Source organism: Mesorhizobium sp. WSM4850 (assembly GCF_055811735.1).
The window spans coordinates 1-57,671 of the sequence record NZ_JBVVPV010000028.1; the positions used below are offsets into that span (position 1 = coordinate 1).

At 60.7% G+C, this 57,671-nt stretch carries 44 protein-coding genes, 1 tRNA gene and 2 pseudogenes (1 of these 47 running past the window's edge); 27 read left to right on the forward strand and 20 right to left on the reverse strand.

The features are described from left to right. Positions 1 to 239: 239 nt before the first annotated feature. Positions 240 to 2,012 (forward strand): AMP-binding protein, encoded by a 1,773-nt coding sequence (locus AC0L2Z_RS23070; RefSeq protein WP_473629388.1) that lies wholly within the window; start codon positions 240 to 242, stop codon positions 2,010 to 2,012. Between the two features lie 158 nt (positions 2,013 to 2,170). Here AC0L2Z_RS23070 and AC0L2Z_RS23075 read toward each other — a convergent pair whose 3' ends face one another. Continuing rightward, complete coding sequence (locus tag AC0L2Z_RS23075) at positions 2,171 to 5,320, reverse strand: efflux RND transporter permease subunit (protein WP_023800359.1); 3,150 nt, start codon at positions 5,318 to 5,320, stop codon at positions 2,171 to 2,173. Next, positions 5,317 to 6,483 (reverse strand): efflux RND transporter periplasmic adaptor subunit, encoded by a 1,167-nt coding sequence (locus AC0L2Z_RS23080; RefSeq protein ID WP_128166187.1) that lies wholly within the window; start codon positions 6,481 to 6,483, stop codon positions 5,317 to 5,319. The genes AC0L2Z_RS23075 and AC0L2Z_RS23080 overlap by 4 nt, the downstream gene beginning before the upstream one ends. Before the next feature lie 118 nt (positions 6,484 to 6,601). Between AC0L2Z_RS23080 and AC0L2Z_RS23085 the strand changes: the two genes are divergently transcribed. The 3 genes from AC0L2Z_RS23085 to AC0L2Z_RS23095 all read left to right on the forward strand — a co-directional run bounded on the left by AC0L2Z_RS23085 (position 6,602) and on the right by AC0L2Z_RS23095 (position 8,814). Further along, on the forward strand, positions 6,602 to 6,784 hold the full coding sequence (locus tag AC0L2Z_RS23085; protein ID WP_473629389.1) for a cysteine rich repeat-containing protein: 183 nt from the start codon (positions 6,602 to 6,604) through the stop codon (positions 6,782 to 6,784). A 344-nt stretch (positions 6,785 to 7,128) separates the two neighbouring features. Next, positions 7,129 to 7,602: a VOC family protein gene (locus tag AC0L2Z_RS23090; RefSeq protein ID WP_023800362.1), complete on the forward strand. Its 474-nt coding sequence runs from the start codon at positions 7,129 to 7,131 to the stop codon at positions 7,600 to 7,602. 639 nt (positions 7,603 to 8,241) lie between these two features. Beyond that, positions 8,242 to 8,814, forward strand: coding sequence for an NAD(P)H-dependent flavin oxidoreductase (locus AC0L2Z_RS23095; protein ID WP_473629390.1), 573 nt, complete (start codon positions 8,242 to 8,244; stop codon positions 8,812 to 8,814). A gap of 378 nt (positions 8,815 to 9,192) precedes the next feature. Here the strand turns inward: AC0L2Z_RS23095 and AC0L2Z_RS23100 are convergent, their stop codons facing one another. The 5 genes from AC0L2Z_RS23100 to AC0L2Z_RS23120 all read right to left on the reverse strand — a co-directional run bounded on the left by AC0L2Z_RS23100 (position 9,193) and on the right by AC0L2Z_RS23120 (position 14,506). Beyond that, positions 9,193 to 9,864, reverse strand: coding sequence for a hypothetical protein (locus AC0L2Z_RS23100; protein ID WP_473629391.1), 672 nt, complete (start codon positions 9,862 to 9,864; stop codon positions 9,193 to 9,195). A gap of 223 nt (positions 9,865 to 10,087) precedes the next feature. Then, positions 10,088 to 11,509 carry a TRAP transporter large permease gene (locus AC0L2Z_RS23105; RefSeq protein ID WP_473629392.1) on the reverse strand — a complete coding sequence of 474 codons (1,422 nt, stop codon included), beginning with the start codon at positions 11,507 to 11,509 and terminating at the stop codon, positions 10,088 to 10,090. Next, positions 11,506 to 12,153, reverse strand: a complete 648-nt coding sequence (locus AC0L2Z_RS23110; protein WP_236390380.1) for a TRAP transporter small permease subunit — start codon at positions 12,151 to 12,153, stop codon at positions 11,506 to 11,508. Before AC0L2Z_RS23110 ends, AC0L2Z_RS23105 begins: the two co-directional genes overlap by 4 nt. Before the next feature lie 70 nt (positions 12,154 to 12,223). Beyond that, a complete protein-coding gene (locus AC0L2Z_RS23115) occupies positions 12,224 to 13,354 on the reverse strand; it encodes a TRAP transporter substrate-binding protein (protein ID WP_473629393.1) in 1,131 nt (376 codons plus the stop codon). 243 nt (positions 13,355 to 13,597) lie between these two features. Then, entirely contained in the window at positions 13,598 to 14,506 is a 909-nt protein-coding gene (locus AC0L2Z_RS23120; protein ID WP_023800368.1) for a hydrogen peroxide-inducible genes activator, read from the reverse strand. A gap of 160 nt (positions 14,507 to 14,666) precedes the next feature. Here AC0L2Z_RS23120 and katG point away from each other — a divergent pair, with 160 nt between their 5' ends. Beyond that, positions 14,667 to 16,868, forward strand: a complete 2,202-nt coding sequence (katG, locus tag AC0L2Z_RS23125) for a catalase/peroxidase HPI (protein ID WP_287120507.1) — start codon at positions 14,667 to 14,669, stop codon at positions 16,866 to 16,868. 72 nt (positions 16,869 to 16,940) lie between these two features. Here katG and AC0L2Z_RS23130 read toward each other — a convergent pair. Continuing rightward, positions 16,941 to 17,608: pseudogene (locus AC0L2Z_RS23130) on the reverse strand (MIP/aquaporin family protein). Between the two features lie 289 nt (positions 17,609 to 17,897). Between AC0L2Z_RS23130 and AC0L2Z_RS23135 the strand changes: the two are divergent. From AC0L2Z_RS23135 to AC0L2Z_RS23155, 5 genes are all read left to right on the forward strand, one after another. Continuing rightward, the gene (locus AC0L2Z_RS23135) at positions 17,898 to 19,184 is read left to right on the forward strand and encodes an RsmB/NOP family class I SAM-dependent RNA methyltransferase (protein ID WP_473629394.1); all 1,287 of its coding nucleotides are present in this window, start codon (positions 17,898 to 17,900) and stop codon (positions 19,182 to 19,184) included. A 96-nt stretch (positions 19,185 to 19,280) separates the two neighbouring features. Continuing rightward, positions 19,281 to 19,739, forward strand: a complete 459-nt coding sequence (locus AC0L2Z_RS23140; protein WP_023800372.1) for a PaaI family thioesterase — start codon at positions 19,281 to 19,283, stop codon at positions 19,737 to 19,739. A 4-nt stretch (positions 19,740 to 19,743) separates the two neighbouring features. After that, positions 19,744 to 20,406 (forward strand): 5'-methylthioadenosine/S-adenosylhomocysteine nucleosidase, encoded by a 663-nt coding sequence (locus AC0L2Z_RS23145; RefSeq protein ID WP_473629395.1) that lies wholly within the window; start codon positions 19,744 to 19,746, stop codon positions 20,404 to 20,406. A 56-nt stretch (positions 20,407 to 20,462) separates the two neighbouring features. Next, complete coding sequence (gene guaA / locus AC0L2Z_RS23150; RefSeq protein ID WP_473629396.1) at positions 20,463 to 22,040, forward strand: glutamine-hydrolyzing GMP synthase; 1,578 nt, start codon at positions 20,463 to 20,465, stop codon at positions 22,038 to 22,040. A 317-nt stretch (positions 22,041 to 22,357) separates the two neighbouring features. Beyond that, a complete protein-coding gene (locus AC0L2Z_RS23155) occupies positions 22,358 to 23,608 on the forward strand; it encodes a tyrosine-type recombinase/integrase (protein ID WP_473629397.1) in 1,251 nt (416 codons plus the stop codon). Here the strand turns inward: AC0L2Z_RS23155 and AC0L2Z_RS23160 are convergent. The 4 genes from AC0L2Z_RS23160 to AC0L2Z_RS23175 all read right to left on the reverse strand — a co-directional run bounded on the left by AC0L2Z_RS23160 (position 23,589) and on the right by AC0L2Z_RS23175 (position 25,483). After that, on the reverse strand, positions 23,589 to 23,975 hold the full coding sequence (locus AC0L2Z_RS23160) for a helix-turn-helix transcriptional regulator (protein ID WP_473629398.1): 387 nt from the start codon (positions 23,973 to 23,975) through the stop codon (positions 23,589 to 23,591). The genes AC0L2Z_RS23155 and AC0L2Z_RS23160 overlap by 20 nt on opposite strands. A 520-nt stretch (positions 23,976 to 24,495) precedes the next feature. Beyond that, entirely contained in the window at positions 24,496 to 25,095 is a 600-nt protein-coding gene (locus AC0L2Z_RS23165; RefSeq protein WP_473629399.1) for a patatin-like phospholipase family protein, read from the reverse strand. Beyond that, on the reverse strand, positions 25,092 to 25,343 hold the full coding sequence (locus AC0L2Z_RS23170) for a patatin-like phospholipase family protein (RefSeq protein ID WP_473629400.1): 252 nt from the start codon (positions 25,341 to 25,343) through the stop codon (positions 25,092 to 25,094). The genes AC0L2Z_RS23165 and AC0L2Z_RS23170 overlap by 4 nt, the downstream gene beginning before the upstream one ends. Continuing rightward, on the reverse strand, positions 25,340 to 25,483 hold the full coding sequence (locus tag AC0L2Z_RS23175) for a type II CBASS E2 protein (protein ID WP_473629401.1): 144 nt from the start codon (positions 25,481 to 25,483) through the stop codon (positions 25,340 to 25,342). Before AC0L2Z_RS23175 ends, AC0L2Z_RS23170 begins: the two co-directional genes overlap by 4 nt. Before the next feature lie 51 nt (positions 25,484 to 25,534). Here AC0L2Z_RS23175 and AC0L2Z_RS23180 point away from each other — a divergent pair. Beyond that, a pseudogene (locus AC0L2Z_RS23180) lies at positions 25,535 to 25,759 on the forward strand (DUF736 domain-containing protein); the annotation flags it as partial. A 95-nt stretch (positions 25,760 to 25,854) separates the two neighbouring features. Here the strand turns inward: AC0L2Z_RS23180 and AC0L2Z_RS23185 are convergent. Next, on the reverse strand, positions 25,855 to 27,297 hold the full coding sequence (locus tag AC0L2Z_RS23185) for a hypothetical protein (protein ID WP_473629402.1): 1,443 nt from the start codon (positions 27,295 to 27,297) through the stop codon (positions 25,855 to 25,857). Between the two features lie 152 nt (positions 27,298 to 27,449). Continuing rightward, the gene (locus AC0L2Z_RS23190) at positions 27,450 to 27,965 is read right to left on the reverse strand and encodes a Ros/MucR family transcriptional regulator (RefSeq protein WP_473629403.1); all 516 of its coding nucleotides are present in this window, start codon (positions 27,963 to 27,965) and stop codon (positions 27,450 to 27,452) included. A 1,147-nt stretch (positions 27,966 to 29,112) separates the two neighbouring features. Here AC0L2Z_RS23190 and AC0L2Z_RS23195 point away from each other — a divergent pair. From AC0L2Z_RS23195 to AC0L2Z_RS23235, 9 genes are all read left to right on the forward strand, one after another. Then, complete coding sequence (locus AC0L2Z_RS23195; protein ID WP_473629404.1) at positions 29,113 to 29,850, forward strand: thermonuclease family protein; 738 nt, start codon at positions 29,113 to 29,115, stop codon at positions 29,848 to 29,850. 58 nt (positions 29,851 to 29,908) lie between these two features. Further along, positions 29,909 to 31,366 carry a hypothetical protein gene (locus AC0L2Z_RS23200; protein WP_473629405.1) on the forward strand — a complete coding sequence of 486 codons (1,458 nt, stop codon included), beginning with the start codon at positions 29,909 to 29,911 and terminating at the stop codon, positions 31,364 to 31,366. Between the two features lie 169 nt (positions 31,367 to 31,535). Next, complete coding sequence (locus AC0L2Z_RS23205) at positions 31,536 to 32,183, forward strand: hypothetical protein (protein WP_473629406.1); 648 nt, start codon at positions 31,536 to 31,538, stop codon at positions 32,181 to 32,183. Beyond that, positions 32,126 to 33,496 carry a hypothetical protein gene (locus tag AC0L2Z_RS23210; protein WP_473629407.1) on the forward strand — a complete coding sequence of 457 codons (1,371 nt, stop codon included), beginning with the start codon at positions 32,126 to 32,128 and terminating at the stop codon, positions 33,494 to 33,496. Before AC0L2Z_RS23205 ends, AC0L2Z_RS23210 begins: the two co-directional genes overlap by 58 nt. Beyond that, positions 33,493 to 34,536 (forward strand): OmpA family protein, encoded by a 1,044-nt coding sequence (locus AC0L2Z_RS23215; protein ID WP_473629408.1) that lies wholly within the window; start codon positions 33,493 to 33,495, stop codon positions 34,534 to 34,536. The genes AC0L2Z_RS23210 and AC0L2Z_RS23215 overlap by 4 nt, the downstream gene beginning before the upstream one ends. A gap of 295 nt (positions 34,537 to 34,831) precedes the next feature. Further along, the gene (locus AC0L2Z_RS23220) at positions 34,832 to 35,641 is read left to right on the forward strand and encodes an ABC-three component system protein (protein WP_473629409.1); all 810 of its coding nucleotides are present in this window, start codon (positions 34,832 to 34,834) and stop codon (positions 35,639 to 35,641) included. Continuing rightward, positions 35,638 to 36,159, forward strand: a complete 522-nt coding sequence (locus AC0L2Z_RS23225; protein ID WP_473629410.1) for an ABC-three component system middle component 5 — start codon at positions 35,638 to 35,640, stop codon at positions 36,157 to 36,159. Before AC0L2Z_RS23220 ends, AC0L2Z_RS23225 begins: the two co-directional genes overlap by 4 nt. Further along, positions 36,146 to 38,107 carry an AAA family ATPase gene (locus tag AC0L2Z_RS23230; RefSeq protein WP_473629411.1) on the forward strand — a complete coding sequence of 654 codons (1,962 nt, stop codon included), beginning with the start codon at positions 36,146 to 36,148 and terminating at the stop codon, positions 38,105 to 38,107. Before AC0L2Z_RS23225 ends, AC0L2Z_RS23230 begins: the two co-directional genes overlap by 14 nt. Beyond that, positions 38,104 to 40,413: an nSTAND3 domain-containing NTPase gene (locus AC0L2Z_RS23235; protein ID WP_473629412.1), complete on the forward strand. Its 2,310-nt coding sequence runs from the start codon at positions 38,104 to 38,106 to the stop codon at positions 40,411 to 40,413. Before AC0L2Z_RS23230 ends, AC0L2Z_RS23235 begins: the two co-directional genes overlap by 4 nt. Positions 40,414 to 40,692: 279 nt before the next feature. On the opposite strand, the gene AC0L2Z_RS23240 is transcribed toward AC0L2Z_RS23235, so the two are convergent. From AC0L2Z_RS23240 to AC0L2Z_RS23250, 3 genes are all read right to left on the reverse strand, one after another. Further along, entirely contained in the window at positions 40,693 to 44,151 is a 3,459-nt protein-coding gene (locus AC0L2Z_RS23240) for a DNA methyltransferase (RefSeq protein WP_473629413.1), read from the reverse strand. Positions 44,152 to 45,132: 981 nt separating this feature from the next. Beyond that, positions 45,133 to 45,405 carry an excalibur calcium-binding domain-containing protein gene (locus AC0L2Z_RS23245; protein ID WP_473629414.1) on the reverse strand — a complete coding sequence of 91 codons (273 nt, stop codon included), beginning with the start codon at positions 45,403 to 45,405 and terminating at the stop codon, positions 45,133 to 45,135. Positions 45,406 to 45,459: 54 nt separating this feature from the next. Then, positions 45,460 to 46,440: a thermonuclease family protein gene (locus tag AC0L2Z_RS23250; RefSeq protein ID WP_473629415.1), complete on the reverse strand. Its 981-nt coding sequence runs from the start codon at positions 46,438 to 46,440 to the stop codon at positions 45,460 to 45,462. 99 nt (positions 46,441 to 46,539) lie between these two features. Between AC0L2Z_RS23250 and AC0L2Z_RS23255 the strand changes: the two genes are divergently transcribed. The 6 genes from AC0L2Z_RS23255 to AC0L2Z_RS23280 all read left to right on the forward strand — a co-directional run bounded on the left by AC0L2Z_RS23255 (position 46,540) and on the right by AC0L2Z_RS23280 (position 49,508). Further along, on the forward strand, positions 46,540 to 46,812 hold the full coding sequence (locus tag AC0L2Z_RS23255; protein WP_473629416.1) for a hypothetical protein: 273 nt from the start codon (positions 46,540 to 46,542) through the stop codon (positions 46,810 to 46,812). 521 nt (positions 46,813 to 47,333) lie between these two features. Next, on the forward strand, positions 47,334 to 47,747 hold the full coding sequence (locus tag AC0L2Z_RS23260; RefSeq protein WP_473629417.1) for an ATP-dependent DNA ligase: 414 nt from the start codon (positions 47,334 to 47,336) through the stop codon (positions 47,745 to 47,747). Then, positions 47,738 to 48,109: a hypothetical protein gene (locus AC0L2Z_RS23265; RefSeq protein ID WP_473629418.1), complete on the forward strand. Its 372-nt coding sequence runs from the start codon at positions 47,738 to 47,740 to the stop codon at positions 48,107 to 48,109. Before AC0L2Z_RS23260 ends, AC0L2Z_RS23265 begins: the two co-directional genes overlap by 10 nt. Further along, positions 48,099 to 48,476, forward strand: a complete 378-nt coding sequence (locus tag AC0L2Z_RS23270) for a hypothetical protein (RefSeq protein ID WP_473629419.1) — start codon at positions 48,099 to 48,101, stop codon at positions 48,474 to 48,476. Before AC0L2Z_RS23265 ends, AC0L2Z_RS23270 begins: the two co-directional genes overlap by 11 nt. Positions 48,477 to 48,730: 254 nt before the next feature. Further along, a complete protein-coding gene (locus AC0L2Z_RS23275; RefSeq protein WP_473629420.1) occupies positions 48,731 to 49,042 on the forward strand; it encodes a hypothetical protein in 312 nt (103 codons plus the stop codon). Positions 49,043 to 49,187: 145 nt separating this feature from the next. Continuing rightward, positions 49,188 to 49,508 (forward strand): hypothetical protein, encoded by a 321-nt coding sequence (locus AC0L2Z_RS23280; protein ID WP_473629421.1) that lies wholly within the window; start codon positions 49,188 to 49,190, stop codon positions 49,506 to 49,508. A 904-nt stretch (positions 49,509 to 50,412) separates the two neighbouring features. Here AC0L2Z_RS23280 and AC0L2Z_RS23285 read toward each other — a convergent pair. The 3 genes from AC0L2Z_RS23285 to AC0L2Z_RS23295 all read right to left on the reverse strand — a co-directional run bounded on the left by AC0L2Z_RS23285 (position 50,413) and on the right by AC0L2Z_RS23295 (position 54,101). Continuing rightward, positions 50,413 to 50,485 (reverse strand) — tRNA-Arg (locus AC0L2Z_RS23285). A gap of 361 nt (positions 50,486 to 50,846) precedes the next feature. After that, entirely contained in the window at positions 50,847 to 52,637 is a 1,791-nt protein-coding gene (locus tag AC0L2Z_RS23290) for a CHAT domain-containing protein (protein WP_473629422.1), read from the reverse strand. 42 nt (positions 52,638 to 52,679) lie between these two features. Next, positions 52,680 to 54,101 carry a CHAT domain-containing protein gene (locus AC0L2Z_RS23295; protein ID WP_473629423.1) on the reverse strand — a complete coding sequence of 474 codons (1,422 nt, stop codon included), beginning with the start codon at positions 54,099 to 54,101 and terminating at the stop codon, positions 52,680 to 52,682. A 250-nt stretch (positions 54,102 to 54,351) separates the two neighbouring features. Here AC0L2Z_RS23295 and AC0L2Z_RS23300 point away from each other — a divergent pair, with 250 nt between their 5' ends. Next, positions 54,352 to 57,671, forward strand: the 5' portion of a protein-coding gene (locus tag AC0L2Z_RS23300) for a caspase family protein (RefSeq protein ID WP_473629424.1). It continues 142 nt past the right edge of the window; the window shows 3,320 of its 3,462 coding nt (coding positions 1–3,320); it begins with the start codon at positions 54,352 to 54,354; its stop codon lies beyond the right edge, outside the window.

Genomic DNA, 57,671 nt, shown 5'->3' on the forward strand with positions numbered 1-57,671 from the left:
CCCCCCGGCCCCCATCTGGGGCGCCCCCCCCCCCCCTGGGGGGCCCCCCCCCCCCCCCGCGGGGGGCGCGGGGGGGGGCGGGGGGGGGGCGCGGGGCCCCCCCCCCCCCCCCCCCCCCCCGCCTCGCTTCGCGAGGCACTCTGCCCTCAAGGGGGAGGCATTGCGCTCCAGTACCCTCAACGGGATTTCCACCACCCCGGCAGGCTGATAGACTCGGGTCGCCTGCGGAGGAGACGGCGATGCCGATCAATCTCGACGAGTTGAAGAATGCCACCAGCCTGCGCGGCCGTCGCCCGGGCAATGGGGCCACGTTTGTCGCGCCGGTCGACGGCAGGGCGCATGTGTCGGGCGAGCGCACCGTGCCGCTGCTGCAGCAAACGATCCCGGCGCTGCTTTCGGACACAGTCAGCAAATACGGCACGCTCGATGCCGCCGTCTTCGTCGACCAGGACAAGCGCTTCACCTGGAGCGAACTTTCAGACACGGTGGACGCGCTGGCCGCAGGCTTCCTGGCTCTCGGCCTGGCAAAAGGCGACCGCGTCGGCATCTGGTCGCCGAACCGCTGGGAGTGGCTGGTGACGCAATTCGCCACCGCCCGCATCGGCCTGATCCTGGTCAACATCAACCCGGCTTATCGGCTGGCCGAACTCGACTATGCGCTGAACAAGGTCGCTTGCCGAGCGCTGGTCACGGCCGTCAAATTCAAGAGCTCCGACTATCTCGGCATGATCGAGACGCTGGCGCCGGAGATCGCGACGGCGACACCGGGCGAGCTCGATGCGAAAAAATTGCCGGCGCTAAAAATCGTCATCCGCATGGGCGAGGAGCATTCGCCCGGCATGCTCAATTTCACCGACGTGCTGGCGATGGGCGGGCGCGACGAGCATGATAGCCTCGACCGGATCTCCGAGGGGCTGAAACCCGGCGATGCCATCAACATCCAGTTCACCTCAGGCACGACAGGCGCGCCCAAGGGCGCGACGCTGACCCACAACAACATCGTCAACAACGGCAATTTCGTCACCTTGGCGATCAGGCTCACCGTCGAGGACCGGCTGTGCATCCCGGTGCCGCTCTATCACTGCTTCGGCATGTCGATGGGCACGATCGGCTGCGTCACCAAGGGCGCGACAATGGTTTTCCCGGGCGAGGGGTTTGATGCCGGCGCCACGCTGAGAGCGGTGGCGGGCGAGCACTGCACCGGCCTCTATGGCGTGCCGACCATGTTCGTCGGCCTGCTCGACCATCCGGATTTCGACACCTTCGATCTCACCAGCCTGCGCACCGGCATCATGGCCGGCTCGCCGTGCCCGATCGAGGTGATGAAGAAGGTAGTGTCACTGATGCACATGGCGGAGGTGACAATCGCCTATGGCATGACCGAGACCAGCCCGGTGTCGTTCCAGAGCAGCGTCGCCGACCCGCTGGAAAAGCGCGTCTCGACCGTCGGCCGCGTCCACCCGCATGTTGAGGTCAAGGCGATCGATGCCGATGGCGCGACCGTTGCGGTCGGCGCGCCGGGCGAACTCTGCACGCGCGGCTATTCGGTGATGAAGGGCTATTGGGACGACGAGGAAAAAACCCGCGAGGCGATCGATCCCGACGGGTGGATGCACACCGGCGACCTCGCCACCATCGACGCCGAGGGTTATTGCAACATCGTCGGCCGGGTCAAGGATATGGTCATCAGCGGCGGCGAGAACGTTTATCCGCGCGAGGTCGAGGAGTTCCTCTATCGCCATCCCAAGGTCAAGGAAGTGCAGGTGTTCGGCATTCCCGACCCGAAATATGGCGAGGAGCTTTGCGCCTGGATTGTGCTCAAGCCGAGCCAGATCGCCACCGAGCAGGAGATCAAGGCCTTCTGCGCCGGCCAGATCGCCCATTACAAGATCCCGCGCCACATCCGCTTTCGCACCGAATTGCCAATGACGGTGACCGGCAAGCCGCAGAAGTTTTTGATGCGCGAGGCGATGGTTGACGAACTGGGGCTGGTGACGCCGAAGACCGCCTGAGCGGGCAACGGGCTCCCGTTCGTACTTACGCGTTTGAAGAACAGAGGCGTTGTCTCAATGTCGGGCACAATGACCCGGTCGAACGCGGCCTCCCCGCTGAGATCTGCGACGACGGACCCGAGCCAGCACCAGTGACAGACCGCGATAAGATCGTACTGCTACCCGGGAAGTGTAGGTGTGTACTCACGCCTCGTCTTTCGCGCGGCGCGCCATTCCTCGAACCGTTGCAGGATGACGAAGAAGGACGGTACGAAGAGAACGGCGAGACAGGTCGAGGCGATCATGCCGGAAAAGACCGTGATGCCGATCGACTTGCGCGCGCTGGCCCCGGCGCCTGTCGCCAACACCAGCGGCGCGACACCAAGGATAAACGCGAAGGACGTCATCAGGATGGGCCGGAAGCGCGCTCGTGCCGCCTCGATCGCCGCTTCGACTATCGGTCTGCCGGCGGCGCGCAATTCGCGCGCGACCTCGACGATCAGGATGGCGTTCTTGGCGGATAGCGCGATCAGCAGGATCAGGCCAATCTGCACGTAGAGATTGTTGTCGATGCCGAGGCCGTTGAGAACCAGGACCGGACCCACCAGCGACAGCGGCGCGGCGAGCAAGATCGAGATCGGGGCCAGCCAGCTCTCATATTGGCCTGCCAGCACCAGATAGACCAAGAGCAGCGCCATGCCGAACACCAAATAGATCTGGCTGCCGACAAGCTTTTCCTGGAAGGACAGCGCCGTCCAGTCGAAGCCGGTGCCGGGCGGCAATGTGTCGGCCGCAACCCCTTCCATCAGTTTGATCGCGTCGCCCGACGAGAAGCCATGTGCCTGCACACCGATGATCGATGCCGAGGGATAGAGGTTATAGAGGCTGATCAGTGATGGGCCGACGCTTGGCGTGACTGTCAGCAATGTCCCGAGCGGGATCATGTCGCCGCTCTGGTTGCGCACGCTCAGGCGGGCGATATTCTCGGGCGTCAGGCGAAATTGCGCATCGCCCTGCACATAGATCTGGAACACCCGCCCGAACTTGTTGAACTGACTGACATAAGTCGAGCCCAGATAACCGGCGAGCGTCTGGAAGACCTGGTCCGTGGTCAGCCCCAGGGTTTGCACCTTCTCGCGGTCGATTTCGACCGTGTATTGCGGGACGTTGGCCCGGAACGGCGCCGATACGCGCTGGATACCTGACTGCGTCTGAGCGGTCCTGGTTATTGCCTCGACTGCTCCTTGCAGCTTGGCGAGGTCGAAACTGCCGTCACGCAGCTCGACCTGCATGGTGAAGCCGGCGGCGTTGCCGATGCCCTGGATCGGCGGTGGAGGCAGCACCAGTACAGTTCCGTCACCCATGTCGGACAGATTCTTGTTGAGCGTTGCGTAGAGCGAGGCAAGATCCTCGCCCTTGCCGCGCAAGCTCCAGTCCTTGAGGATGATGTAGGCAACGCCGGCGTTTGCCAGCGTCGAGTTATTGTCGAGTGCCGAGATGCCCGCGATGGTCACGACCTGATCGACGCCCGGCGTGGCCTTGGCGAGCTTCGAAACCTGTTGCAGCGTCTCCTGTGTACGGCCAAGTGCGGCGCCGTCGGGCAGTTGAACCGAAGCAAGCAGGTAGCCCTGGTCCTCGATCGGGATGAAGCCGGTGGCCACGCGCGATATGCCATAGCCTGCCGCCCCGATGATCAGCAGCGCGATGATGCCCATCACCGTGCTGTGACGCACCATGGCACCGATCAGGCCGGCATAACGGTTCTCCAGGCGCTGGTAGACCGCGTTGAAGCCGCGAAAGAAGACATTGCGCTGGTCCGGCGGCACCGGCCGCCTTAGCCATGTCGCACACTGCGTCGGTTTGAGCGTTGCCGCGTTGATGGCGCTGATTATGGCAGTTGCCGCAATCACCAGTGCGAATTGCGCATACATTTGCCCCGTGAGGCCGGGCAGGAACGCAGCCGGGAGGAACACCGCCATCAGCACCAAGGTGATGCCGATGATCGGCCCGAAGAGGGCGTTCATGGCGGCAATGGCCGCGTCGTGGCCCGACATGCCGCGCTCCATATTGTGAGTGGCGCCCTCGACCACGACGATGGCGTCGTCGACGACGATGCCGATGGCAAGCACGATGGCGAACAGGGTCGACAGGTTGACCGAAAAGCCGAGCGCGGCCATCGCCGCGAACGCCCCGATGATCGTCACCGGAACGGTCGTTGCCGGCACCAGCATCGCCCGCCAGTCCTGCAGGAAAAGCAGGATGACGATGAGCACCAGGACGGCGGCTTCGATCAGCGTCTTGTAGACCTCGTGGATCGCCTGGCTGACGAAAATCGTGGTGTTGAAGGGGATCGAGTATGCCAGGCCTTGCGGAAACTCGCGTGACAGGTCCTTCATCCTGGCCTCGACCTTGCCGGCCACATCGAGCGCATTGGCGCCCGGCGACAGGAAAACGGCCATGCCCGCAGCCGGCTGGCCGTCGAGATTGAAGAACTGCCCATAGGTCTGGGCGCCGAGCTCGACTCGGCCGACGTCGCGCACGCGCGTCATGTCGCCATTGGCGCCGGTCTTGACGATCACGGTGCCGAACTGGCCGGGATCGTCAAGGCGGCTGGACACTTCGATCGTGTACTGGAAGGACTGGCCGTCGGGCGCCGGCGGCGCGCCGACCTGGCCTGCGGTGACCTGCTCGCTCTGCTGCCCCAGCGCCTGGACGACGTCCTGCGTGGTAAGGCCGCGCGCCTGCATCTTCTCGGGATCAAGCCAGACACGCATGGAATACTGGCCGGCGCCGAACACATTGACATTGCCGACCCCCGGTATTCGGGAGAGCTCATCCTTGAGCCGGATGGTCGCGTAGTTGGCGAGATAAAGGCTGTCATATTCCCCGTTCGGTGAAGTCAGCGTGACGATCTCGAGGATCGAGGTCGACTTCTGCTGAACGGTGACGCCTTGCACCTGCACCGCTTGCGGCAGCGTCGCCAGGGCTGAGGACACACGGTTCTGCACACGCACTTGCGCCTGGTCGAGATCGGTGCCGATCGCGAACGTGACGGTGAGATTGTAGGTGCCATCCGATGCAGCATAGGACTGCATGTAGATCATGCCCTCGACGCCGTTAACCTGCTGCTCGATCGGCAACGCCACCGTGTCGATCACCGCACGCGCGCTCGCTCCCGGATAGCGCGTCGTCACCGAAACGGTAGGCGGCACCACGTCGGGATACTGCGCCACCGGCAGGGCAAAGAGCGAGATGACGCCTATGACGACCATGAGGATGGCGATTACGTTCGCCAGGACCGGCCGCTCGATGAAGAATTTGGAGATCATTGCGCTGCGCCGTCCGTGGCGACTGCTTCCAGTTTCTTTTCTTGCGGTTCGATCTTCTGGCCAGGGACTGCCGTCAACAGGCCGGAGACCAGGACGCGGTCGTCCGCCCCGATACCCTTGGTGATCACACGCAACGCGCCGACCAGTTGGCCGATCTCAACCGGACGCTGTTCGACCACGTCGTCCTTTCCGGCGACGAGCACGTAGCGACCCTTCTGGTCGCTACCGATCGCCCGGTCGGGAACGAGCAGCATGTCCGGCTCTACGCCCAACGGCACGCGCACACGCACGAAATAGCCAGGCAGCAGTTCCCGGCCTTCATTGGGGAGCACTGCGCGGACCGCTAGCGTGCCGGTGGCAGCGGTAACCTCTGGCGCGGCGTAGTCCAGCGTTCCCGCGTGGGGATAACCCGTCTCGCTCTGCAAGCCGACCTCGACCGGTATTTTCTTGAGATCCTGCGCGGTCATTCCACGCTTCGCCATGGCGGTGCGAATGCGCAGCACATCCTGCTCCGAGATATTGAAATTGACGTAGATGGGTGCGGTCTGAACGATGGTCGCCAGGGTGGTGGCGCTGCCGGCGCCGACAAGCTGCCCCATCGATACCTGGCGGGAGGTGACGGTGCCCGCGAACGGCGCCTTGACCTCGGTGTAGCTCAGATTGAGTTGAGCCTGCTTGACGTCGACCGCGCTCTGCTTCTGCTTGGCGATGTCGACGTCTGCTGCCGCGGCGGCCTGGTCGGCGGTCGATTGCGAGATGATTTTCTGGGACAGCAGCTCCTGCTGCCGCTTTAGGTCAGCACCGGACTGCTTGGCGGCGGCATCGGATGAACCCTGCCCGGCCTCGGATTGCTCGAGCGCCAGCTGGTAGGAATCGGGCTCGATCAGGAACAGCCGGGCGCCGGCCTTGACCTCGTCGCCGTCCTTGTAATCGATTTCCTGGATGAAGCCCGAGACGCGCGCAACCAGGGGCGTCGTGTTCACCGCCGCGGCACTGCCGGTAGCCTCGAGATATGGGGTCACGCTCTGCTTCAATGGAAGCGCCACGTCGACCTTGGGCGGAGGGGGCGGTACGTATGTGTTTTCCTCGCTACAAGCGGACAATACTAGTGTCGCGGCGAACAAGCCTGCCGCCTGCGCAATTCTACCCGATAGTAAAAGCATTTCCCCCCTCTATATACTTCCCGGTGTATATCGCATTATATAAAAGTGAGCTAATCTACATGTTTGAGGGGAGTTTGTCATGCGGATTGCGTTGAGCGTGCTTTTCTTGGCAACTCAGATGGCAACCACCGTGGCGCTGGCGCAGACGGCGGCCGAGCGTGAGGCCTGCCAGGCAGATTACCAGAAGATCTGCGAGGGCGTGTTGCCGGGCGGCGGCCACATCATCAAATGCCTGGCCGATCACATGAGTGAGCTGACGCCCGAATGCCAAAAGGTCGTCAAGGCGAACACGCCTGGATAGCACCACTGTGCCTTTCCGAGCCGCAGGTGAACATGACGTGTCGGACTGGAGCGCCGGTGGGCGAGGTCTGCGGGTGCCGGATCGTGGCCCTGTCGTCTGGTCGGAAAGTTGGTCTGCTTTGTGGATTTTCCAGACATTCGCGACGCATTTCAGGGGCGGGCCTTCGCTTATCGTCCGGAACCCGTGCCAAAGCGACAGCGACATTAGGGTAAGCTGCTCTTTGCGTTCGCGCGGGCGAGACGGACGCTTCCGGGGTGGAGAAAAGCGGTTGGCTACCTATCTCGGAAGAGAGCGGATGGGGAAACAAGGCCGAAATCTTGGCCTCAAGCGAAAGGAACCCGCAAATGGCAAAGAATACGATTTGCCTCTGGTACGATAAGGACGCCGAGGCTGCCGCCCGCTTCTACTCCGAGATCTTTCCCGACAGCGTGGTGAGTGCCGTGCACCGTGCACCCAGTGACTACCCGGCCGGCAAAGAGGGCGACGTGTTGACGGTCGAATTCACAGTCGCGGGCCTTCCTTGTATCGGCCTCAACGGAGGTCCCGAGTTCAAGCACAACGAAGCCTTCTCGTTCCAGATCGCCACCGACGATCAGGAGGAGACCGACCGCTATTGGAATGCCATCGTCGGCAATGGCGGCCAGGAGAGCGTGTGCGGCTGGTGCAAAGACAAATGGGGGATTTCCTGGCAAATCACGCCGCGCGTGCTGACTGACGCGATGGCGGCTGGCGGCGACGAGGCAAAGCGCGCGTTTGATGCCATGATGACTATGAAGAAAATCGACGTCGCCGCGATCGAGGCGGCGCGACGCGGTTGATGCTCAATCGCGTCTTGCTGCCAAATTGCTGCCAGAGTGTGTCAGCTCGCCACCCAGTGCGGCCGTCCAGCCGCCAGCTTTGCGTTGCGGCGACCATCAGTCACTTACCACTAAAAACGGTCTGATTTTCCGGTTCGAGTCTCAAGCGGGACCACTATCCTGCTACAGTGCGTCGCGTATGCTGCATCTTCGGTATCCCTTCGATGATTTGGCGAGCGCGAACCGTGCCACTCAAAACCCGACTGACCGAACGTTTTGCGATCAGGCATCCCATCCTCCTCGCTCCTATGGGCGTGATGGCAGGCGGACGGCTTGCAGCAGCGGTGTCGCATGCCGGCGGGCTCGGTTTGATCGGCGGCGGCTACGGCGACGAAGCCTGGCTGGACAAGGAGTTTGCCGCCGCAGTCAACGCCCGTGTCGGATGTGGGTTTATTACATGGTCGCTGGCAACCAGGCCGTATCTGCTCGACCGCGTGCTGGAGCGGCAACCCGCGGCGCTGATGCTTTCATTCGGCTCGCCAGCACCCTTCGCCGCGCATATCAGAGAAGCGCGAGTGCCTTTCATCTGCCAAGTCCAGTCGATGTTGCACGCCCGCGAGGCGCTCGACGTCGGCGCAGATGCAATTGTGGCGCAGGGCAATGAAGCCGGCGGCCCACAGCGGTCCCCGCTCGACCTTCACACTCGTTCCCGAGATTGCCGATCTTCTCGCGAAACAGGCGCCTCAGACGCTTCTCGTGGCGGCGGGTGGCGTTGGCGACGGTCGAGCGCTTGCCGCGGCATTGATGCTCGGCGCCGACGGCGTCCTGGTCGGCACGCGGTTCATGGCGACTGCAGAGTCCGCTGCGCCGCGCGGATTCCAGGAGGCTATCATCGCCGCCGATGGCGATGCGACGATCAAGACCACAACTGTCGACATCGCCCGCAACTATCGTTGGCCGACAGACGAATTCGTCGCGCGCGTGCTGAGGACTCGATTTGTCGCCGCCTGGCATGGCCGCGAAGGTCAGCTGACTGAAGCGCCGACGCTGGCCATCCAGAGCAGCGACTATTGGGACGCCTTTTACGCTGGCGATGCCGAGAACACCGGCGTTTTGTTGGGGGAAGTGGCCGGAGTGATCCGAAGCGTGGAGTCGGCTGGACGCGTGATCGACGACATGATCGGACAAGCCGAGCGTCTGCTCACGGACGGCCCGCGACGTGTCGTCGATTGACTGCTCAGTTTCTCTTCTACTCTACCTGATTAATTGCACACCACCTCAGCCATTGCGCGGATGATCTTGCCACTTCGACGCATTCGTCGTGCCGCATCTTCTTGCGCCGCCAGACGAGGCAGATGGCGCTGCGGCATCGGTTCCTGGAGTGGGCACGATCTCCAGATCGCGCAATGGCGCTGGCTGGTCCTGCCGCTATTTCCGGGATGAGCGTGACGCCCGAGCCCATGCGCCACCATCTGCAGCAGCGTCGAGTCGCGGGCGATCAAAGCGACCTTCGCACACTCGTGCGAAGCGCACGCCCGATGCCAAGAAGCGCCGGTGATCACCGCTGTCTTTCCGCTTCAATCCGACTGTGCCAGCTCGGTGCTGGCAATGCTAAACCGCCGGTCCTTCGAGCCCGCTTCTCTCGTGCGACTTCCACAGGTACAAGCCGAGGACGGTACCGAAGAAGAATGTGTGGGCAATGAACTGCACGACCGGGCTTGCTTGCAGGAACCAGGGGAATGCGATCGGCGCGATCACATAGAAATTGACGAGCCACAAGGCGAGTCCAAAGACGCTCCCGAGACCGATGAAGGCGGCTCGCCCTCGCAGCATGGCGGCAATCTCCCCGAACACGATCCCATAAACGATAGCCAGGATCAAATGCACGACAACGCCGGCGATGCTGGCCGTCAAGAGCGGGTAACCGGGATCGAGGGCTTCCGATCCAAGCGCGATAGCGCCGATCATGCGCAGGGGCATGAAGAACGCTTCCGCCCCCATCATGAACGCACTCGCCGCCATTTCGAATGCCGCAAAGACGAGGCCAGCGACGATGCCCGCAACAGCCCCCTGCTGGAAACCCCGTCGGATCTCGCGCGGCGTCACCGGTGTATGGACATAATCACGGTACTGTTCTGGATGCAGATTCCTCCGTAAAATCAATGCTGGGAACGCGTCGGCGGTTCCGGACGTCGGGTATAATTCACGAGGATTTGATTGAAGTTGATGTTTCTCGGCCGAGCTGACGGTTCGGCTCTTTGCCCGCATCGACGCTGCAGCCATGCAGCTTTCCACGACCGCCCCAAGCCGGCTGTTACCTCGCGCGAGACCTCAACTGGCTCCATAGATCGTAGCCCGCAAGGAGGACGCCGATGCCGACCGCAACGCCCAGATCGGGATGTGGGACGAAACGGACTACGACGCCGAAAAACGCCAGAAAGACTACAAACGCCAGGACGGCCAGGAAGCGGCTCAAATTCATCTGTTGTCCTCCATTCGCCCGTCCTTAGCCCCCGTAGATCATGTTGGGCAGCCCGTACACGATCTGCGGGAAGACGTAGATGATGACCATGCACAGGATAACGATCAGCATATAGGGCATCATTCCGCGGAAAATATCCGAAAGCTGAACATGCGGCGGCGAAATGCCCTTGAGGTAGTAGGCCGACATCGCCATGGGCGGCGACAAAAAGGCCGTCTGAAGGTTGACTGCGACGAGCACGCCGAAAAACAGCGGATCGATCTCGAAATGCGCCAATAGCGGCAGGAAGATCGGAACGAAGATCACGATAATCTCCGTCCATTCCAGCGGCCAGCCCAGGATGAAGATGATGATCTGGGCGACGATCAGAAACATCAGCGGCGACATGTCGAGGCCGGTGACGAAATCGCTGATCAGTTGCTGGCCTCCCAGATAGGCAAAGACTGAGGCGAAGGTCGCGGAGCCGACGAACAGCCAGCACACCATCGCGGTCGTGCGCGCCGTCAAATAGACGGACTCCTTCAGGCGTTGCCACGTCAGCGCCCGGTAGGCGGCGGCCAGCACGACGCCGCCGAGCGCGCCGATGGCGGCAGCCTCCGAGGGCGTGGCGAGGCCGAAGAGGATGGCGCCGAGCACCGCGAGGATCAGGGCCGCCAGAGGGACGAAAGAAGTCAGCAGCATCCAGCTGATTTGCAGGACCGAATAGTGCCCTACCTCGTCTCGGGTCGGCTTCGGCGCCACCTGCGGCTGCAGCACCGCCATCGTCACCACATAAATCAGATAAAGGCCGGCAAGCAGCAGTCCTGGAAGCAGGGCTGCCGCATACATACGAACTACCGACACACCCGCCGTCGCGCCATAGACGATGAGCAGAATCGACGGCGGAATGAGGATGCCGAGGGTTCCGCCCGCGCAGATCACTCCCGAGGCATAGCTGATGTCGTAACGCGCCTTCAGCATGGCGGGAAATGCCAGCAGGCCCATCAGTGTCACGACCGCCCCGACAATGCCTGTGGCCGTTGCGAAAAGCGTGCAGGTGATGAGGGCGGCGACCGCCATGGAGCCAGGAACGTGCCGGGTGGCGATATAGAGGGTGCCGAAAAGACGCTCGATGATATTGGCCCGCTCGACGATGTAGCCCATGAACAGGAACAGCGGGATGGCGGTCAGCACGTCGTTCGAGATCACGGAATAGGTCTGATTCACGAACAGATCGAAAATGCGGTTGTTGAAGAAGCCGCCGACCCAATGCTCCGCAAGCGTCCAGCCGTCGGCACCATCCTCAACCGCCCGTTCGTAGGCGCGCCACATCCGCCCCGGATTTAAATAAGCGTAGTAGCCAAAGGCGACCCCGAGCGCCATCAAAGTGAACGCAACCGGGAAGCCAAGGAAGATCGCCAGAAGCAGAATGAGCAGCATCGCGACGGCGACCTGAGGATCGCTCATCTGTCTTCTCCGTCGCGGTCGGGTTGATTGTCGGGATGGAGGAATGGGAGGTCGACTGCTTCCGAACCGTGATGCAGAACATCGAGCGTCTTGGCTTCCATCAGCACCTTCTCGGTTTCTTCCACGTCTTCAGCCGCGCGCGGCCATGTTCCGGTTCGCAGACAGACGACGCAGCGGAATACCTGGGCAATCCCCTGCACGAAGAGCAGGATGCCTGCCGCCACGATGACGGCCTTGAACTGGAAGATCGGAATCCCGGCCGGACTGTTCGAGCTTACCTCGAGATAGCGGAAGCTGCGCGCGGCATACTTCCAGCCGGCCAGAATCAGCGCCGTGACGCCTGGGAAGAAGAAGATGATGTAGAGGACAAGTTCGACCGCCGCTTGCACGCGCGGCCTCCACAGACGGTAGATGAAATCGCCCCGCACATGCCCGTCTCGCGACAAGGTGTAGGCGCCGGCCATCATGAACATGGTGCCGTAGAGCATGTAGCTGAGGTCGAATGCCCACGCGGTCGGCGCGCTGAACAGGTATCGCACGACAACTTCATAGCTCACGCCGAGCGTCATGACGACGACGCTCCAGGCGAACACCTTTCCAAACCATGCCGAAAGTTCATCGGCGAATGCAATGTAGCGGAGCATGTGCAGGGTTCCGTCAGGTGCAATCCGGCGGCCCGCAAAACCGCCGGATTTGCCGAAGCGGAGGCGCGAATTAGAGCTTCAGCTTGCCGGGGAAATGATGTTCGTAGGCCAGTGTCAGGTCGGCTGAATTCATAAGCTCGTAGTAGACGACGCGTTCGACCCATTGGCGCTGGCTGTCGAGCACCCGCTTCATGAACTCATCCGCCTCCAGCGTCGGGATGATCTTGTCCCAAGCCTCGAGTTGTGCGTCGAGAATCTCCTTCGAGGTGCGGTGCACGGTGACACCGTGCTCGGTCTGCAGCTTCTGCAGGTCGGCCGAATAGTTGTCGAGGGCGAGCGCGGTGTTCGCGGTGCTGGCCGCCTCGACGCCATATTCGAGAATGGCCTTCAAATCATCGTCGAGGTCGTCGAACACGTCTTTGTTGAACAGGAATTCGAACGACTCGCTCGCCTGATGGTAGGATGACAAGGTGTAGTGCTTGGCGACGTCCTGCGAACCGAAGCGAAGGTCGGACGACGGATTGTTGAATTCGAAGGCGTCGATAACCCCGCGCTCCATAGCCGGCACGATTTCACCGCCGGGCAGCTGCGCCACGCTGAGGCCAAGGTTCTGCATGAGATCGGCGGCAAGACCGACCGTCCGATACTTGAATCCCTGCAGTTCAGCGGTGGTCGTGACAGGCTTCTTAAACCAGCCGAACGGCTGCGCCGGCATCGGGAAGCCATAGAAGCCGACGACGTTGAGGCCCATGATCTCCTGCGTCAGCTCGCGGTAGAGATCCTTGCCGCCGCCCTGGTGGAACCAGGCGAGCATGGTGGTGGCGCTGCCGCCAAACACAGGGCCAGTTCCGAAAAGCGACGCGGCCTTGTGCTTGCCGTACCAGTAGACGGGGACGGTATGCGCGGCGTCGATGACGCCGTCATTGACGCCATCCAGCACCTGGAACGCGCCGACGACCGCACCCGCGGGCAGGAGCTCGAACTTCAGCCGGCCGCCGGACATCTTTTCGACGCGCTCTATGTATTGCCGCGCGAAATCCATCCAGATGTCCGAAGCAGGCCAGGAGGTCTGCATCTTGATAGTGACCGGCGCCTGCGCCAGTACGGCCGGGGCCGAGAGCGTCGTCGCTGCAGCCGCACCGGCGGTGATGGCTGTGGACTTTTCCAGGAACCCGCGACGCGAGATTTTCTTGTCGGACATTTACTCCTCCCATGTTGTAAACGCTTCTGCCACAACCAGAATATGCGAACTCGCCCCTTGCGCAACCAGTTTCGCTGCCAGTGACATCGGGCATCGGGCTTCGGTCTGGCACAGGCGCCAATATGTTTCCGCATTCGACGATTTTTTAGTCGGCGCTTATCCTTGTTCTGGCCTCCATAACGAATGTAGGACTGCTGCGCGGCATGCCAAGGCGGTCGGACCCTCTGGCCGACATCCCCACCCTCACGCCGCCAGCACCGCCTCGTCCAGGCCGCGGATGATCTTGGCCAGTTCGACGCATTCGTCATGCCGGACCTTGTTGCGTCGCCAGGCGAGGCAGATCGTACGCTGCGGCATCGGCTCCTGGAACGGCACGATCTTCAAATCGCGCATGGCGCTGGCCGGCCCTGCCGCCATTTCCGGAATAAGCGTGACGCCGAGCCCGTGCGCCACCATCTGCAGCAGCGTCGTCAGGCTGGTCGCGCCATAGCTCGCCATTGCCACCGGCCGCACGCTGCCGCAGACGGCAAGCGCCTGTTCACGCAGGCAGTGGCCTTCCTCCAGCAGCATTAGCCTTTCCAATGCCGGGCTTTCCGGCGGCACCGGCGGCGAGGCGAAGGCGGGATCGCCGGCCGGCACGGCAAGGAAGAACCGGTCGGAGAAAAGCGGCTCGGTGATCAGTCCGGGCTGATCGAGGGGAAGGGCCGCAATGAAGGCGTCGAGCTTTCCCAGGGCGGTGTCCTCGACCAGCGAGGCGGTCACCGCTTCACGCAATTCGAGCTGCAAGGCCGGGAAATGCCGTTTTAGTTCCGGCAGCACATGCGGCAGCAGATAGGGCGCCACCGTCGGGATGATGCCGAGCCGGAAGCGCCCTTCCATGGCGGGGCGGCCGCGCCGGGCCGTGGTCTCGATCTCGCGGATGTCGGCAAGAATGCGCTCGATACGTGGCAGCATGGCCAGTGCCTCGTCGGTCATCCGCACCGATTTGCCGCCGCGCTCGAAGAGCCGGCAATTCAGCCGCAACTCCATTTCTGCAATCTGCGACGACAGCGCCGGCTGGCTGACGCCGGCCAGTTTCGCGGCACGGCCGAAATGCAGCGTCTGCGCCAGTGCCTCGAAATATTGCATCTGCCGGACGGTGAGACCTATCATAAGCAAAACCTATCGCAACAAACAGGAAAGGCAATTTGTTTTTATCGGCAAGGCGGCCTAGTCTGGAACCATTCCAGAATGGCGTGGCTCAGGGCCCGTCCGGAAAATCAACAATCCCGGAAATCAACAAATCCCGGAAATCAACAAGTCGGAGAGAACGATGGACGCAAAGACCGATGACACCAGCGCCGGCAAATGCCCGGTCGCGCATGGGTCGGCCGGCAGGACCAACCGTGACTGGTGGCCAAACCAGCTTGACCTTGCCGTTCTCCACCAGCAGTCGAGCGTCTCGGACCCGATGGGCGAGGACTTCGACTACGCCAAGGAGTTCAAGAGCCTCGATCTCGATGCGGTGATCAAGGACCTGCACCAGGTGATGACCGATTCGCAGGATTGGTGGCCGGCCGATTTCGGCCATTACGGCCCGCTCTTCATCCGCATGGCCTGGCACAGCGCCGGCACCTATCGCATCGGCGATGGCCGTGGCGGCGCCGGCGCCGGCCAGCAGCGTTTCGCGCCGCTCAACAGCTGGCCGGACAACGCCAATCTCGACAAGGCACGCCGGCTGCTGTGGCCGATCAAGCAGAAATACGGCAGGAAGATCTCCTGGGCCGACCTGTTGATCCTCACCGGCAACGTCGCGCTGGAATCGATGGGCTTCAAGACGTTCGGCTTCGCTGGCGGGCGCGCCGATGTCTGGGAGCCCGAGCAGGACGTGGATTGGGGGTCGGAAACCAAGTGGCTCGGCGACGAGCGTTATTCCGGCGACCGCGAACTTCGGGGCCATCTCGGCGCCGTGCAGATGGGGCTGATCTACGTCAACCCGGAAGGGCCGAATGGCAAGCCCGATCCGTTGGCCTCGGCACGCGACATCCGTGAAACCTTCGCACGCATGGCCATGAACGACGAGGAAACCGTGGCGCTCATCGCCGGCGGTCACACCTTCGGCAAGACCCACGGCGCCGGCGATGCATCGCTGGTGGGGGCGGAGCCGGAAGGCGCCGGCATCGAGGCGCAGGGCCTCGGCTGGTCGAGCAAGCATGCCACCGGCATTGCAGGCGACGCCATCACCTCGGGCCTCGAGGTGACCTGGACCACGACGCCGACCAAGTGGAGCAACAACTTCTTCGATAATCTGTTCAACTACGAATGGGAACTGACCAAGAGCCCGGCCGGCGCCCATCAGTGGACGCCGAAGGGCGGCGCCGGTGCAGGCTCCGTGCCGGACGCGCACAATCCGTCGAAGCGCCGCGCGCCGGCGATGCTGACCACCGACCTCGCCCTGCGGGTCGACCCGGCCTATGAGAAGATCTCGCGGCGTTTCCATGAGAATCCGGATCACTTCGCCGATGCCTTCGCTCGCGCCTGGTTCAAGCTGACCCATCGCGACATGGGTCCGGTTGTCCGCTATCTCGGCCCGCTCGTGCCGAAGGAAGAGCTGATCTGGCAGGACCCTGTCCCGGCCATCGATCACGAACTGATCAGCGAGCAGGACATCGCCTCGCTGAAGGCGAAGATCCTGGCCTCTGGCCTGTCTGTTTCCGAACTGGTCTCGACCGCCTGGGCCTCGGCCTCGACTTTCCGCGGCTCCGACAAGCGCGGCGGCGCCAACGGCGCACGCATCCGCCTGGCGCCGCAGAAGGACTGGGACGTCAATCAGCCGACCGAACTGTCGAAGGTGCTTGCGCAGCTCGAAGGCGTCCAGAGCGAGTTCAACGCCGGGCAGACAGGCGACAAGAAGGTCTCGCTTGCCGACCTGATCGTTCTCGGCGGCGTCGCCGCGGTCGAGAAGGCAGCGAAGGACGGCGGCCATGACGTGGAGGTGCCTTTCACGCCAGGCCGCATGGACGCCTCGCAGGAACAGACGGATGTCCAGTCCTTCGCCGCGCTCGAGCCAAAAGTCGATGGCTTCCGCAATTATGTCCGGGGCAAGCAGCCGATGTCGGTCGAAGCGATGCTGGTCGATCGGGCGCAGCTGCTGACCTTGACGGCGCCGGAGATGACGGTGCTCGTCGGCGGGTTGCGGGTGCTCGGCGCCAACACCGGCAAGTCGAAGCACGGGGTGTTCACCGACAGGCCGGGCACGTTGACCAACGATTTCTTCGTCAACCTGCTCAGCATGGACACGGTCTGGGATCCGGCCGCCGGCTCCGATGAAGTCTACGAAGCGCGCGACCGCAAGACCAAGGCGGTCAAGTGGACCGGCACCCGCGCAGATCTGATCTTCGGCTCGCACGCGCAGTTGCGTGCGCTTGCCGAGGTCTACGGGTCGGCGGACGCCGGGCAGAAGTTCGTTAGGGATTTCGTCGCTGCCTGGACCAAGGTGATGAACGCCGACCGCTTCGATCTTGCCCGATCCTGAGGCGGCAAGTGATTCTCTAACAAAAAAGCGCGGGCCTTGACCCGCGCCTTTTTGTATTGAAGCCTTGGAAAATCAGTCCTTCTCGAAGATACGGGTCTTGGCGACCACGCCGGCGATGGCGCCGCCGATCAGCGGTGCGACGATGAACAGCCAGAGCTGGCCGATCGCCGCACTTCCCGAAAACAGCGCCGGGCCGATCGAGCGGGCCGGATTGAGCGACGTGCCGGTCACCGGAATGATGGCAAAATGCAGTCCCGCCAGCGTCAGGCCGATGACGAGGCCGGCAAAGGCCGTCGCGTGGCTGCCGCTGGTGACGCCGAGGATGACCGTGACAAAGGTGAAGGTTCCGATCAGTTCCCACAGGAGCGCCGAGCTGACACCCCACTTCGTCGCATCCCAGCCGTTGGCGCCGAAGCCGCCGGTATGGCCGCCGACCTGCCCGGAGACGATGATCCACAGCGCCAGCGACGCAATGATGGCGCCGATGACCTGCGCGATCCAGTAGGGGATGACGTCCTTAGCCTCCATTCGGCCGGCGAGGAACACGCCGAGCGTCACCGCCGGGTTGAGATGTGCACCCGAGATCGGGCCGATCGCATAAGCCGCCGCGATCAGGCCGATGCCGAATGCCAGACCGATGCCTTCCTGGCCGAGCGGCAGCGCGCCGCCGAAGCCGCCGAAGCCGTGCCGATGAACACCAGTAGAAATGTGCCTAGAACTTCCGCCAGATAAGTCTTCATTGCCCTCTCCTTGTAATTTCCCGCCGATCCGCTTGCAGTTCTTGGCGAATCACGCAGCGGAAGACTATCGCAACTTCAAAAGTTTGAAAGCATAGCAATGCGAGGGTCGCTGATATCAAGAAAGCTGCGTTTGATCTGGCGTTCTCACGGGGAGAGGGTCAGGGTGAGGGGGCAGCGCAAACCCGAAGCGAGCGCCCTCTGCCCGCAAGACTCTCCCCGCTTGTGCGCGCCGGTCGCGCGCTTTAGAGCAGGACCCCGGAATTGATTTGCTGAGTAACGGAATAACAAGATGCGACTGGGCGGACGGCTGGCAGCAGCCATCGAAGTGCTGGAGGATATCGGCCGGCGGCACCGGCCGGTCGCCGATGCGCTGAAGGATTGGGGCCTGTCGCACCGCTTCGCAGGCGGCGGCGATCGCGCCGCGATCGGCAACATCGTCTATGACGCGCTGCGGCGAAAGCGCTCGGCCGGCTGGCTGTTGGGCGAAGATACGCCGCGCGCCATCGGTTTTGGCGCGCTGCTGCTCGAATGGAACCAGACGGCGCAGTCGTTGAACGAAGCGCTCGACGGTGACAAGTTTGCGCCGCCGCTGTTGAACGACGATGAACTGAAGGCCATCGCTGACCGCCAGGTAAACGATGCGCCGCCGGCGGTGCGCGCCGATATTCCGGATTGGTGCGAACCGTTGTTCGAGCAGGCCTTCGGTGCCAGCTGGGTCGATGAAGGTGCGGCGCTGGCGACCCGCCCGCCGCTCGACCTCAGGGTCAACACGCTGAAGGCCGATCGCAACAAGGTGCTCGCCGAACTGGCCGAGACCGGCGCCAAGGCTGCACGAATTGCGCCGCACGGCATCCGCATCCCGCCGATCGCGGGCGACGGCAGGCACCCGAACGTGCAGGCCGAACCGGCCTTCCAGAAAGGCTGGTTCGAGGTTCAGGACGAAGGCTCGCAGATTGCCGCCACGCTGGCTGGCGCCGAGGCCGGGATGCAGGTTCTCGACTTTTGCGCCGGAGCCGGCGGCAAGACGCTGGCCTTGTCGGCGGCGATGGACAATCGCGGCCAGGTGTTTGCCCATGATTCCGAAAAAGCGCGGCTGGCGCCGATTTTCGACCGCATCCGCCGCTCGGAAAACCGCAACGTCCAAATCGTCACCAAGCCGACGGAGCTAAGGCCTCTCGCGGGCCACATCGACATCGTCGTGGTCGACGCGCCCTGCACCGGCAGCGGCACTTGGCGGCGCCGGCCCGATGCAAAATGGCGGCTGACGCAGAAGCAGCTTGATGCGCGCAAGGGCGAGCAATCGGCGATCCTCGATGTCGCCAAAACCTTCGTCAAACCGGGCGGGTTGCTGGTCTATATCACCTGCTCGGTGTTCGACGAGGAGAATGGCGAGCAGGTCGCTGCCTTCAGGGATCATAACAGCGGCTTTGTCCCGGTCGATCACCGCCAGCTCTGGGACAGCCGCTTTCCGGGCCACGAGGCGGCAGCGCGTATCGGCGCAGGCGGCATTTCGCTGTCGCCGGCGTTGAGCGGTACCGATGGGTTTTATGTCTGCGCACTGCGCAAGGGTGGCTGAACCTTGCCGGCGGGCTGATTGCTGCAGTGCAGCAATAGCGATTGCCTGCCGCTCATACCTCTGCAATAAGCTTTTCTGACAGGAGCGTGACAAGCTATGGCAGCAGAGATCGTACCCGCCCCCAATTATGAGGATCGTGTCAGGACGTCCTTCGCGCGCCAGAACGCCATGATGACGATCGGCGCCGAGCTGACGTTGGTGACGCCGGGCATCATCGAGATCGAGATGCCCTATTCGGCGGCGCTGACTCAGCAGCATGGCTTCCTCCATGCCGGCGTCATTTCGACGGCGCTGGACTCGGCCTGCGGCTATGCCGCGTTCTCGCTGATGCCGGAAAGCTCCAGTGTGCTGACCATCGAGTTCAAGGTCAATCTGCTGGCGCCGGGCCGGGGCGAGCGTTTTCTGTTCCGCGGCTCGGTGACCAAGCCCGGCCGCACCATCATCGTTGCCGACGGCCAGGCCTATGCCTTCGCCGTCGACGGCGAGGCCAAGCTGATCGCCACCATGACTGGAACGATGATGACGGTGGTCGGTCGCGATGGCATCGAAGGCTGATCCGATGCACAAGGCCGTCAGAATTGCCGGCAGGGACGTCCTTTTCGTGATGGCGGCGCAGGCCGAATACGGGCCGCATCTGCAGCGGCTGTTCACGCCTGTCATGACAGGGGTGGGGCCGGTCGAAGCGGGTGTCAGGCTGGGCGCGGAACTGTCATGGCTCAAATCTGAAAAGGCGCTGCCGGATCTCGTCGTCTCGCTCGGTTCGGCCGGCAGCCGGACACTGGAACAAACGGAAATCTACCAGGCCGTTTCGGTCGCCTACCGCGACATCGACGCCTCGCCATTGGGCTTCGAGAAGGGCGCGACGCCGTTTCTCGACCTGCCGGTGACGGTGCCGCTGCCGTTCAGGATTCCAGGCATAGGCGAGGCGACGCTGTCGACGGGCGCGGCGATCATCTCCGGCAGCGCCTATGATGCGATTGGCGAGGACATGGTCGATATGGAGACCTTCGCCTGCCTGCGTGCCTGCCAATTGTTCGGCGTGCCGCTCGTCGGCCTGCGCGGCATTTCCGACGGGGCTGCCGATCTCAGGCATGTCGGGGACTGGAAGGAGTATCTCCATGTCATCGACGAGAAGCTGGCGGATGCGGTGACGCGGCTGGAACAGGCGATCGGCTCCGATGCGCTGCAGTTTGGACCATCGCATGACGCGGAAACGGAGTGAGGGAGACGCCTTCGCAACCCATTGCGCCGACTCGTTTCTTTCTCTAAACGCTCGCCATGAAGATAGCCAATCGTCCCGACACCGTCTTGCCCGACACCGTCCTGATTGTCGATTTCGGCAGCCAGTTCACGCAGCTCATCGCCAGGCGCATCCGCGAGGCCGGCGTCTTTTCCGAGATCGTGCCGTTCCAGTCGGCCGAAGCGGCGTTCATGCGCATCAATCCGAAGGCGGTGATCCTCTCCGGCGGCCCGGCCTCGACCGGCGACATCGGCAGCCCGCGCGCGCCGCAGATTGTCTTCGACGCCGGCGTGCCGGTGCTCGGCATCTGCTATGGCCAGATGGCCATGTGCGTGCAGATGGGCGGCGTCGCCGAAAGCTCCGACCATCGCGAATTCGGCCGTGCCTTCGTCGAGATCCAGAAGGACAGCCCGCTGTTCGAGGGCCTGTGGGCGCCCGGCCAGCGCCACCAGGTGTGGATGAGCCATGGCGACCGGGTCATCTCGCTGCCCAAGGGATTCGAGGTGTTCGGCAAATCGGAAGGCTCGCCCTTCGCCATCTTCGGCAATGTCGAGCGCAAGATGTACGGCATCATGTTCCACCCCGAAGTGGTGCACACGCCGGACGGCGCCCGGCTGCTGCAAAACTTCGTCCACAAGATCGCCGGGATCGAAGGCGACTGGACGATGCGCGCCTACCGCGAGCACGCGGTCGAGACGATCCGCAAGCAGGTCGGCAAGGGCAAGGTCATCTGCGCTCTTTCGGGCGGCGTCGATTCCTCGGTCGCAGCACTCCTGATCCACGAGGCGGTCGGCGACCAGCTCACCTGCATCCTTGTCGACCACGGGCTGATGCGCAAGGACGAGGCATCAGGCGTGGTCGAGATGTTTCGCCAGCACTACAATCTGCCGCTCATCCTGGTCGACGCCTCGGACCGCTTTATCGGCGCGCTCGAGGGCGAGTCGGATCCGGAAAAGAAGCGCAAGACCATTGGCCGGCTGTTCATCGAGGTGTTCGAGGAAGAGGCCGAGAAACTCGGCGGCGCCGATTTCCTGGCGCAGGGCACGCTCTATCCCGACGTCATCGAAAGCGTCTCCTTCACCGGCGGCCCGTCGGTGACGATCAAGTCGCACCACAATGTCGGCGGCCTGCCCGAGCGCATGAACATGCAACTGGTCGAGCCGCTGCGCGAACTGTTCAAGGACGAGGTCAGGGTGCTCGGCAAGGAGCTCGGCCTGCCCGACAGCTTCGTCGGCCGGCACCCGTTTCCCGGACCCGGTCTTGCCATCCGCTGCCCGGGCGGCATCACCCGCGAAAAGCTGGAGATCCTGCGCGAGGCCGATGCCATCTATCTCGACGAGATCCGCAAGGCCGGCCTCTATGACGCCATCTGGCAGGCCTTCGCCGTGCTGCTGCCGGTGCAGACCGTCGGCGTCATGGGCGACGGCCGCACCTATGAATTCGTCTGCGCGCTGCGCGCCGTCACCTCGGTCGACGGCATGACGGCGGATTTCTACCACTACGACATGGCGTTCCTGGGCGCCGCCGCCACCCGCATCATCAACGAGGTGCGCGGCATCAACCGCGTCGTCTACGACGTGACGAGCAAGCCGCCGGGCACAATCGAGTGGGAATAAAGCTCGGTCGTTCGCCAGCATTCGATGGCTATCGACGCCATACACGTAACTAGCTGACTTGTAATCATTTTTCCCCTCGTCTCCTATCGCTAACTATCGCCCGCAAGCGGAATCATTTGGCGGTAGACCTGACGGCATCCCTTTCCTCATCATTCTCGCTCGAAGCTAATACCGTCACCACCTTACTTCCTAGCGCGTTAGGCAGTATTTAGGTAAGCTGTTGAATTTCAAACGAAATTATCATACCTTGACGGTAAAATCGATGACGGTAAAATCTGGCGCTGGATATGTGGCCACGCGCTCGGATTGCCCTCGCCATGCTCACCGACATTGCACTTAAGAAGCTGAAACCAAAAGACAAAATATACAAGGTCGCTGATCGTGACGGTATGTACGCCACGGTGTCCACGGCCGGGCAGATCTCGTTCCGATACGACTACCGAATGAATGGAAGGCGAGAGACAGTCACGCTGGGCCGCTATGGTGAGGGTGGCATCTCGCTAGCAGAGGCGCGCGATCGCTGCATAGCCGCCAGAAAAATGGTGGCAGCCGGACAATCGCCGGCGCATGAAAAGCAGCGTGAAAAGCGGCGCCTGTCTGCAATGGCCACCTTCGGCGATGCCGGCCTGGCCTGGTTTAAGGAGGCCAAGATGGCGGATAGCACGCGCTCAATGCGCAAGGCCATCTTCGATCGAGACATCTTGCCGATCTGGGACAAAAGGCTCCTCACAGAAGTAACAGCTGACGATTTGCGGGCGCTCTGCGCAAAGGTGCGCGACCGTGGCGCGCCGGCAACAGCCATTCATGTCCGGGATATTGTTAAGCAGATCTATGGCCATGCCATTCTGCACGGCGAGAAGATTGCCAATCCAGCGGACGAGGTAGGACCGGCTTCGATTGCCACGTTCGAGGCAAAAGACCGAGCATTGTCCCCCGCAGAAATCCGAATCATGTTGAATGAGTTGGAAAATGTGCCAACGTTGCCGACGATACGGCTCGGCCTAAAGCTGATACTGCTCACGATGGTGCGGAAGGGTGAGCTGCTGGACGCGACGTGGGACGAGATCGATTTTGAGAACGCTGTTTGGAGCATTCCCAAAGAGCGAATGAAACGGAAAAAGCCGCATAACGTCTACCTGTCCCGCCAATCCTTCGATATCCTGATTGCACTCAAGACGTGCGCAGCGAACTCCCGATACGTGCTCCCATCTCGCTATGACGCCGACGAACCCATGTCGCGCGCCACCTTCAATCGGGTTACCATGGCCATTGTCGACCGCGCAAAAAGACGAGAATTGCCGCTTGCGCCCTTCACAGTGCACGACCTACGGCGGACCGGCTCGACACTCCTAAACGAGATCGGATTCAATCGCGACTGGATCGAAAAATGCCTTGCCCACGAGGACAGCCGCACTTCGCGCGGCGTCTATAACAAGGCTGAATACGAGCCGCAGCGTCGTCATATGCTGCAGGAATGGGCTGACATGGTTGAGGCCTGGGGGGCGGGCAAGAAGCACACGGCCGTACTCCAGCCGGCCGCCGGGGCGATCATCCTCGATCCGATTTGACAGGCCTCGTCTTCCGCGACCGCACGTCTGGACCTAGGGCGATGTCGATAGTGCCGGCAGACGACGCGTTTCGCTTTGCCCGAACCCAGGCCTCGACCTCAGCTAAATCCCAAACAACACAGCGGGGCGTCAGATTGAAGCGTCGTGGGAACTCGCCACGTTGCTCCATTTCATAAATGGTCGTGTCCGATAAGGGGACGATTTCTCGCAGCTGCGACCGACGAACAGTTCGCACGACGCGACGCGACCCGAAGTGTGGCAGAACCGGAAACGGGCCAGGCTGCTCAATTTTAGATTTATTCACCTCTGAAGACTGCTGCGGTTTGACCATTTCGTACCCGGGAGGATTACCTTGCTGGCCAATCATCGCGCAACTTTCCGAGGTCGCGTACAGCCATCAATTGCGACCACCTATCCTCGCTCGCGCACCAGGAAAACCCGAAGCCGCTCCATTACAGGCAGTGTCAGGACGCACTGGGAACTTTTCTCAATGTTTGCCGGTCATTGAAACCTAGGAGTGTACACGTGACGTGAAGTGAAGTGGTTGCCGAAGCTTCCACTTGTCGGAAAACACCGCCACATCGTCGGGTCGATCAATAGAAGCACGAAAGCGCTACACGACGGATGAAGCGGCCAAGCTCGGAGCTTTTGACGGAATGATCTTTCTGAAGGCAAAGGGATGGGGCAACGCCAACGCCTAAGCGACCGGCGCCGGGCACCGAATGAACGTGTCCGTCTTATCTCGTAGAAACAGGCCCTCTACATGGTGGCCAGATCCTTCCACGAGGCTTCGCGCGGCCAGTGGAAGCTCTCGACGGGACCGGCGAGTGTCATCGAGCGCAATCGAGGTGTCCGTCTCAGGCGAGTCTATCCGAACGACGTTGTTCTTACCTACAAGGAGGTAAGTCTGGCCGAGGGCGTTCTTGGACTGAGCACGTGCTGCAGCGTTGAAACCTCATGAAGACCCACTCTTTCGCCCCGCCTGAGCGAGCCTTCTCGTCAACCGTAAAAGTCGACTCGCCGGTGCCGATGCTGAGCACCCGAATGTTCTCGCGTGGAATATCGTAACAGGCCAAGGCATCGACGACGGCATTCATCACCGGATTGTTCGCCCAGATCCCCCCGTCGATCATATGTAGCACATCGTCATCGACAGCGGGATAGTAAGACGGCGCTGCCGTCGTGTGCAGGGCGACATGGGCGAACTTCTTGTGTCGATCCTTCTGATAGTCCGGATGATGGGGCGTCTTGTATAGGAATGGCTCGCCATGCAAGCCCTCGAACCTCGGTATCACCAGGCGCTTTGTCGAGGCATCCAGGACTTTGTCGACAAAAATCTTGAGAAGCTCGTCTTTCAGAACGGACTGATCATGCTTAGGCTTGAAGATCCAACGCGCGAGCTTGGCCAACTTCCTCACGCCGGTGCTGATAGGAAAGATTCGTTCGCCGCGTTCGACATAGATGTTCAACGCTTGCTGTGCCGTCATCCGTGCGCCAATGCCAATGCGATTATCCCGCCTGTGGAGGTGCCCGCGATCATATCGAAATGATCGGCAATCGACGCTCCGCCGAGAAACCGTTTCTCGATCTCCGCCAGATAGGCAGCCGGGAAGACGCCGCGAATGCCACCTCCGTCAATCGAAAGGATGCGGAACAGCCGGCCTTTCTGCCATGGCAGCTTGATGCGGGTATGCTGTATCGTTCCGTCGGACCGGCGTGGCGGTGAATAGTTCATTGTATCCTATCCTCTATTGAGGGGATGCGTCGTTGTCCGGCGTGCCGGCCCCCACCTGTCCATTTGCCGGTCATCAGCCAGAGTTCGTAGCAGGCTAGCCAATCCAGCGCCCAGGGCGCTGTTGTTTCCGCGATCCGCATGGACGCATTCCACTCATTGTTCTCGGGGTCGAATAGACAAAGGGTCGGGTCATCCGAGGGGGGGATAGACGTGGGGAAGTTGGCCTTCCTCGTTACATCTTCGCCGGCGCCACCGAGTTCGGGGCGGCATGGAAGAAGACCTCGCGCGAGGGACGCGACTACCACTCCGTCAAGCTCGACGATCCTAGCTTCCCCGCTCCGATCTACGCGAGCCTGGTCGAGACCGATACAGAGGGCGACTTCTCGCTCATCTGGTCCCGCCGCACCGCAGAGTGATCCGACTTAACACGAAGCCCCGCCGCGAGGTGGGGCTTCGCCATGTTTAAGTCGGCAATCGCTCAAAGATCGCTCCGGCTAGACCATGCGATGGCTCAAGGCGGTCGCGTCATCCGATTCGTCTTGATCCAACTGAGAAATGAACTCGTTGTATCTGACGTCTGCCCAGCGGCAGCGTAGCGGTCAAGTTCGAGCGTGAACACAATCAGGAAATGACGGCTCAGTTCGTTGACGGATCCGAAGCTGATACCGGGGAGGTCATTTGCCAGTGTCGGCCAAGTGCCATGAAGCACCCGGGATCGAGCGGTAACGATCGAGGCCACGAACTGCTTCACGGTCAAATGTGACCCCGGTAAGAGGTCGCTACCAGATAGGTTAAAGAATGCTTCAAATCCCTCGATCAGTCGGCTGTTGCTCTGTTTTGTGCTTTCTGCACCCAATAGTACTTCCATAGCCGTCTCAAGCTTTGCGACCCGAACCGTGTCGAGTGTCTCTGCCAAAGCCTCGTGATACCAGTAGGCCGCTTCGCACCAGGCTTCGTCGAGTCGCGGTGTTGTCCCGGTCCCAGAGAGGTATGCCGAAAGCCTGCGCCCTATAGATTGCAGTCCTGCATCGTGCTGCTGGAGAAACACGTTCAGCCCTTGAATGTCTATGGCCCGACCAGGCTGGCTGTTTTGGGCTGAGGGACCGGAAGCCACGCCGTCGGTGGCCCAAACGTCAGAGCGCCAAACTGGTGTTGCACGGGCTGTAAGCCTGTGTGCGCGATGAAACTCGTTGCTCGCGAGCAGAATCTGCAGACCACCCAACGCAATATCTACGGCCAGGTCGGCCGCCAGCACGGACTGGCCCGCTTCACGTCCGGTCACCTCAACTTCGGCAATCCAGTCACCATATCTCTCGCGCAGCTGCCGGAACAGGGCCTCAAAATAAAAGCCGCCAGACTTCGGATCAAGCCGCGCCGGACGTCGCCTAAACCAAGCCCACACCTTGCCAAGCAACTGCCGCCATCGCGGCTTGGGGACGGGCCAGACGTCCTGCTTGGAAACCCCATAGGCCTCGGGATCAAAGGCGCTCGCGTGGAAGAAAATGATAGGTCCGATCCGAAAAGAGCCAAGCGGCCACGGCGAGAGAGCACATGGCACCAGATGCTTTCGGGTGAAGCCATGAACTTCGAACCACAGCTCAATCGCTCTTTGAAAATCTTGGACATCCTGTTGCGAGCAAACCCCGCCGGCAAACGCAAAACGTGAAACGATCTCTTTGGCAACAGCAGCATTGAGGACGGAAGCGCTGACACTTCTCTTACGTTCAGCAGAACTCTCCCGAAAAAGCTGAGAGATGTCCGAAATTGCTCGCGCACCATCGCGTGTGAAGCCAGTCGCCTGAAGCTGCATGAAGTTGACAGAGCTGAAAAACAGATTGTTGTTCAGCGTCCATTCAAACGGATTCGTCCCCTTTTCAAAGTCGAACTCGTCGAAACGCTTTGCTTCAAGACCATCGAGCGCGCGGCGCAATGGAGGCTCAAGTTGCAGCTGCATGCTTTGCGCGCCTTCCAATTGTTCTCAACCCAGAAAGGCCAAGGCGTCGCCATCAAACTCGGGGACATCGAGGTGCAGATTAAGAAGGCCGTCCCGCGATCACTATGACGCATCGTCGATCTGGTTTGATCAGGCAACTCCGGCCGGGGCCACTATAGCTTGCGCGGATTCTTTGGCGAAGACCGCAAAGGTGCCCCGGTAGTCAAGGCAGCTGCACGCGTCTCTCGCTTTTGTTTTGCTGCGGGTTCAGGCGCGCGCGCCGCCTTGCGCCCGAGGCCGGATGACTTCGCAAGTGCCGAACGAGCGGCAGCATAATTCGGTGCTACCATCGGATAGTCAGCCGGCAAGTTCCATTTCTGGCGGTATTCCGCGGGGCTCAGATTGTAGTGAACTCCGATATGGCGCTTCAGGGACTTGAACTTTTTTCCGTCTTCCAGGCAGATGATAAAATCTGGCGTCACCGACTTCTTGATCGATACTGCCGGTTCCTGCTTGACCACAGGTTCCGTCGCCAGCGTGCCGATCCCTCTCAGTGCGGCATGAATATCGCCGATCAGCTTCGGTAACTCGCCGACCGGCACTGGATTGTTCGACACATAGGCGGCGACAATGTCGGCCGTTATCGACACGGTATCCAATTGGCCATCTTGTTCGAGAGCAGTGGTCATCTAATTTCGTCTTATTGTATCGGACGAATTGAGCGACGTTTGATTTCCCCGTCCCGCCAACGATGCAAGTAGTACGTTTCTTTTTAAAAACCAAATCTCTTGCCGATCGTTGTAAGAGTAAGCTTCGCTTTCATCGTTCTGATCGACTGGGATAACCTTGTCGATCGGATGGAAAGCGAGGAACTTCCCCTCGCTTCCCCGCCATTGCCAGCTGTGCAGAGCAGGGCCGCAGGCTCGCAAAGCGGCCGACTGCAGCAACAGTGGCCATCAATTTCCATCCGCTCCCCTCGACCGTGCAACCCGGCTCCGCGCGCCGGCATTGGCCCCCATCACTCCCGCGCGCTCACGTGCCCCCGGAAGGCATGCCGAGGGACATGCCTTCGGTATTGACGGAAAAGGAGTGAGCATAATGAACATGACCACCATCATCGACGGCGAGAGCAACACCCAGCGGCAGGCATTGTCGACTTCGCCCTGAAGGATGCCTTCGCCACCGGCTCAAGCTGGGGTGGTCTGGCGAAAAGGCCGCGACCCATCCAGCCCCGCCTCGGACCCGAAAATCTCCCCCTCAGCGGCCTTCCCTCAAGCTGTCGACCTTCCTCGCGGATGGCCAGCTTGCGTGGCCGGTCGCTGAAACCAGAGGCATTAGCGAGGCAGTGTTCTACGCTCGCTTGAAGAAGGGCATGACCCCGGATGACGTGGTCTATACGCCAGTGATGCCCCGAGGTTGGCCCCTCCATCGTCGCTAGGTCTGCCAGCGTTTGCCGTCCCAAGGTGACGACGAAGTGCGCCACATCTTTGCCGTCGGGGCAGATGCCGGCGACCACTCTGGAGTTCGCAATGCGCCTTATAGCGGCCGTAGAGATCGGCTTCGCAGCTTCCTGAAAAGCAGACCTTGCCGGCGATCAGGCTGGCCGTGGTTGCGCCTATTGCCGACTTCGCAACGCCCTAGAGAGGGGTCGGTTGCCAACGCGAAGCCGACATTAAAATGCGGCCGGCTAGGCTTGGCAGAAAACTCAGAACTGCCTCATGCTTACCGGCCTCGCTCGCGAGTTTGATCAGGTGTTGTGATCTTCAGTACTTCCGCGACAACTTTCTTGCATGCCTTTCTTGACGGGTCTAAAGAGACTAGCGGGGTTTGGGGCAAATGGAAAACGGATATTCTAAATTCCGTATTGCGCGTTTCGCGGTCGGGTTAGTCGCTAGTACAATCGGATTTACTTTGCTCGCAGCTTTGATGAGCGACGCTACAGGGAGCAATGAAATTGTCGGCCGAGCGACCGCAATTGATGGCGATACCATAGAAATCCGCGACGAGCGGATCCGCTTCAACGGTATCGACGCTCCTGAATCCGCTCAGGTATGTGAAGACAGGAACGGCAGTGCTTACAGATGCGGCGCTATTTCCGCGAAAGCACTCGCAGATTTCCTTTCTGCGTCGCGACCGACGACCTGCCAGTTTGTCGAACGCGACCGTTACGGACGCTTCGTCGGCAATTGTTTCCGCGCCGACGGTGCTTCCGTCCAGGAATGCATGGTGGCAAGCGGCTGGGCACTTGATTGGCCACGCTACAGCGGAGGCGTTTACGCCAGCCTTCAGGATGTCGCCCGCAAGGAGGGCCGCGGCATCAGGCAGGGACATTTCGACTTCCGTGGGACTGGAGAGCACGGCCACAGCCTCCCAAGGAATTGCTTCGGCTGCCGAAAGAGGCGGAGGGTCCCGCTGCGCGATCGAGGGAACATCAGTTCCAGGGGCGAGCGCATCTATCACGTGCCCGGGCAGGAGCACTACAGGCGGACGAAGATTTCGGCATCGACGGGGGAACGCTGGTTCTGCTCGCCCGAGGAAGCAAAGGCGGCGGGATGGCGGCCCGCGCGCAGGTAGGGACGCTCCTGACAAAGGGCTGACATGAATCGATAAGGCAAGACGAGCAACAGGCGAAATGGCAGCGATCAGAAAGTTTGACCAACTCTATAAGCTACGCAACCGCATCATGTCGGACGGCAGCGGGCTCAAGCTCTCGGCCGACATCTTTCCCAGCATAGACGTCGACAGCGTCGCGGGGGATCTGGATCTCGCCGAGAGGGGCGCGGAGCGCGGCGGCAACAACCAGCCCATGACGGCAGCTAAGGGCAGGGATGAGGTGGAGCTCGAGATCATCGAGAAGGTCGAAAGCCAGGCCAAGGCCGCGCACCAGATCCTTATCGATCAGTTGAGCCTGTACAAGAGCAGGATCGCCAGCCTGAACTTCGACGAGTACATCCAGGAAATCGATATAGCTGCCACGACAGGGCTCACGAACTTCACAAGCCGAGCCGTTACGGCCGCCAACGAACTCCATGCGAAAAGGCGCTATCTCAAGGAGGCGGAAGACTACCTGATCGACTTCAGAGCAAAACACCGCCTGAAGAGGCCCGCCTGGCTACCGGGACCTGGTGTCAATTTCTTCAAATGGATGCTGATTGCATTCTTGTTTGCGATCGAGGCGATAGCGAACGGTATGTTCCTTATGGGCGGCAGCGACGCGGGATTTGTCGGCGGCATTGCCGAGGCGGTCGCCTTCTCGGCCGTCAATATCGGCTTTGCCGTCCTAGCGGCGCGGAAAGGGGTGCCGTGGATCGTTCACCGGAACCTTTTCGGGAAATTGATGGGGCTTCTCTCGCTCATTGCCTATCTTGCAATCGCCGTAGTGGTGAACCTCGCACTTGCCCACTATCGGGAAATCAGCGAGGGGCTGTTCGAAGGCGGCAGCCAGATCGTGATGCAGCGGCTGTCGGAGGCTCCGCTGGCTCTCGGAGACATCAAATCCTGGCTCCTGTTTTGCCTCGGTTTCCTTTTCTCGGTCATCGCGTTCGGCGATGCGCTGACTATGGACGACGTTTATCCGGGATACGGAAGGGCCGCACGGGAGGCGGACGAACGCCGTAACGACTACATCGACACCAAGGACGAACTCATCGGGGAACTCATCAAGATCCGCGACGGATTCAATGACGCTGTGAAGGGCATCCTCGACGGGCTCGGAATACGCAAGAGGGAATATGGAGCGATCCTCGCCCATCGCACTTCCCTGCTCGAACTGTTCAGAACCCAGCAGGACCATCTCGACCGCGCCTGCAACCTGCTTCTGGCCAGGTACCATGACGCGAACACCAGGGCCCGGACCACGAAACCGCCGCGCCATTTCCAGACGGCCTACAAACTGGAAAAGATAAAGCCCGTCATCGAGCGAGACGGCGAGCGCAGTTCCGAATTCCTCGACAAGCTGCTCGAGGAGGCGAGGGAGAAGCTGAACGGCCACATCCGGCAGGTCGGCAAGGAATGCGACGAACACATCAACAAGTTCAGGAAGCTCGACAACCTGTTCCCGGAGAGTGGTGCCAATGAACAGGCGGCGTAGTTCGAGGAGAAGGCGCAACGGCATTGGCGCAGGACGCATAGCAGCTATCACATTGGTGGGCGCAGCTACCGCAGCAATGCTGGCGGCGTTCGGTTGGCTCTATTTCAAGTCGGCCACAGCCGTCGCACTCGATGAGAAAACGCACTGCCCCGTGACCGGAGCAAAAAGCATGACCGCCGTCCTGTTCGACACGACGGATCCGCTTCCGCCTGTGACGCTTGCCGACTTGGAAAACAAGTTCACGAAGCTCGTCCAGGGGATCGAGCCGAGCGGCTACCTGTGGATCGGGACCATTTCGGGTACTCCCTCGGACGTCGAGCAGCTTTATGCGGGATGCAACCCGGGTGACGCCAGCAGCGTCGACTGGAAAACCGAAAACCCGAAGAAACGCCAGAAGCTCTGGGAGGAGACTTACCGCGAGCCCCTGGACAAGGTTTTTGGCAAGATCGAGAACGGCACCGGGGCTGAGATGTCGCCTATCATGGCTGGAATCCAGAAGGTGAAGCTGGCTGTGTTCGACACGGTGCCGACGGATCCCGAAACGGACGCGCCCAAGCACCTCTTCATCGCCTCCGACATGATCGAGAACACGAAGGACTACTCCCAGTATTCCTCGGGCGTTTCTTACGAGACCTACAGGGAAAGCGATGCAAACGAGAAATATTGGACGAACCTTGAGGGCATTGAGATGTCGATCCTTTACGTCAACAGGCCGGACAAGTCTTTTGACGGGCCGAACCACGGGAACTTTTGGGCGGAATGGGTCCAGTCGAACAACGGCAGGTTCGGTGGAATGGAAAGGCTGGAGGGGCTTTGATGGCAACATACGCAACTGCGAAGAGGATTATCGACTCTCCTTATCTTCCTGTCGCCATATTCGCAGGGATGACGTTCGCGGGATGCCTTTACATCTGGCTCACCAAGATGTCCGGCGTGGGCATATGGCTGGCGATTACCGTGCCGATCATGGTCATGTTCGCATATCTCGGGCTGTCGATCATCGTCGGCCACCTCAGGATCCATGACGAACAGGTCGGCGACAATCTCTACTACATGGGCTTCCTGTTCACGCTGACGAGCCTCGGCGTATCGCTCTACTTGTTCTCAGCCGACGGCGAGATGAACGAGGTCGTGCGGAACTTCGGCGTCGCAATCACATCCACGATCACAGGCATTACCCTGCGCATCTGCTACAACCAGGCGCGGCGTGATCCCGCCGATGTCGAGCGTGCCGCCAGACACGAGTTGGCGGGCATGTCGAGGCGCGTCAGGGCGGAAATGGAAAACGTCACCCTCGAGTTCTCCGAATTCCGCCGCATCTGCAACCAGATGCTGACGGAGGGTTACGGCGAGATCGTCAAGCAGGCCCAGCTGAACGGCGAACAGGTGAGGCAGTCATTCGAGAAGATGTCTTCCGAGGCCATCAAGCCCGTTAAGGAAACTTCGGAGCGGCTTGCTGACGCGCTCGACGTTTCCTTTGGCCGCATTGAGGATCGGTTCACGGGCGTGCTCGACAAGGTGTCGTCTGTCGCCACGCTCCTCGACAAGGCGAACACCTCGTTTGGCGACGCGGTCGGGCGCTTCGGGACGCAGGCGGACAGCGTTGCCGGGAAACTGGAGAAACTCGTCATCCCGGACACGGTGCTGAGGGAAGAGATCGTCCCCGTCGTGAACCTGCTCGCTGCCTCCGTCGGCAAGCATGCCGAGAAGACAGAAGCCCTGGTAAAGGTGCAGGAAACGAAGATCAGCGAACTTGCGGAAGCGGTCGGGAAGTTTATCGAAGCGTCGGATTCCCAACGCGCGACCATGGTGAAGATTCTTGACAAGACTGAAGAGCGGGAAAAAGCGATCACCAGCCTGGCGGATAGGCTTGAACGGAAGCTAGAGAGCCGGTTCGAAAGCCTTCCGGCAGTCCAAAGAGATGGCACCGCGGATCACGCGATGTCTGTCAGCAGACTGAACGGCTTCGAACTTACCGTATCCGATGTGTCCGTCGAAGTTGGAAACACGGCGGCGAGCGGGGCCGGAACGACAACCCCCGAACTCATGGCCGAAGCCGAACCTGGACCGGCCGGGACGGGTGAAAGGCCTGTAGGCATCCTCGACAGGCTCAAGGGGTGGCGGTCTTGATCGACACCCGCGACACCGCCGTCAATTACGAGAAAAAGGGGTACGGGCGGGGACTCATCCTCGGCCTGACCATGGCGGAGACGATGCTGCTGCTTGTCTTCTGCCTGCTTCTCGTCGCCGGATCGATCATCGCCGACAAGCAGGCGAAGATTGAAATCGCGAAAAGGGAGATCGCCTCACATAAGGAAGAGTTTTCCAGACTAGCGGAAGCCAACACCGATCTGGTTGCCCAGAACGCGATCCTTATGCAGATAACCTCGTCCGACAGGCAGCTTGCCGACGAGGAATGGAAGAAGCTTGTCGCGGCGCAGACGGCGGCCTCAAAGATCGATGAACACATCCCTGTCGAGAAGGCGGCCGAGCTGGCCGAGGTGACTGCCGCCGCACAAGAGAATTCGATCACCAAGGTGGAAGAATTGCAGAAGCTGATCGAGGCCGCCGCCCGGACGGCAGCAGCCGAAGAGAAAGCCGCCCTTCTCGACAGGGAATTGTCTGCACTGCATGCCCGCCTCGCCCAGGAAGGGAATTCGCAGCCGCACGAATGGCCGCCTATCATCTCCTTGAGCGATGTCGACGGTTACTCGTTCGCCATAGGAAGCGCGGAACTCACTTCCGAGTTCAGGGAAAGGCTCCTGAACGAGATACCGAACATCAGGCGCATCGCCGAGGAATACGGTGTCGACATCATCGAGGTGATCGGCCACACCGACGAGCAAAATATGCCGCGGAACTACTCCAACATGGACCGTGACATGAAATCCGTGCTCGACCGACGGGCACCGATCAGCGAGCTGCAGCCTTCGGACAATGCAGGGCTGGGCCTCGCCCGTGCGCTGTCGGTCGCCGATCTCCTTTTAGGGTCCCCGGAACTCGAGGGCCTCGACGTCCTGCCGATGTCAGGCGGCCAACTGATACTTCTGGGTGACGCGCTCACCGACGGAACGCATGTCGGGGACGACGCCGCCCGCAGGCGCATTGAAATCAGGGTCAGGAAGAAAGTGGTTGAACACGCGGCAGGCTCGCAGGAAGGGGAGGGTTAAGGGCCCTCATCGATGAGGTCCATAACGACACCGTCCGGCAGGGCTCTTACAAATTGACCGCCGGAAGCTGCCGGTCGGCAATGCGCCTATCCCGGCCGTTCGCTTAGCCTCGACTATTCCCCATGAGCGGTCTGTCCGCTCAGTGGGGGATGAAATCTCGGTTGGGTTACACGCGGGCCTCGTCGCGGCATGGAAGTCTTGACGCCATGCAAACCCGCTAACAGCAAGTTGTGGGTTGGTGCACTGCGCTATCTAAAACAGTTGCAGCGGAAGCAATTGCAGGGCAATTGCTATCTTGGGCATTTTTGATTTGGCGGGGGAACAATGGCTTTTGATCTATGGAATTTTTTGGGAGGACTGGTGGCCGGCGGTATCGGCGGTGCCCTGCTTACCCTCCAGTACACGAAAACCGTTCGTGCGGATCGGCAGGGTACAGCGATTGATCAGTCAAGCGCCCGTGCCGGGGGAGACATCGTCGGTCGCGACAAACGATAACCGACGATCGTTTGCGTCACGAATAAATATGAGCCTAGTCACTCATCAGGGAACGATCTCCCAGCAACAAGGGGCGCATGCGGGCGGCAATATAGCCGGCCGTGACGTTGTCACGTACGAAGCTAAAAAGGGCATGATCGAAAAGCTACTCCTTCGATTGAAGGAGCAGTACGACGGAAACGAACAAACTCAGACGACGATCGACGAGCTCGCCCGATATCAGGTTCGACGCGCGCCCGACGGAGTGGCAGGCCTGGAGGCGAAGCTCAAAGCTGGCGGACGACTGGCCTACTATGACGAGGCCATTGAGAAGAAGGAGATGTTCGCCAAGCTCCTTGAACGGTGGTCCCTGTACTCATCCGCACAGTTGATATTTGTCCACATTCTCGCAAAAGCCGAGAATGAATTCACCCACGTCATTCATGGGCAGATTCCGAGCAAGAACCATGAGGAAATCAACGCGCTGGTGATCGAGCGCATTGTCGGTCCGATTGTCGAGGAATGCAGCAGTGAATTGATGTCGGTCAACCACAACCTGGTGCTGGGCATGGTCTACTGGTTAGCAGAGCAGTGTTTCATCAAGTGGCATCACCCCGAGGTGTTTCCATGACCCAGCTCACCTACAATGAAGCCTTCGACCCCTATCACGCAGCGTTCAGGTTTTTTCGCCTTCACCTTGCCTGTGATCTGAGCACGAAAGTCCATTTCGATAAGCTGAGAATCCTCGATTTCTACCTGCTATTTCCCTTTCGACTTCAGGGGATGAAGCTGATGTCGGAAGACACGGCTTGGCGCAAGGCGAGCAAGGCGTACGAAGCGCTAGCTCCCTACGGAATGATGCCGGACGATCTCTCGATTTGTTCCCGTATGGAGCCGTTTCAGCGGGCCGCCGCTGCGAGCCTCGTGCACAGCGGGCACATCACGGCAGAGGCTTGGGAGTTCAACGAGATCGTCTTTACGGATACAGCGTTGCCATCTTCGGTCGTGACGCGTTGTGGAGAGCTGAATGAGCGAAACGCGGAGATTGTCGACATCCTTTGTACCATAAAGTCGCGTTACCCACTTGGCGGGCGCGATGGCCTCAAGGATCGGTCTGGCTTGATGGAGTATCGGTATGACCCGATATGATCCATGCCTCATTGTGAAGAGATTGGTCGTCAAGCGCGGAGCTGCGATTGCGTATGACGAGGCGCTCCACAATGGCGTCAACGTAATTCGAGGCGATAATTCGTCCGGGAAGTCGACCATATTGAACTTCGTGTTCTATGGCCTGGGTGGCGACCTGGATCGAACCTCGTGGAGCGAGCACGCTCTCCTCTGCGACCATGTTTGGCTAGAAGCCGAGTTTAACGGCAACCCAGCCGTGTTGCGCCGTCAAATCGACGCGGCGTCCCTTTCGGCTATGGAAATCTTTGGTGGACGCTACTCGCAGGCAATTGAGGCCCCAATCGAAGCCTGGCACCGTTACCCCTATTCCCGTTCAAAGAACCAAGAGAGTTTCTCCCAGGCGATCTTTCGCCTGCTAGACATGCCCGACGTTGCCGTCGAGGGCACTTCAAGCCTGACGGTCCACCAGATTTTGCGACTGCTCTACGCCGATCAGCTTTCGCCTACCGATAGCCTCTTCCGATTTGAGGGTTACGATCCTGAGAACCTCAGAGAAGCGGTGGGCAATCTCCTGTGCGGTGCGTTCGACACGGAAATTTACGAGCTGCAGCAGCTGAGAAAGACTAAGGAACGGGAGTTTACGGAGGCCAGTGCGGAGCTTCGGAGTATCTTCAAGGTCGTTGGCGCGCGCGACGAGAGCATGACCTTGGATTGGATCGAGCAGAGGCGAAAATCTCTGATCGCCCAGCGAGATGAGATGCAAGTGCAACTTGGGACCGCAGAAGAGGCCTTCTATTCAACACAGTCATCCGAACGTTTCACGCTTCAAGTGCAGCGAGACGTCTACAAGCAGGTACAAAAACTCCAGTCAGATTTTGCGCTGAAGCAAGCAGAGGTGGACGCTACGGAGTTTGAAATCTCCGACTCCGCGGCGTTTATCCGCACCCTGCATTCACGCCTTGAGGCACTGAAGGACGCGGATCTGGCGGCAGAAATCGTCCAGACGATTCATTTTGGCACTTGTCCGGCCTGTTACGCAGAAATCATCGAGCACGATCACGACATCGGTGCGTGCCATCTCTGCAAGATGCCGCTCGACAAAGAACGAGCTCGCGACCGGGTGGTCGGGATCATCAACGAGCTGTCGATCCAGATCAAGCAGTCCGAGCGGCTCCAGGATATCCGCCGTCAACGGCTGAAGGAGCAACAGGATCAACTTGCCGCCCTTCAGCGAAATTGGCGGATGAAGTCAAAGGAGCTAGCTGGCCTCAGTGCAGTCCCCACTTCGAAGGCTCGAGAGGAAGTCAGGGAGTTTCAGCGGCGCCTTGGGTACATCGACAAGTCGATCGAGGACATCGATGCTCAAGTGAAGCTCGCGAATAAAATCGGAGACCTCGCTGCCAAAAAGGCGGCACTCGATACGGAGATACAAGGTTTTGGTGCGCGGATCGGCGCGTTGCAGCTTAGCCAGACCGACCGGCTTCGCACTGCCAAGGCCAGCATCGAGAAGAATATCATCGAAATCTTGCGCGGCGATCTAAAGCGTCAGGACTCGTTCGATAATCCAGAGCACGTTAACTTTTCATTCGGAAAAAATACGATCACGGTCGATGACCACACCTATTTTTCCGCGAGTTCACGTGTCGTCCTCAAATCTGCATTTCTGCTTGGCTTCCTGAAGGCCGCGCTTGAGGATTCCAAGTTCCGGCATCCGCGTTTCCTCATGATCGACATCACCGAAGATAAGGGGATGGAGCAGGAACGCAGTCATAATTTTCAGAGGCAGGTTATCGAGATTTCGGCGAACGCCAAGGTTGAGCATCAAATTATCTTGGCGACGGCAATGCCTTGGAGCGGGATCAACGACAATCTTTTCATTGGTAAGTTCTCAACGCTTCAACAGGGCACCCTAAACTTCATCCCGAAGCGGGACCGTGGCGATCCGCTTCAGCTAGCGAGCGGACTATGACGTATAGCTTCGTCCCGCTCTCTCATCCTGATTTCGAAGACTTGTCCCGCGACCTGATCGGTCGGGAGCTCAACGTTCGTTTCGAAGTGTTTGTGGCCGGACCAGATGGGGGCATGGACGGCCGACACGCACGCGGAGGGGGCAAGGTCGTTCTCCAAGCGAAGCACTATGCCGGATCGCGCTACTCTGATCTCAAGAGGGTGATGAAAAAAGAGCGGTCCGCAATCGATCGTTTGTCACCCAGTCGCTACATCCTGACCACGTCCTGCGGCCTGACCCCGAAGAACAAGACTGAGCTGGCCGACATCACCGGACCTGCACTCCTGAACCAGTCGGATATATTTGGGCCCGGGGACCTCAATAGTCTGCTGCGGCGCTATCCCGAAGTGGCCAAGTCACACATCAAGCTGTGGCTTACGCAAACCGCGATGCTGGAGCGAGTTCTCAACGCTGCCGCCTACAGCTTCAATGACATCACGCGCGATGAGATCCTTGAAAAGCTAAAGGTATACGCCCCAAATCCTAGCTTCGATGCTGCGCGAGATGTGCTGGAGGCGCAGCATGTCGTCATCATTTCTGGTCCGCCAGGTGTCGGTAAGACCACACTAGGCGAAATGCTTGGCTACGCTTACCTAGCCGATGACTGGGAGCTCATTGCCATTCGCAGCCTCGACGACGGGTTGGCCGCGATTTCGGACAGCAGGCGCCAGCTCTTTTATTTCGACGATTTTCTCGGCCGCGTGGCACTCGACAAGAATGCCTTGGCAAAGATGGACTCCGACCTCGCGCGCTTCATTACGCGCGTGCGAAAGTCCAAGAACGCCCGCTTCATCCTAACAAGTAGAGCCCCAATTTTTGAAGAGGCGAAGCGGCACTCCGAACATCTCGCGGACCGACGCCTAGATATCAGCAGGTATCTGCTCGATGTCGGTATTTACACACGCCGCATTAAGGCGCGCATCCTCTATAATCACCTCTCGATTACGGGCACGCCTCAATCACATATCGTCGCGCTCCTCGACAGCGGCTTGGTTGCAAAGATTGTCGACCACAAGAACTATTCCCCTCGGCTAATCGCGCTGATGACTGAGGGGAGCCGCGTGTTCGACCTCGAGCCAGCCGAGTATCCGGCAGCTTTCATCGGCGCACTAGACGATCCAACCCAGCTTTGGGACATTCCCTTTCGCAAACATATCCCGAGAACATGCCAGCATCTGCTGCTGACACTCTTTTTCTGCGGTGAGTTCTGGGTTCCGATTGACCTGCTCAGGGCCAACTACGCCGCCTATCACTCAGTGCTAAACGGTCACTTTGGGACGCCGCACGACCCAAAGGACTTCGAGGAATCACTGAAGATACTGGAAGGCGGCTTCGTGAAAATCACGGGTAGAAGCGTGATGTTCGTGAACCCTTCTGTTCGTGATTACCTCCTGTCTTATCTCGACGATCACACACTTCTCAGACTCGCAGCCAAAGCGTCGGTTCGAACAGAGTGGACACAAGCGGTTTGGGAGCACGGAAAACGCCTAAATCCGCAATGGGCCGCTCCAATGTCGCCTGAGCGTGCTGAACTCGCTCGCAGCTTTCTACCTGTCGCCGAAACATTCCTGACGCAGCCGGTTCGTGTTCGCGTCAAGACTGAACATGGTGTTTCGTACCATCCAAATGGCTTGTCCAATGTAGACAGGGCAGAACTGCTGATCGACTGGTGGTACGCGAGCGGTGAAGAGCGTTTTCTGTCACTCCTTGGAACCCTCATAAAGAACCCAGTTGATGGATGGGACCCTTGGCGCGACGGCGAAGACCTGATTGCATTGCTTGGAAAGTTTCGGGACTCGGGATACTTCGACGAACTGCCCTCCCGCGATGAACTGGCGGGCCTTCTCAAAGCTGGCGCAATCAACATGATCGAGGGCCATTCCTTGAACTCTGAAGACTTGACGAAGCTGTCTGACGCCTACGAGCAGTGGCCCAACGCAGTTAGTGACGAGATGAACGCGGCCCTCGACGCGGCGATAGTGAGGGAGTTTGACGACTTGGACGAGACGCTGCGCAGCATGGATTCAGAGTCGACCGTGGACGAGCATCTCGAAATGCTCGGAAAGCTGGGCGAGCGCGCCGGCATACCAAAGTCGACGCTTTTCAGGGCGGCCGAGGCGGCGGAAGAACGCAAGGCGGTCATCGAGCGCAGGAGTGTCGCTTCGCATTCACCGACCTTAAGAAGCGTGGATGCCCAGGCAAGCGACAATTTTGACGACTCCGCCCTCAACAACCTTTTTGCTCCACTGCGCGGAGGCGACTGGTAGCTTCCGCAACCGGCGCCGGTCGTCGATCCACTTCAGTGGATCATCCGTGTTGGCAGCGACACACGCGGCTACCTCGTCTTCTGCCGGGCCAGTTAGGCTACGGCTCAATTATGGCCGCGACTGGGAGGTCAATGCTCCATGGCACCAGCAGAGAAAGGGGGCCGGTGCGCAATGGTGTACCGGATATGTCCTCCTTTTCCGAACAGTCGAATCAAAAGCAGAAGGGCGGCTGTCGGTCCTCCGATTTGCGAATTGGCAGGTGATATCGAAGAGTGGCGCTCATGCGGCTCGAAAGAAGCTTCTTCCTTGGTCGTAGCTTTCCGCTTGGCCAAGCCGGACCAGGGACTTAAGCACGTCGCGCACCTCGGCGACGGTTTCGTCCGGCGATGTGAAGGTGAGGGCGATTTCCTCTGCTGACAGCGGCGATTTCGCACGCGCCATGAGGTCGAGCACGACTCGCGCCTGATCCAGTCGTGCGGCTGGGAACGGGGCCTTCTTCGCCCTGACCTTGGTCGCCAGGATCGCTTGGACGCGGTCGCCGCGATGTGCCAGCGGACCGATCTTGTCGATCTGATACTCGGGACGCAGCCACTTGATAAAGCCCCGGCGCTCTTCTGCGGCCCGGACTTCGTTCAGACAGACCAAGCTGTCGAGAATCTGCTTAGCGTCGATGTCCGCCTCCCACCCATAGGATTTTGCGACGGCAGCATCCAGCCGATCATGAAGCTCCCGCAGGATCAGAACGCGGCCGCGGCTTCGGATGTCCTGGTGCTTGCGGGAGAGTGTACTGCCCGTTCGGACAGCCTCAAGAACATTGTAGAGTGCGGTGAGAGTTAGATCGGAATGCTCCACAAGAATCCTCTTTCGTGTCTCATCGAGCTCTTCGGCAATGGCACCGATTTCGGCGCGAGCCGACCCGGTGGCGTCGGGAAACGGGAAGGGATCAAAGCACCGCGACTTCGAATACCTCGGATCGTTGCCAACGCCCTGCCGGCCTCCAGTGCGCAAAGCCCAAGTCACGTGCACCTTGGAGGACAGTACGCCGAGGTGAAAGGCTTCCTCCGACGCAATCGCGACCAGCATGTTGTCTGGAAGGACCTCGGCTTCCATGAACTGGAAGAGGCGGTGCTTCATGGTCTCGACGGTGGCGATATAGCGGGGCAGGCCTTCCAACGCCGGGCGGAGTTCAGTTCTTGGCTTTCCGAATACCCACCAACGATCCAAGTAGTCCTGCGCGTCCTTGGTTGGAGATTTCGCGAAGGTCTCAGATCGCTGCTTGCGAACCGTCTCAAGAAGATGCTGATAGACTTCGGGGAATTCGCGCCGGACCTCGTCGGCCGTGGTCCCGAATAGATCGATGACCATTACCCCGCGCAGCCTTGAAGTCAGATCCTTGCCGTTCCGGTACTCCCGGACGCGTCGCTCCAGACCGGGCCGCGACCCAAGACCAAGCTCCCGCGCGCGCTCCTCCGTGATGATGAACCCTCCACCCATCAACTGAACACCGCGATAACAGATGGCACTGTTGGCGGTAAGTTCGAGGGCGCGATCCACATTCGCTCCGATCGTCAGGTCAGCGTTAATCCTGCCTTCACGTTCAGCAAACTCGATCGTGGGGTCGTCGGTTTCGAGGCCTACCTCTCTCGTCACAAGGCGCACGACGCCATCCCGTTCGCCAGCTTCGGCAATGGTCATCGCAATTCTGACTGCGGCCGCATCCTTTGATGTCTTAGTCCATGGATGATCTGGAATGGCGAGCACTAGGGAAACGGGCGAAGTGCCTGCCAAGTGTCTCTCAAGGACTCGCCGTTGGAATACCTGCGTTATCGAATTGGTCGTGACGAAGCCGAAACGGCGCAGTCGCGTTCCCTTCCGGACGAGCAGTTCCGCGGCATGGTCCCACCAGTACATGACGAAGTCCGCCGCAGGATTCATCTGCGGGTTGGCACTCCATAAGGCTTCGGCGTAGCCCGCACCCAGCCGCCCGCGAATATCCTTCCCGCCGATGAACGGGGGATTTCCCACGATGAAGTCAGCCTCCGGCCAGTCGGCGCTGATCGCATTCGGATAGACATAGAGATCGTTGCCTTGGTTATCGGCCACGGGCTTACCCAACGCGTCACGCTTGAGCTGAGGATGCGGGTAGCCTGCCCAGGTGATGAGTGCATCCTTCGCGTGAACATGGTCGCTGCTGCCTAGGACTGGCTCGGGCGGGACGGTCGACCGGGTCCGCATGTGCCACTGGATGTATCCTATCCAGAGCACCAGTTCGGCAATCTCGACGGCCCGCTTGTTGAGTTCCATGCCGAAGAATTGCTCCGGCTTCACCGAGATGTCCGCGACGCGCGCAACTGCCTCCTCGCCACCGATATCCTGCAACTGCTTCAGTGCCTCGCCTTCCAGTTGCTTCATCCGGCGAAGGGCAACATACAGGAAATTCCCCGTGCCACATGCCGGATCGAGCACTCGCACGGACGCCAGGTGCCTGAGGAAGTCTTCAACCTCGCGAATGGCGGCCGCCGTTGAGCCATTGCGGATCGTACGCTCGGCAGCAGACTGATGGCCAATCCAGTCTTCGGTGAGCGGTTCAATGATAGTGGCATCCACAACCCGTTCGACGTGAGCGCGGGGCGTGTAGTGCGCACCGAGACGCTTGCGCTCGATCGGGTCCAGCGCCTGTTCGAACAGCGTGCCGAATATTGCAGGTTCCAAATCGCGCCAATCGGCATCCGAAGCGTCACGGAGAAGACGTATCTCGTCCTTGGTCAGCGGAAGCGACGCGGCATTCTTGAACAGCTTGCCGTTGAATCGAAGCAGCCTCTCACCAATGCCGGGCGAATAGTCCCCGCGGTCCATGTGCCGCCAGAGATCATCGATTTCGAAGGTGAACCGGGTGGGGTCGTCGAGGCACTTAGTCAGAAGCTCCGTGAACCCCTTCTTGCGGAGCAGGCCCACGTCCTCGACGAACATCGTGAAGAGGCACCGCATGAGGAAAACGGCCACGCTGCGGGCCTCGAAACCTCGCCCTTCGAGCGCCTTAGAGATTTCCGCCAGCTGCCCCGCAATTTCTCTCGTGACCTTGGCCGTCTTCTGTGCCGGATCCAAGGATTGAGGCTGTTCCCATACAGCGCGCAGTAGCTCTCGGGTATCCTGGCTCGCTAGATGGCTGAGTTCGATGCAGAATTGCCGAGCATCGGGAAACTGGGCGTAGTGACGTCCGTGACCGGAAAAATCAGCGTAGAGCTCGATAGCTCGCCCAACATCGCACGCAATGATGAACGGTGGATATGGATGATCGGAGGGCAACGAAGCTGCATATCGCTCCGCCTGCCGGCGCGCCTGGACCATGACGTGATCGAGGCCGGACACCGCGGTGTCGGTGGGCCCTCTCTCCGCGGTGGCGAATAGGTCCGTCTGACCTTCTGGCACCATCTTCTTACCGCCACGGAGGCGGCTCTGCTTTGCCTCGAGGATGAAGCACCCGCGCCTGTAGAGATCGATGCGCCCAGCCTCGGCTGTCCCGTCAGGACGCTTTCTTTCGACGCGCCGTTCGAACACGTAGTCATTGAAGTCATGGGCAGCCAATGCTGGATCGGGCCGCTTGACCCCAATCACATCGCAAAGCTCTGTCAAGAAAAGAGAATAGTTGGCCCGCTCTTGACCGCCATCAAGATTGGACCATCGCCTGATGAACTCAGCGATCAGTAATTCTTTATTAATGTCCTGCCCATGCCGCATGCATCAAATTGGCATTGCGTAGTTACTAAAAGATAAAAAGGCCGCATTACAAGAACGAGCAGGAATTGATTCAGGTCTTGGTGACGCAGTTTTATTGGAACGGAGCAATGCGAGTGGCTTCTTCTGCGTACCCAGAAAATTCTCGCGAGCATTTTATTCGGCCGCTTTCTGATGAGTTTGGAAGCGAACGGACGGCTCACGGCCCAATCCAGTCATTCCGGTGTACAGACTCTGGCGCAAGGCGGACTATCGGGGACGCGGACTTTTTGACCCATGCGCGATGCCAGGCGGAGTCAAGGCTGAAGCGAACTAATGCACTCGCCGTAGTACGTTAGTGTGTCGTTCCCGGGCGCTGATATTGACACCGAAGCGGGCAATCGTAGCGAAAATGTGAACACCTGAATCCCGACTTCGGCGAGCATCAAGCTCAATCCGACACTCAGTGGAACCACCGGGGGACGTCTGGCCGACTTGCAAGGAGTTGTCTTCGCACCCATGCCGCCGCGGATTATCATTAGCATCGGCGGCAATGCTCAAATTTGCATGAGATCACTGTGGGGTCGCTGGCCATACTGGCGGGAGCCACGGCGCAACTTCCGCCGCATAGAAGTAGAGCCACTGTCCATTTCTGCGGCATAGCAACCACGCGAGCCAGACGGTTCCCAGCAACGGACGCCCAGCGCTTCAGCGACCGAGCATTTGAGCAACCTTCGTCTCGAGACCAGAGTTTTTGATCTCCAGCAGATAGTCTCCCTCGTTGCAACGGACCGTCCAGATGCCAGCATCATAATCGACGGAATCCCCCATGTAGACCATCTTGCTAGCGCCCGTGCATGGATCGGCGTTCACAATAATGGATTGAAGTGCGGTAAGGCGATCGCCACCGATAGCCGCGATACGAGATCATGGGCTCGGCCAGCGGGCGCATGGGCGGGAAGTGTGCAGAGCGTTATGGCAAGGCCAACCGGCGCGACAAGATGCTCAGCATAGGCTTTCACACGGAATGCCGTCGCTGTCCCGGTCGAGTTTCCCGCCCCAGGGACAACTGCTCAGATACCAATTTGCCTCCTCACATGAGCTGATTTGCGAACACGTCAATCGCGGCTGGCAGGACCAGCTTTGCGCAATTCGTGAGAACGAACTTCCTTTGCTTGAAGTCGCTCCCAGCAAATGAACGCTCTCCCAAACCAGGGATGGGCTGCTGCCGGACAAAAAGGATAGAGCCGCGATAAACCCAATTGCTGATTGCTTCATATTTTCCCCTTCGCGGACTGCCGCATTGACCGCAGCCCCAACCCTCAAATCTCATTATCGCTTCGATCGCCTCCAACCAGCAGACCGAGCATCTGCTTCCGAGCAAAACCACCTCTCACCTTTCGATTCAGAAATTCGGGTGACGTCGTAGAATTTCTGGCCAGGCACGTGATAGATGTGTTCGCCGTCCGCTGAAATGTTGCCTTTGATGTTGCAGCCTGAGTTGCCGTTGCCGATCGCAAAAAGCGGTACCGGCGCCGCTTGCGGGTCGTCGCTATGCTGTGCTCGCCAGTCCCACGGAAATTGAAACGTCCCTACCCAAAGACCGGCCTTCGACGCCTTCGCCTTAGCTTGCTGCCCTGCATACGCACCATTGCTGTATGTCGGCCAATCGAGCGCTTGGCCATGCTCGACCATCCAGGCGGCGACACTGGAGCCGTCCGCGCGTCCGCAGTCGCCGACATAGCGGTCATAGCGATCCCACGTGACGAAAGTGCATTGGACCGGCTTTGACGCCGACAGGAAGCCATCCAGTGCTTCGGCAGAGCGGCGCCCGCACGGATATTCGAAACCCTTGGCGTCGTTGCAGTATTGGTGGCTCTCGGGCGCGTCGATACCATTGAAGCGGATGCGCTGCCCATGGATTTCAATTGTGTCGCCGTCGATGACCGAAGCCACCCCAGAGATCGGGGCCGGAGCCGGCTTGGTCAAATTCTGTAGATTGATCTCAGGCAGCGAGCCTGTGTGTTGCATGACGAATTGCGTTGCCAAAGCCGAAGCCGCGGCCACGGTCACGAAAACCAGCCGCATAGGCACGCCCGACAACCAGCGCCGACGATGCCGCTTTGGCCCGCTGCGCTTCCGCCACTGGTCGGACCGATTATCGCAACGAGACCTGTCCAAGCCCATCATCACATCGCGCCGCCTGAGCGGCTTTCGGCCGAACGCAGCGTCGCCGAAATAAGAACCGCTGATAGGGCGGCGAAATACAAACGCCAATGCATGAAGGTATCCCCCGACACCAGATGGGATCATGCGCCTTTTGCACTTTGTTGTCGAATCTGCCGACGAACGGGCTTGCACGCAGTCTTCCACTACGCGATGTTGCCGCCGGCTGTAAAAGGGGTGGGGACTGTGAACCGATTTGCTTTGACGATTTCAATGCTAGCGGGACTGGTGGCGTGCGCCACGCCGCCCGACAAGATCGCGGGCGTTCCGAACGCCGGCCCCTGCACGCAGGCGGACAGAGAGCGTTTGGCCATCGTATCAAATCAGCAAAACAAGGCTGTGACCGGGGACGCATTGGGCGTTTTTCTCATAGGCGTGCCGGTTTCCTCGATGTCGGGCGGCGACCACGAAACCGAGATCGCAATTCTCAAAGGGCGATGCGGCGCGCCAAAAACCTAATATCAGTGGCTTCGGCTCTAGGCGCGCCGTTGGCGTTCATCGGGTTAACCGGTTGACCGTTTCAACGATGGCTTTGGCAAGGGCTTCGCCCTCGTGTACGGGCTCTGGGCCGTAGAGTAACAAAACGGCTTCCTCGCTAGGTAACACGCCGGCAGGGCAAGTCTGTTCAATAGCCATGCGCACTAGCTTGAGGGCGGCCCTTGCGTTGCAGATGTTATCTTGGCCGTCCATGCTTTCTCGCTGAGATGGGGCGGCCCAGCAGGCAGTTTGGGGTTTAGATAGTGGCCGCTGGGCCTAAGGCCGGGTGTGGGCGTGTCCGCCGGCTGGGACGAATAATAAGCCGTTTCATGCAGAATTTCTAATTTAGTAAATGATCATTATCCGTTCCCCTGACCACCAGATGGGACGGGCCTAGACTCGATTCCGTGCGGAAACCAGTGCGTGCCGGACCCGGCCGGCATGAGTTCATTCCTCCGATGATGCCTACCTTGGTCGCCAAGCCGCCCCAAGGCGATGACTGGATGCATGAAGCCAAATTCGACGGCTACCGCTCCCAGATCATCATCGACGCCGGCGCCGCTCGGATTTTCACCCGCCGCGGACTCGACTGGACCTCCAAATACCGCGATCTGGCCGAGGCAGCCAAAGGTCTCAACGTACAGAACGCCATCATCGACGGCGAAGTCGTCGTCTTGAATGAGGCTGGCCTTTCGGACTTTGCCGCGCTGCGCAAGGCGATCACGCGGCGCCAGCACGATCTCTACTTCGTCGCCTTCGATCTTCTGCACCTCAACGGCCATGATCTTCGCGACATGGCACTACGGGACCGGCGGGAGATACTGATAGCCGTATCCAATTCAGCGAGGCGCTACCAGGCGAGGCGAACGCGATTTATCACCTCGTCGACAAAGCCGGCCTGGAGGGGGTGGTATTAAAGCGCGCGGACTCTAAATACCGCAGCGGCCCGACTACCAATTGGCTGAAGACAAAGTCCTTCACCGAAAGCGAGTTCGAATTGCTCGGTGTCGAACGCGAGCAAGGCAAGCCCGCTTTCGCCCTTATGGCGGTACCCGGCACACGGAAATATGTGCGCGGCGCTTTCGTCAGCGTCAATCGCGAGATGCGGGAACGGCTGTGGAAGCGCGTCCAGGAGCATGCCGGAGAGGCGCCAAAGGACATGAGGAAGCGGCCGGCAACGCAGTGGGTCAAGCCGGGGATCAAAGCCCGCGTGAAGCACCTCCGGGGCGAGGAAGACCTTCGGCACGCTTCGCAGCAGGATTTTTGGGATGAGAGTTAGCGACCAGTGGCAAGGGATCAGCATTCAGGAATATAATCATCCCGTTGCGGCGAGCCCCTCAACGGAAAATCGCCATGCCCCGAAAGACCCTCGCCACACTCTGGCCGCCCGCGAAGCCATCTATGTCAATTGTGCGCACCCGATGTGCTGCAAATCGACGAAACTCGACATCCAGGCGCTGATTGACAGGCTCGGCCGTGACCACGGCTCGATGCATGACGACTTGGTCGGGCTCTTTGTCTGCTCAAATTGCAAGGCTGCCGGCCGTGACCGCCGGCAGGTGTTCTTCACTTGCATTCCTGACTACGAAGGCCAGCAGCGGGCGCGCAATCGCGACTGGAAGCCAACTTTCGAACGAAGGGGCTGAAAGTGGCCAGCGCCGCTTGGGGGGCGTTGGGGTAGATTGCCTGTAGGGCGCCGGCCGGGCGGATTGGGCCTGTAGTGCCCCACTGCCCCCAAGGAGTGGTCTTTCCGGTAACGTCCTTCACCGATTGCAACAAGCCGGCGGCGGAAGAATAGGACTTCAACTCCCCTCCCTACCAAATAAGCCTTACTAGGGCAGGTCTAAGGTATGTGCTAAAAAGCATACAGAAAATGCACCTAAAAGGGAGGGAACACAAAATGCCAGAACCTAAGCCTGTTGGACCGGGACAAGTCCTTGCTACAGCGCAGGTCATGGATCGCGCGCTGACGATGGCTAGCCCAGGCGTGACGTTCGACAATGCATCAAGCAAGATTAGTTTTCCAAACAGGGATCGTCATAGATTCGTAGCGATCCTGACCGATGTGACCAGGAACACCTACAGCACGCAAACGACTATTGCTGTTGACTGGGAACACGAGTGGGTAGCGCTGAAGAACAAAGCATTGGACACGGGCGACCGTCTCTTCCCTGCGAACAATTTTAACATCGCCATTTTGACTGTCGATTAAGGCCTCTTAAGGCCCCGTGGGTCCAGCCATGGGGCTTTCGCTTGTCTGAACTTCAAGCGGCTTATATTTCGCGGCGGTCCCCGGCATCGTGCCGGCATGGCCAAGGCTGAAGTGATGGTGGAAGAAATCGGCGAGGGCGCCCCGATTGAAGAAATCACCCCCAAGAAGAAGCGCTAAACCCAGCCGGCCGGTGCCCGAAACGCCGTGCCGGCTTTTTTGTGCCTTCGTGCCGGGCCTGCTGGCGCGCTTGGCCTTCCTGATCCTCGGCAAGTCCTGGGTATGGGTTCTTGACCTCGGCGCACTTGAAATGAGCCGGGCTGCAGTTCGTATTCACGTCGCGACCAAGCAGGGCGAGGGCGCGCGGGCGCGGGGAGTGTTGGCGGTCATCTGTTCTTCAGAGTCACGTAAAGTCGGAACGCTGCTTCCGACACATCTGCCAATGGGTTGGCTGAACAGTAATTTGTGATCCACAGCTCAAGGCCATCCGCGTCGGTCCCCTTGGACAACTCGCCGGGCCGGCCTAGCGACGCTTCGTGCATATTCATTGCGGTCAGAAACCCTAATACCCAACTCATAGAATGGCGACGAAGCGGAAGATTGCTGATCCATGATCCGCATGAGGTAGCACCCACACCGATGACCGCGTATTCCGGCCCGGCATTGATGACAGTTGCTTGCATGGTGATTGCGATTGCGGCGGCGTAAGCGGATCTCATCTTCGTTCTCATTTCGATCGCAAGTCAGTTGCGTTGTGAATTGATACAGCGGGTCATCATCATCCAAATCCCAAGCATATTGCGGTGCGTAAACATGGGAATTGATGCGAGCTTCGACGCTCGTCTCGCAGCGCTGCACTCTGATGGCGAGATTTGTGTGTTTGTCTTCAGGCCCTTTCTAGCGCTTCCTCTTGCGCGGCATCTGGATCCTCCGCTTGGCTGATCTTTCCGTTCACGGGCGCGATGGCGGCTTGGGGGAAGAAGGTCAACGAGGTGAGCCATCCATACGCCTGTCGCGCACTGTAGTTTAGATCAGCCGATTTTGCGGGTTCGCTGGCGAACGCTGTTGTCAGGCTTGGCTCTCGCCCGGCAGTTGATTCGGCTACGGCGACGGCTGCTTTTCGGGTCTCTTATCGGACCCGAAGTCTGGCATTGAACGCTAAGTATCTGATTTCATTGGTTCGTCCAAGGGGAATCGAACCCCTGTTACCGCCGTGAAAGGGCAGTCTCACTTTGCAAGTGTTTCATGTCGCGCCCATGTCGCATGGACCTGCCGACAGCTTCTGTAAGTCATTGAAAATAAACGGTAGCCAATTGCAACATGATGCGACATGAAAAGAGCAGCGGTGGCATTTAAGCCGTTGATTTTATTGATGATCCCGACAGGAATCGAACCTGCACCTACAGATTAGAAATCTGCTACTCTATCCCGTTGGGCTACGGGAACTAGCGGCCCGACACATAATCGCGTCGGCAGGGGCACGAATTCGAGGTCATGGCCGGCGTGAGGGACCATACGGAACGATGCGGGAAGACTTCTGATTTTCGGCCCACGAAAAAGTCAATGAAATCAACGTTTCTAGGGACGCCCTCCAGGCCCACCAAATCCATCATTTAAGTATTTGATTTTATTGCATTTTCCATTTCGGCCCCGCGCATTGGACTCGAACCCCCTCAAAACAGCGCGCGACAGTGGCCGTCCTGCCAATGATGGATTGTACATACTGAGCCGGAAAAGCTAATAAAAATCAAAGCCTAAGGGGATTTCAATTGGCCATGCAGTACGGCCGATGCTTGCATAACGCCACCTAGCTGAACACGCGGAACGTGGGGTCGCCGTAAAGCGTGAACGACGCCCAGGTGATCCCTTCGGGATGCGCCTTCTGCGCCTCGAGTCTGGCATGGCGCACTGCCTCGCCGATCATCTCGCCCTCGATCACCTTGTTGTAGAAGGCGACGGCGAACTCGGCCGCCGGTCCGTCGAATACCGGCCAGATCGCGCCAAGGCAGCCGAGCGCTCCGCCATAGATGAACGCGGCGGCGAGCCCTTCCGCCTGCTGCAGCTCGTACCGGGTTTCTGGCGCCTGATGCCGGCTCGCGGCCGCGGCCGACTGGCAGGCATTCAGCACGACGAGCGGACGCCCTTTGAGCAGGCGGCGGACTTTCTGCGCATACAGCGGCTCGTGCCCGGACAGGAGCAACGCGCTCAGCTCCGGCTTCTCGACGTTGAAGGCGGCGTGCCCCGCATAGTGGATGACGTCGAACCGGTTGCCGCGCAGTACCTCGTTCATCCGCTCGCCGGTCGCCTCGGTGCGCTCGATCACCTCGACCTCGACGTCGTTCTTCCAGCGGTCCTTCAAAGCGGTCTCGATCGCCCTGACCTCGCGGCGCGCGCCGACGAGATTTTCGTCCGGATCCGAGTAGATGAACAGAAAGCGCTTCTTCGCCCGCGGCGGCGCATCGAAAATGTCCATCCGCGGGATGACGTAGCCCATCGGCAGCCGAGCCACCGGACGCTCGGTGCAGACGAACCTGCCTTCCGTCAGGCCGCTGTCGGTCAGCATCAGCTCCCAGGGAACCTCGAGATCATTGGTCGTCAGCGTCAGCGAGCATGGCTGCGCGCGCAGAAACTGCGCGATCTGCTCCGGGATGAAGATGCGGAACATGAAGTCGCCGACCTCGCGCAGCTGCAGGTTCGGGTTGACGACCGGGACCTCACGCTGGCTGCTCGGGTCGCCCAGATGGAGGTCGCGTGTTACCCCGGCCGCAACCGGCTCCGCAGCATCGGCGCCGACGGCGCCGAGGTCGGCCTTGCGCTGCGTGGCGTAGTTGAGCGCCACTGTCACCTTGCGGAAGCCCTCGATCACCCGATCGCGATCGGCTTTGACGACCGTGCTGGTGCCCTGGATGTTGACGCCGTGGCTGCCGGGGCGGCTCGGTGTGCGCAACAGAACCGTGTACTCATACTCCTCGACCCCCCGCCTGTCGTTCAGGGGCGGGCGCAGCAGCAGCAGGTCGGCTTGGCGCGCAAAGTGCTTCTTGCCCTTCACGCGCTCTTCGATCTTGTCCGTCTCCAGATGGGACGGCCGTCCCTTCTTCTCGATCTCCTCGACCAGGCCGGGGACGGCGAGGAAATTCTGCTCCTGGATGGCGCGATCGAGGCTGATGACCAAACCGTCGAGAATGAGCAGGAATCGCTCGTCCTCGATCAGGGGAACGCCGTCATTACGGGCGAGCGTCAGATCGCGGCGCAGCGTGTTGAGGTAGACGCGCGCCTTGGCGAGCGCGTCGCCGTAGCCTCGAATGCGCGCGTCCTGCGCCGCAACCTTATGCTCCAGCGCGGGAACCAACTCGTCGAGCACGTCCCAATCAACCTCGTCGAGCAGCTCGCCGAGCTCCTTTACGAGCGGTAGGAAATCGGCGCGCGCGGTGCTGTCACGGATGCGCGCGAGCAGATCCCAGCCACGGTCGCGTCGCGGCTCGAGCTGCTGCAGCAGCCAACGCTCGCCCTCAATCGCTTCGAGCTTGCCCTTGTCGAGCTGCTCGATCAGGCGCCTCGCAATCGCGAGCGTTTTCGACTTGTGGTCGAGGTCTAGCACGAGCCTGCTCAGCGTGGTAACGTCTCGCGCCATTGGCGTGCGCTAACCCCCGCCCAGAATACGCATTCGATGCTGGATATCGGCGATCGTGGCGTTCAGCCGCGAAATCTGCGCCCACAGGTCCTTCACCGAGCCCTGGCTGATGGTGCGTACGGCCTCGCCGAGCGTCTCGGTCCTGGTCAGTCCTTCCAACAGATCCGACAGCGCTGCCTGATTGCGCTGATTGAGCTCGAGCTGCCGCTTCAGCTTGCGCCATTCGCGCGCGTCCTCGGGATCGGGCGGGGCAAACGAAACGGCGTCCTCGGTTCCTGTCGGCCGCCCGGAGCGCTGCGCCGAGTTGGCAAGCTGGACCGGCACGGGAGCGTTGGTGCAGAAGATGGCCATGCCCCATTCGCGGCCGCCTGGGTTGACGGTGTCGCTCAGCGCGCGCGCAGCGGTGATCGCCTCCTCGATCGAAAATCCTTGCACCAAACTGCGGTAGAGTCCGTTCGCGAAGGTCACGCAGAAATCGGTCGATACCAGCTCGCGCATCCCGATCACGTTCGGGATGCGCGTCGCGAGTTGCTGCGCCAGACGGTGAGTGTTGCACGCGTTCAGGCAAAGCAGCTGCGGCCCGCGTGACCGCTGCGGTATCCGCATCAGCATCTCGGCGGGAAAAACGTCCGTGCTGCCCGGGCCGAAACCCGTCAGCTGGAGCGCCTGCGGCGAGAGTGGCGTGCCCGGCATCTGCTCGGTGGCGTGCCCGGAAAAATGCACGACGTCGAAGCTGGCCGAGGTCACGAGTTCGAGAAAGTCGCTCGGCGACGCAGAAGGAATTCGTTCAACACGGAGGCGAGCAGGCTCACTCTCGGCGATCTGCCGCAGCACCTCCCAGTCGCCCTCAGTGTTGAGATAGCCTTCGGGATCGGGCGTCGTGATGAAGGCGATGCGAAGGGTGTCGGCCACCGGCGCGCCCTCGAAAGGCGTGTCTGGCACGACCTGACGAACGATCGGACGGCGCGACGAGAGCGCCAGGAAGTCATTGCGTAGCGGATCGTAGAGGAATTCCCACGGCAGCTCCTCAATCAGGGTGCCGGGCGTGGCAGAGATGCAGATGCGCAGCCGCGCATCCTGCTCGTCCCCGCGCGACACGCTTTCGCGATAGAGCGGTCCGAGCTCGGCCTGGAACAGGGCATTGAAAAGCCTGGCGCCGAGGTCCTTGACGGGATCGAGCAATTGGGTCGCACCGCGGCGCGACGCGCCTTGTTGCGAGGAGGAGCGAATCGTGTCGTAGGCCTCGCGCAACTCCTGGGGCATGATTCTGAAATAGACCGTCTCGAAGGCGGTCCGGTCCGGAACGACGTCCGATTGACAGGTCGCGACAGCCTTCAAGTCGAGTGGAGACGATGACGAAACGTCCAGCCGGATATTCAGGTTCACGTGCCTGCGCGACTCGGAGTCCCTCTCGGCAAGCAACGACAACATGCAACGTCCTTTTCCCTGCCAGCTTCACCCGCCGCGCGCATCGGGCGCCGATTTCCGCGCGTCGCACCGTCGCCCGGCGCTCGCGCCGGCGCGGTACGACGGCGAACGACACTTCTACACCCTCTGCCCGGATTTCGCCACGCCGCCAGGTTGACCAGTTCGCCCGTCCATAGTCTAGTTGGGTCAGTCTAGTTATGGTTGCGCAGATGGCAATCGGCCGGGGAGCGGCCGCTCAGGCGAGGGAGCGCTGATGGCGGGATCGTTGTATGCGTTGCTCGTCGGGATCGACGCCTATCGCTCCCCGATCCCGCCGCTACGCGGCTGCGTCAACGATATCGACGCGGCTGCGGCCCTGCTGAAGGGACTCGGCCGCGACAGCGCCTTGACGCCCGAGTTGCGCGTGCTGAAGGATGCGGACGCTACGCGCGCCGCAATCATCCACGGCTTTCAAGTGCACCTGAAACGAGCCGGCCCGAACGACGTCGCGCTGTTCTATTACGCCGGTCACGGCTCGCAGGAAACAGCGCCGCCCGAATTCTGGCATATCGAGCCGGACCATCTCGACGAAACGCTGGTCTGCCATGACAGCCGTGACCCCGGTAACTGGGACCTCGCCGACAAAGAGCTCGCCGCCCTGATTGACGACGTGGCGCGCAGCGGCACGCATATGCTGTGCGTGCTCGACTGCTGCCATTCGGGCAGCGGAACGCGCGCCGCTGACGACGAAGGCATCGCGGTGCGGCGTGCACCGACCGACTGGCGTGCGCGCCCGATCGAGAGCTTTCTTCCCGGCGCGCAGGCCGGCGCCAGAGCAGCCGACGCGGCCGCCGGCGGCTGGGCCGTGATGCCGGCTGGACGGCATGTTCTGCTCGCGGCCTGCCGCGCGAGCGAAACCGCCAAGGAGGTGATTGACGAAGGCCGCTCGCACGGCGCCTTCTCGGCCTCGCTGCTTGCCACGCTGCGACAGACCCGCGGCGCAATCTCGTATCGCGACCTGGCAAAGCGGGTGGAAGCGCAAGTCCGGCTGCGAGTTTCGCAACAGGTCCCGCAACTCGAGGCGAGCAATCCGGACGATTTGCAGAGCCTGTTCTTGGGGCGGCCAGCGGGCACGCAACTTGCGCATTTCACCCTGCGCTATGATCGCGATCAGGGCTGGGTGATCGATGGCGGCGCGATCCATGGCGTCGCCGCCCCGGTGGGCACCGAGACGACGCTGCTCGCGATCCACCCGCTCGATGCGAGCACGGCGGATCTTCGCCAGATCGACAGGGCGCTGTCCACCGGATCGGTGACCAAGGTGCAGGCGAACCTCAGTCAGGTGGAGCTCAAACACGGCGGCGCGGCGCTCGATCGGCAACTCACTTACCGGGTGATCACGGTCGCAACGCCCCTGCCGCCGATCGCGGTGCGGTTGTCCGGACCGACCGCAGCGCTCGCCCTCGTGCGCGCCGCGCTCGCACCGGCCGGGGGCGTGGCGTCGCTGTTGGTGCGCGAGGCCGCGGCCGGCGGCGCCGCGCGGCTGCAGGTCGAGGTGGTTGACGAAAGCTATCGCATCGGGCGGGTCGGCGCGGCGCGCCCACTGGTCGCCGACGTCCCCGGCCTGGACGTAGCCGGAGCGCGCCGCGTGGTCGAGCGGCTCGAACACATCGCGCGCTGGGAGGCCATCGCGGCGCTGAGCAACAGCGGCAGCAGGCTGCCCGCCGGCACGGTCAAAATTGCGATTCTGCGGCCGGAGCCGACGCAAAATGGCGAAGCCTGGAATGAGGCGAAGGCCCGCAGCGGGCTGCGACTCTCCTACACCTACGCAGATGACAAGTGGAGCAACCCCCGCCTGCGTATCAAGCTAACCAATTCCGGGCAGGAAGATCTTTATTGCGCACTGCTGTGGCTGGGTGAGAACTTCTCCGTCAGCTCGGGCCTGATGCCTGGCGGCGCCGAACGCATTCCGGCTGGCAGATCCTTTGCGCTTAACAACGGAAAGGATATCCATGCCAGCGTTCCTAACGACAAGTGGAAGCGCGGCCAGACCGAGGTACACGACCTGATCAAGCTCGTGGTCAGCACCGAGCAGTTCGATCCGAGTCTGTTTGACCAACAGGCGCTCGATGCGTATGTGACGCGAGGCGAGCTGCGGCGCACGATACCACGCAACGCGCTCGAGCGGCTCGCCCGCCGCGTCCATTTGCGCGACCTCTCGCTCACGCCGGACGACGACATCGTTCCGGAATGGACCACCGGCGAGGTGAGCCTGGAAGTGGTCCGGCCCCTCGATGCGGTCACGGTGCCGCCGCCCAACGAGCAGCGCCAGATCGGCTCCAACGTCACCCTAATGGGTCATGCGAGCCTCAAGGCCATGGCGAGCCTTGGTTCGCCGGCCGATGCCGGACGCGCGCTTGGGCCGCTCGCCGTGCCTGCGATCCTGCGCGACGATCCGGCCGTGTCCCAGCCGTTTCTGTTCGAGCGGGCGCGCGGCACGGATTCGGGGCTCAGCACGCTGCAACTGACCGACGTCGAGAACCCAGAGGCGGTCACCAAGGATGCGCCGCTGCGCATCCGCACCGCGGTGCCGCTCGGCGCGAACGAGCACGTCCTAGCCTATGCGTGGGACGGCGCGTTCTTCCTCCCGGTCGGCGCCGGGCGCCACGCGGACGGCATCACTGAGATCGAGCTGCGCCAGCTTCCCGCGCCGCTCGCGCTCTCCGAGGATCTGCAACGCGGCATCGGCAGCTCGATCCGTATCCTGTTCCAGAAACTCACCAGCCCCTATCTTGGGACGGATTTCGCCTATCCGCGCCTTGCGACGGTGAACTTCGACAGTGCCGATGAGCCCGCCTACGACCACGCGACCGAAACGGTTCGCCAGACGGTCGCGGCGGCGCAGCGCATCCTGCTCTACGTGCACGGCATCCTCGGCGACACGCTCGGCATGACGGCGTCGGCGCGTGCGTCGGTCGCGCTGCTCAATGCCGCGCCCCAGCGCATCGGCGACCGCTATGATGTCGTGCTCGCGTTCGACTATGAGAACATTCACACCGGCATCGAAACGACGGCGCGCGCGCTGAAGGACAAGCTCGCCGACGTCGGACTTGGGCCACATCATGGCAAGACGCTGGACGTGGCGGCGCATTCGATGGGCGGACTGGTGTCGCGCTGGTTCATCGAGCGCGAGCAGGGGGACCGCGTGGTGCAGCATCTGGTAACGCTCGGCACCCCGCATGCCGGATCGCCTTGGCCAACCATCGAGGGCCTTGCGACTACTGCCCTGGCGCTCGGGCTCAACGGCCTCAGCGCGGTAGCTTGGCCAGTCAAGCTGCTCGGCAATCTCGTCGGCGCGATCGAGACCGTCGACGTGACGCTCGACCAGATGGCACCCAACTCGCCGTTTCTCACCACGCTTGGCGAAAGCGCCGATCCTAAGGTTCCCTATACGCTGCTGGTGGGCAACACGTCGATCATCCCGCAGGCTTCCGGCGACGGCGCCGTGCAGGCGCTGCTAGCGCGGCTCGCGCCGCAGCGCGTGCTGCATGCCACGACCGCACTTGCGTTCTTCAACAAGCCCAACGACATCGC

Coding starts and splice junctions, on each gene's coding strand:
- AC0L2Z_RS23070 (WP_473629388.1), top strand. CDS start 240: ATGCCGATCAATCTCGACGAGTTGAAGAATGCCACCAGCCTGCGCGGC.
- AC0L2Z_RS23075 (WP_023800359.1), bottom strand. CDS start 5,320: ATGATCTCCAAATTCTTCATCGAGCGGCCGGTCCTGGCGAACGTAATC.
- AC0L2Z_RS23080 (WP_128166187.1), bottom strand. CDS start 6,483: ATGCTTTTACTATCGGGTAGAATTGCGCAGGCGGCAGGCTTGTTCGCC.
- AC0L2Z_RS23085 (WP_473629389.1), top strand. CDS start 6,602: ATGGCAACCACCGTGGCGCTGGCGCAGACGGCGGCCGAGCGTGAGGCC.
- AC0L2Z_RS23090 (WP_023800362.1), top strand. CDS start 7,129: ATGGCAAAGAATACGATTTGCCTCTGGTACGATAAGGACGCCGAGGCT.
- AC0L2Z_RS23095 (WP_473629390.1), top strand. CDS start 8,242: ATGAAGCCGGCGGCCCACAGCGGTCCCCGCTCGACCTTCACACTCGTT.
- AC0L2Z_RS23100 (WP_473629391.1), bottom strand. CDS start 9,864: ATGGCTGCAGCGTCGATGCGGGCAAAGAGCCGAACCGTCAGCTCGGCC.
- AC0L2Z_RS23105 (WP_473629392.1), bottom strand. CDS start 11,509: ATGAGCGATCCTCAGGTCGCCGTCGCGATGCTGCTCATTCTGCTTCTG.
- AC0L2Z_RS23110 (WP_236390380.1), bottom strand. CDS start 12,153: ATGCTCCGCTACATTGCATTCGCCGATGAACTTTCGGCATGGTTTGGA.
- AC0L2Z_RS23115 (WP_473629393.1), bottom strand. CDS start 13,354: ATGTCCGACAAGAAAATCTCGCGTCGCGGGTTCCTGGAAAAGTCCACA.
- AC0L2Z_RS23120 (WP_023800368.1), bottom strand. CDS start 14,506: ATGATAGGTCTCACCGTCCGGCAGATGCAATATTTCGAGGCACTGGCG.
- katG (WP_287120507.1), top strand. CDS start 14,667: ATGGACGCAAAGACCGATGACACCAGCGCCGGCAAATGCCCGGTCGCG.
- AC0L2Z_RS23135 (WP_473629394.1), top strand. CDS start 17,898: ATGCGACTGGGCGGACGGCTGGCAGCAGCCATCGAAGTGCTGGAGGAT.
- AC0L2Z_RS23140 (WP_023800372.1), top strand. CDS start 19,281: ATGGCAGCAGAGATCGTACCCGCCCCCAATTATGAGGATCGTGTCAGG.
- AC0L2Z_RS23145 (WP_473629395.1), top strand. CDS start 19,744: ATGCACAAGGCCGTCAGAATTGCCGGCAGGGACGTCCTTTTCGTGATG.
- guaA (WP_473629396.1), top strand. CDS start 20,463: ATGAAGATAGCCAATCGTCCCGACACCGTCTTGCCCGACACCGTCCTG.
- AC0L2Z_RS23155 (WP_473629397.1), top strand. CDS start 22,358: ATGCTCACCGACATTGCACTTAAGAAGCTGAAACCAAAAGACAAAATA.
- AC0L2Z_RS23160 (WP_473629398.1), bottom strand. CDS start 23,975: ATGATTGGCCAGCAAGGTAATCCTCCCGGGTACGAAATGGTCAAACCG.
- AC0L2Z_RS23165 (WP_473629399.1), bottom strand. CDS start 25,095: ATGACGGCACAGCAAGCGTTGAACATCTATGTCGAACGCGGCGAACGA.
- AC0L2Z_RS23170 (WP_473629400.1), bottom strand. CDS start 25,343: ATGAACTATTCACCGCCACGCCGGTCCGACGGAACGATACAGCATACC.
- AC0L2Z_RS23175 (WP_473629401.1), bottom strand. CDS start 25,483: ATGCGGATCGCGGAAACAACAGCGCCCTGGGCGCTGGATTGGCTAGCC.
- AC0L2Z_RS23185 (WP_473629402.1), bottom strand. CDS start 27,297: ATGCAGCTGCAACTTGAGCCTCCATTGCGCCGCGCGCTCGATGGTCTT.
- AC0L2Z_RS23190 (WP_473629403.1), bottom strand. CDS start 27,965: ATGACCACTGCTCTCGAACAAGATGGCCAATTGGATACCGTGTCGATA.
- AC0L2Z_RS23195 (WP_473629404.1), top strand. CDS start 29,113: ATGGAAAACGGATATTCTAAATTCCGTATTGCGCGTTTCGCGGTCGGG.
- AC0L2Z_RS23200 (WP_473629405.1), top strand. CDS start 29,909: ATGGCAGCGATCAGAAAGTTTGACCAACTCTATAAGCTACGCAACCGC.
- AC0L2Z_RS23205 (WP_473629406.1), top strand. CDS start 31,536: ATGACCGCCGTCCTGTTCGACACGACGGATCCGCTTCCGCCTGTGACG.
- AC0L2Z_RS23210 (WP_473629407.1), top strand. CDS start 32,126: ATGGGTCCAGTCGAACAACGGCAGGTTCGGTGGAATGGAAAGGCTGGA.
- AC0L2Z_RS23225 (WP_473629410.1), top strand. CDS start 35,638: ATGACCCAGCTCACCTACAATGAAGCCTTCGACCCCTATCACGCAGCG.
- AC0L2Z_RS23230 (WP_473629411.1), top strand. CDS start 36,146: ATGACCCGATATGATCCATGCCTCATTGTGAAGAGATTGGTCGTCAAG.
- AC0L2Z_RS23235 (WP_473629412.1), top strand. CDS start 38,104: ATGACGTATAGCTTCGTCCCGCTCTCTCATCCTGATTTCGAAGACTTG.
- AC0L2Z_RS23240 (WP_473629413.1), bottom strand. CDS start 44,151: ATGCGGCATGGGCAGGACATTAATAAAGAATTACTGATCGCTGAGTTC.
- AC0L2Z_RS23245 (WP_473629414.1), bottom strand. CDS start 45,405: ATGAAGCAATCAGCAATTGGGTTTATCGCGGCTCTATCCTTTTTGTCC.
- AC0L2Z_RS23250 (WP_473629415.1), bottom strand. CDS start 46,440: ATGATCCCATCTGGTGTCGGGGGATACCTTCATGCATTGGCGTTTGTA.
- AC0L2Z_RS23260 (WP_473629417.1), top strand. CDS start 47,334: ATGCATGAAGCCAAATTCGACGGCTACCGCTCCCAGATCATCATCGAC.
- AC0L2Z_RS23270 (WP_473629419.1), top strand. CDS start 48,099: ATGAGAGTTAGCGACCAGTGGCAAGGGATCAGCATTCAGGAATATAAT.
- AC0L2Z_RS23275 (WP_473629420.1), top strand. CDS start 48,731: ATGCCAGAACCTAAGCCTGTTGGACCGGGACAAGTCCTTGCTACAGCG.
- AC0L2Z_RS23295 (WP_473629423.1), bottom strand. CDS start 54,101: ATGTTGTCGTTGCTTGCCGAGAGGGACTCCGAGTCGCGCAGGCACGTG.